The sequence below is a fragment of the Bradyrhizobium sp. genome, from assembly GCF_016219575.1.
GTDB lineage: Bacteria > Pseudomonadota > Alphaproteobacteria > Rhizobiales > Xanthobacteraceae > Bradyrhizobium.
Genome location: NZ_JACRMG010000041.1, coordinates 1 through 55,229 on the forward strand (window position 1 = coordinate 1; position 55,229 = coordinate 55,229).

Consider the following 55,229-nt stretch of genomic DNA (forward strand, 5'->3'; position numbering starts at 1 on the left):
CGATCTTGCAACCCTCCCAACAGCACGGTTCCGCAAGCTCGTCGCCGCCTACAACAACACCCCGCGCAAGTGCCTTGACTTCAGGACCCCAGCCGAGTCCTTTGCCCAAGTGTTGCACTTCGAGTGTGAATCCACCTCCCGACTTTCGTCGGGACGACAGCGGTGTGTGCCGCGAATTCCGGATAGCACCCCCGCGGCAATTTGAGCCGCGAGGTCGCGCGAAATCCGTTATACTCCTCACATAACAACAAGCCTCAGGGGAGGACGCGCATGCAGTTCAGGGTTTCGCCGAAATCGCTTCGCGACGATGTTTCCGAAGAGCAATGGCAGGCGCGGGTCGATCTCGCGGCGGCGCACCGGCTGGCCTACATGCACGGCTTTTCGGAAGGAATCTTCAATCACCTGACGCTGGTGGTGCCCGGTCAAAGCGACCGCTACTACCAGATTCCCTTCGGTACCCACTGGTCTGAAGTTACGGCCTCGACCTTCATGGAAGTCGGCATCGACGACAGCGAGGTGAAGAGCGGCGAGGGCGACGTCGAGCGTTCCTGCTATTGCATCCACGCGCCGATCCACAAGGCGCTGCCGCAGGCCAAGGCCGTGTTCCATACCCACATGCCCTACGCCAGCGCGCTGACCCGGCTCGAGGACCCCCGCATCAAGGAGATCGGCCAGACCGAGGTCGGGCTGTCAGAGGCCATCGCCTATGACGACGAATATGCCGGGCCGGCGATGGATCCGGCGGAAGGCGCACGGCTCGCCCGCGTCATCGGCAACAAGAGCGTGCTGTTCATGGCCAATCACGGCATCACCACGACCGGTACGACCGTCGCCGATGCCTACGACAAGCTCTATTACATCGAGCGCGCCGCGCAGGTGCAGATCTACGCCATGTGGACCGGACAACGGCTGAAGCAGCTGCCGACGCCGGTCGTCGAGAAGACCAAGCGCGATTACAGGGACGACCATCTCTACAAGGGGCCGACCCCGTCGCAACGGCACTTCGCTGCGCTCAAGCGCATCCTCGACCGCAAGGAGCCAGACTACGCGACGTAGGCCGGCGTCCTGCTGCGATCTGCTATTTCTTCGTGCCGGAAGATTGGGTCGGCTGCCATCCCGCGCCCTTTTGGCTCGGCGCGGCAGCGATGACCTTTATCTTCTCTTTCTTCGGCTTCTTGGCTTCCCGATTGCTTCTCTGCTGACCTTTGGCCATTTCGGCCTCCCTTGGGTTGACGACGCGTATAAACGGGACCTGGCCGCTACGAAGCGGTGATGGGTTTCGCGGAGCTTATCATTGAACGCGTATTCGCGCGACCCGTTGGCCTAACCTGTCCCGCGGCTCACTGGCGGCGCTCGCGCGGGATGAACCGTCCCGTTCCCGGCGCGGATAGCGTCTTGCCGTCGTTCCATATCAATTGCCCGCGCAGCAAGGTCGAGGCAACCCGGCCCCGCATCCGGCGGCCGTGATAGGGCGACCAGCGCAACTCCTCCCGGTCGACGATGGCGGCCTGGTCGAAGACGAAATCGCCGGGCTCGATCACCATCAGGTCGGCGTCATAGCCCTCGGCGATCCGTCCCTTGCCGGCAAGGCCATGATGCCGGGCCGGACGATCCGCGCAATATTTCGCCATCAGGGTCGGCGAAAGGCCGCGCTCGACCAGCAGCGAGTACATCAGCGGCCCGAAACTCTGCAGGCCGACCAGACCGGCTGAGCAGGCGAAGATATCCGCCTTCGTCTTCCGCTCGATCGGCCACGGCGCATGATCGGTCGAGACATAGGTGACCAGACCGTCCTGCAACGACGCCCACATCCGCTCCACCTCGGCGGCGGTCCTGAAAGGCGGATTGCACTTGCCGAGCCCCCCGAGGCGCACCAGATCGTCCTCCGTCATGCAGAGATACTGGATGCAGGCCTCGCCGCTCGCCCTGGCGCCGTACGAGCGGAACGTCTCCGCAATCGTGAAGCCGCGCGCGACGGAGGAGTGCGCGATATGCACGTGTGCGCCGGTGTACAATCCGATCTCGAAGATTTCGTTGTCGGCAAGGGTCTCGGCAAGCGCCGGCCGCGTGCGGGAGTGCATCAGGGCATGCGTTTGCCCCGCGGCACGCGCGTCCGCGCTCAGGCTTTCGACCAGCTCCTGATCCTCATTGTGGATCGAGACCGGAACGCCGGTGCGGGCGATTTCCTCGAACGCGGCAATCATCGTCGGGTGGTCGATGCGGGGAAAGCGAACCGCGTCATATTCGTAGGTAGAAAGCTTGAACGAGCAGACGCCGCCCTCGGCGAGATCGGATATCGCGGCAACGCCATCGTGCTTGCGGATGGTACCGTAGAGCGCGACGTCCACATGGGCAGTCTCGTTCACGACCGCGATCTTGCGCTTGAGGATGGAGACGTCCGTTGTGGCTTCGGGAACGTCATAGGGCATGTCGACACAGGTCGTGACGCCGCCTGCCGCGGCGGTCATCGTCGTTCCCTCGATCCCCTTCCAGCCCAGCGCCGAGCCGGTATGGACGTGTCCGTCAACGAGCCCGGGAAAGATCAGGCAGCCCGAACGGTCGAAAACGCTGCGCGCCGGAGGCGGGGTGCCGGTGCCGATCTCGGCGATCTTCTCTCCGGTGATTGCCACATAGCCATCCGGTGTGACGGCCTCGTCAGTGACGACGGTTCCCAGGACAACAGCATCGAACATCCGAGCCTCGCGAGTTGCTGAAGTTGATTTCGATCGCAGAACGCCGGCGCGGTCATTCGATCACGCGGTCGGCGCGCGCGAGCAGCGCAGGCGGGAACTGGATTCCGAGCGTGCCGGCGGCTTTGAGGTTGAGCACCAGCTCGAATGCGGTCGGCCGCTCGATCGGCAACTCGGCGGGATTGTCGCCCTTCAGGACCCGATCGGCATAGTAGGCCAGCCGTCGATAGGATTCGACGAGCCTGGGACCGTAAGTGCAGAGCGCGCCGCTGTCTGCAAAGTCCGCCCAACCTGAAATCACGGGGACGCGAAGGCCGTTCGCGAAATCGACGATCGGCCTGCGGTTGGTAAAGGTGATCGGGTCGGGAAATACCACCAGCGCCTGCGGCGGGTCGAGCGTCATCCTTATAAAGGCCGCGCGCAGCGCTTCCGTGGTCGGCGTCGGGTAGTATTGGATCGCGATGCCGAGCTTTTCGGCCATCTCGATGGAATTCTTGCGCTCGAGCTCTTCGCCGGCGTGCGTGGGACTGGCCACGATCGCGACGCGGCCGATCTGCGGCAGGATCTCGCGCAGCAGCTCGAGCCGCTTGCCGTTCATTTCGGCCGACAGAAGCGTGATGCCCGTCATCCTGCGGCCGGGCCGGGCGAGGCTTTCGGCGAGGCCGGCCAGCACCGGATCGGCGCTGAACACATAGACCACCGGAACGGCGGCGCTGGTGCTGATGAGCTGGCGCGTGGCCGTGCCTTGCGTCACGATGAGATCGACCGGCAGCTTCGCCAGTTCTTCGGCCAGCCCAGGGACGCGGCTGATATCGCCGTCGGCGTAACGAGCCGTGATCGTGAGATTGCGGCCCTCGACATGGCCCTGAGCGGCAAGTCCGGCGCGCAGTGCGTCGAGGAAAGGACTTACGTCGCCGGCCGGTGCCGTCGTCAGCCAGCCGAGATGCCGCTTCCTGGGTTGCTGCGCGAATGCCGCAACCGGCCACAGCGCCGCGGCGCTTCCAAGCATCGTGATGAACTCACGTCGCTTCATTGCATCACCTCACCGGCGCGGCCCCGCAAGGGCTCAGCCCGACTGTAGCACGTAGCGCCGGTTGTCCCGCTGCACCGGCCGCGCATTCAGCGGATAGAGCCTTGCGAACGCCGCCACATCCGTCTCGGCCACCGTGATCGGGTTGGTCAGCACCAGCCACTCGACCGTCTCCGCGCAGGGCGGCGTCGTCAGCGAGCCCGGATAGCGGTAATAACCCAGCTTCTTCGGCAGCATGTCGTTCGGGTTGAAGCCGGGATCGGCCTTCACCGGCGGGCCCTCCCTGGCCGGCATGGTGGCTACGACTCTGGCGAACGCCGCATTCGGCTTGCCGGTCGACATCAGCACGCCGACGACCGCAAGCGCGCCGGAATCGGCGCGATGCACGAAATGCGCCTCCATCGGATAGCTCCGGCCGGCGACCATGTGCTCGCTCGGCCGGTGGAAATGCAGTTGCAGCAATTTGTACTTCCGCTCGCCGACGGTCAGTGTGCTGCCTTCGGCAAAGTTGAGCTGGATGGTGTGGCCGTTGTTGACGATGGTGTCGGCCGTTTTGGCCCAGTTGAGCTTCAGCGGCGGCAGTTGCGACTTGATGGGCGCAACGATGTCGATCGGCGACTGCTGCAGGCCGATCGTGCAGACCTTGCTCGCTGCATCGAGATCGCCCCATTTGGCGGGGCCGCTGGCGCCTTCATAGCTCCAATGCGCGCCCTCGGCGGCGGAGGCAGGCCGGCACAGCGGGCAAAGGGCGAGGCCGGCAAACGCCTTCAGCGCATCACGACGGTTCATGCTACCCCCGGAATATCGCGTAGGATGGGTTGAGCGCAGCGAAACCCATCATCTCAGGTGGGGTCGATGGGTTTCGCTGCGCTCTACCCATCCTACGATTCTGCGACGGTTGTGCAAACGGCGGCTATTGCCGCGTCCACACGATCCGCGCGATCCATTCCACTTCATCGCTCGCCAGCGCGCGGTCCGGGCTGGCGCCATCCAGCGGCGCCAGCTCCAGCGCCCTGGCGGTGCGCCGCCTCAATTCCCGGATCAGCACTTCGCCGGCCATCGTCTTCGCCACCACGCGGTCGCCGCGGCGGATCGGCGTGCGAGGGGCCACGACAATGACGTCGCCGTCGCGATAGGCAGGCCTCAGCGAGTTGCCGGAAATCTCCAGTGCGAAAATGTGATCCTCGCCCGCCACGGGCAGCGCGATCTCGTTCCAGCCGCGCCCCGCCGGATGGCCATGCGCGTCGAAATGGCCGGGGTGCGCTGCCTGCGCAAAGGCGAGCAGCGGCACCGACTGCCCGTTGCGCCCGTGATCGGCGATCAGCTGCACAAAACGATCGATGGAGCTTCCGGTCGCACTCAGCGCCTTTGCCAGCGACTCGGTCGAGGGCCAGCGCTCGCGCCCATCTGCCGTGACGCGCTTGGACTTGTTGAAGGTGGTGGGATCGAGCCCCGCGCGCCGCGCCAGCCCGGAAGGCGACAGTCCCGCACGCTCGGCCAGCCGGTCGAGTGCGTCCCACACCTGGCCGTGGGTCAGCATCATCCGCGGTCTTGGCTGCTTGGCCATGGCAAAGCCCCGGCAACTGACGAGGGAATTATTGGCGCAATCGGCGGCTTCCGGCAATTCCGCACGGCAAGGACGCCCTGGCGCTTGAAGTCGCCGCGCGCCACCGATACGGTCGGCACGACTTCCGGGACCCCGGGAAAAACCCAAGAGACTCAAGGACAAGCAGGAATCGCGGGCTTGCGCATGATCTACAAAATCTGCCCGGCCTCGGCCTGGCGCGAGGCGGAGCGTCAGGGCGTCTATCGCGGCAGCGCGGATGATGCCAGGGACGGCTTCATCCATTTCTCCACCGCCGCCCAGGTCGGCGAAACCGCGCGAAAACATTTCTCCGGGCAAACCGGGTTGTTCCTGGTTGCGGTCGATGCCGATGCGCTCGGCGAGACGCTGCGTTGGGAGCCCTCGCGCAACAACGAGCTGTTTCCGCATCTCTATGGCGAGCTCGATCTTGCCGCGGTGACCGCGATCCTCGACTTGCGCCTGCGCGCGGACGGCTCTCACGATGTGCCGGAGCTCGCCTCGTGATCCGCGCCTTCGATGCCTTCTCGCTGCCGCTGCTGCGCTGGCTCGACCCGGAGGACGCGCATCGTCTTGCCATCCAGGGCCTGAAGCTGCTGCCGCCGATCCGTCCGAAGCCGGAGGACCACAAGCTCGCGGTTCGCGCCTTCGGGCTGAACTTCCCGAATCCCGTCGGCATGGCCGCGGGCTTCGACAAGAACGCGGAAGTGCCGGATGCGTTGCTGCGGCTCGGCTTCGGCTTTGTCGAGATCGGCTCGGTGACGCCGCGCCCGCAAGCCGGCAATCCGCGCCCGCGGCTGTTCCGCCTCGAGCGGGATGAAGGCGTCATCAACCGCATGGGTTTCAACAACGACGGCGCCGAAATCGTCCTGAAGCGGCTGGCGGCGCGTGCGCAACAGGGCGGCATCGTCGGCGTCAATGTCGGCGCCAACAAGGATTCCGAGGACCGCACCGCCGATTACGTCAGGCTGATCGAGACCTTTGCGCCGGTGGCGAGCTATTTCACCGTCAACGTCTCCTCACCGAACACGCCCGGCCTGCGCAACCTGCAGCAATCGGCCGCGCTCGACGATCTCCTGGCCCGGGTGATCGATGCCCGGGAACGGGTGCGCAAGAACGCCGGCGACTCGCCCGTGCTGCTCAAGATCGCGCCGGACTTGAGTCTAAACGAACTCGACGATGTCGTGCATATCGCCCGCTCTCGACGCGTCGACGGCATGATCGTCGCCAACACCACGCTGGCGCGGCCGGCTACCCTGCGCGAGAGCAATCGTGCGAAGGAACAGGGCGGCCTCTCCGGCCGGCCGCTGTTCCGTCTCTCCACCCGCATGGTGGCGGAGACCTATGTGCGCGTCGAAGGCGCTTTCCCGCTGGTCGGCGTCGGTGGCATCGACTCCGGCGGCGCCGCGCTGACCAAGATCCGCGCCGGCGCCACTTTGATCCAGCTCTATTCCTCGCTGGTCTACAAGGGCATCGGCCTGGTCGACGACATCAAGCGCGATTTGGCCTCGACATTGTTGCGCACGGGGCGCGACTCGCTGTTGGAGATCGTCGGCGCCGATGCCGCGACGCTGACGGCCGAAGAGTGGCCGGTGCAGTGATGCGCTTTCTTCCTTCTCCCCTTGTGGGAGAAGGTGGCGCGCATGCAATGCGCGCCGGATGAGGGGTTCTATCCCCAGACGAACAATTGATGGATATTAGTCTGCGGAGCCATACCCCTCACCCCGCTTCGCTTTGCGAAGCGACCCTCTCCCACAAGGGGAGAGGGTGAGCTACGCTCCGAACGACCGTCTCAGCAGCCCCGGATAGGCCAGCGCCTGCAGGCCGCCGCGCGCGGCGTAGTGCACCAGCAATGCGGCCCAAAGCCCGGCATTGCCATATCCGCGCAGCGCGAACCAGGCTGCGAGGAAGATCGCAAGCGAGGCCAGCATCAGGTTGCGCATGTCGCGCGCCCAGGTCGCGCCGATATAGACGCCGTCGAAGGCAAAGGCGAACACCGCAAGCGCGGGCGAGGCGATCACGAACACGAGGTATTCGCGCGCGACGCGGCGCACGTCCGCACTCGCGGTCATGATGTCGATCAGCGCGGGGCCGCACAGCGCGAAGGTCGCCATGACCGCGATGGCAAAGGCAAAGCCCCAGGACACGACCAGTCGCACCGCGCCGGAAAAATGCTCGCGTGAGCGCGCGCCATAGGCGCGGCCGCAGAGCTGCTCGGCGGCGTTCGCGAGCCCGTCGAGAAAGAAGGCGCTGACCAGCAGGAAATTGTTGAGCACGGCATTGGCCGCCAGGATCACGTCGCCGGAGCGCGCGCCCTGTGCGGTGAAGAACAGGAACGCGGCGATCAGCGAGGCGGTGCGGATCATGATGTCGCGGTTGACCGCGAGCATCCGCATCAGCGTTTCACGCTCGAACAGATGGGCGCGGGAGAGCGGCGGATGGCCCGAGGTCAGCCGCTGCGCGATTGCCCCGCCGATGGCAAGGCCTGCGGCTTCCGCGATGACGGCCGCGATCGCGGCGCCCGCGATGCCGAGATCGGCGACCAGCACCAGCAGTATCGTTGCGACCATGTTGATGACGTTGATCGCGATCTGCACCGAGAGCGCGAGGGTGGCGCGGGCCTGTCCGATCAGCCAGCCCAGCACGACGTAATTGGCGAGCGCCAGCGGCGCCGACCAGATGCGGATGATGAAATAGGTCTTGGCGGCGCGCGTCACGCCCTCGCTGCCGCCCATCGCGCCCAGCAGGATCGCGGCAAGCGGCGCTTGCAACGCGATCAGCGCGAGGCCGACGATGGCGGCAACGATCAGCCCGCGTACCAGGATCGCATGCAGCTCCCGGGTCTCGCCGGCGCCGAGCGATTGCGCGGTGAAGGCGACCGTGCTCATGCGCAGGAAGGCGAACAGCCAGAACAGGCAGTCGAAGATCACCGAGGCCATGGCGACGCCGCCGAGCAGCGTGGCGTCGCCGAGCCGTCCGATGGCGGTGGTCGAGACGATGCCGATCAGCGGCGTCGTCAGGTTCGCTATCATCGCAGGACCGGCGATGGCGAAGACCTGCGCGGTAGTGACTTTCGGGGAGGAATTCACGGGCTGCTACAATTCGACGATCATGCCGTCCATTGCAGCAGAGTAGGGCAGCTTGTCCAGCCTGCCCAGCATGTCGTCGCTCATATGGGTGAGGACGAGCTTTCTCGCATTGATCTCGCCAAGATGCGCTTCTAGCGTCTTCAGGCTGAGATGATTTTTCACGATCCTGTCGTAATAATAGGCTTCCGCGACGAAGAGGTCCGCGTTGCGCGCCGCCGGGACCAGCGTCCCGGTCCATTCGGTGTCGGCGCTGTAGCAGATCGTGCGGCCTTCGGCCTCGATGCGATAGGCAAGGAACGGCCCACCGGATTCGCCATGCACGACCGGGTAGGGCGTCACCGCCACGCCGCCGAAGGTTCTGGTTTCCTCCGACTTGAGTTCGATGACGGAGAGGTCGAAGCGTTGCTGTGTTCTGGAGGAGTGCTCGAACATCACTTCCATCGCGGCCTTCAGCTTCGCCTCGATGCCTTCCGGCCCCGCGATCACCAGCGGTCGCGCGCGGCGGGTGAATTGCGCATCGAGCAGCAGGAACGGCAGCCCGGCGAAATGATCGCCGTGGAAATGCGTAATCAGGATCAGGTCGATCGGCTCGCGCGCGATGCCGAGCCGCTTCAACGCCGGCAGCGAGGAGGCGCCGCAATCGATCAGGAAATTGACCGCGGCGCCCGTGACATGGAAGCAGGTATTGTACCGGCCGCCGGAGCCGAAGGCGTCGCCGCAGCCGACGAATTGCAGTTGCATCGGCTGCGTCGCCTCCGTGCCTTTACAGGATCACCGCCCGCGCGGCGTGCCGAAGATCCGCGTCAGCAGCCAGACCGGGATCACGATCACGGCGCCGAGCAGGAAATAGCGCCACAGCCAGTTGATGGCGTCGAAGCCGAGATCCCACAGCCGCTGGAACAGCATGCGGATGGAATGCAGGATGTTCCAGGGATCGAATCCGATCGCAGCAAGCACGACGCCGACCAGGATCGACAGCAGGATCAGCCGAAATGCCACCGCCAGCGGCGTGCCGCCGAGAAAGCGGTACAGGCCGTCATTGCTGGCCGGCAAATCCCTGACGTCGTTCGGCATCGAAATCTCCATCGCGTTGGCACCCATTATAGGCACGGCGGGGCAAATGGGGAACCCGCACCGGTGCGTCAATGGCAGCGGGCGGCCTGCGGAACCTTAATTTCCTGTCACGGTCTTTAACATCCGTTCAAGCGTCTCCAGCCGGTCGGCCTCGCGCGGCGGCTTGTCCCAGCGCAGGCGGCTGATGCGGGGAAAGCGCATGGCGACCCCCGATTTGTGCCGCGGCGAGCGTTGCAGCCCCTCGAAAGCGACCTCCAGCACCAGGCCCTGGTCCGGCTCGTGCACGACATGGCGGACGGGGCCGAATTTTTCCGTGGTGTTGCGGCGGACGAAGCGGTCGATCTGCAGCAGCTCCTCGTCGGTGAAGCCGAAATAAGCCTTTCCGACCGGCACCAGCTGCTCCCCGTCCTCGCCGTCGGTCCACACCCCGAAGGTGTAGTCGGAATAATAGGACGAGCGCTTGCCGTGGCCGCGCTGGGCATACATCAGCACTGCGTCGATCAGATGCGGGTCGCGTTTCCATTTCCACCATTGGCCCTTGGGGCGACCCGGCAGATAGGGCGCTTCGCGCCGCTTCAGCATCACGCCTTCGACAGCATCGGCATCCTCGCCTGCGCCGGCGCCGGCGGGATTGGCGCGCGCGGCAACCAGCGCGTCCCAGCTGTCGAAGGCAATAGTGGGCGACAGATCGATGCGGGGATCATCCAGCTTCTTCACGAAGGCCTGCAGCCGCTTGCGCCGCTCCGCGAAGGGCAACTCGCGCAGATCGTTCTCGTCGTCGCCGAGCAGGTCGTAGGCGCGCAGGTGAATCGGGAATTCCCTGGTCAGCTTCGGCGAAACGACTTTGCGGTTCAGCCGCTGCTGCAGCACATTGAAGCTCTGCACCCGGCCGTCGCGCAGCACCAGCAATTCGCCGTCGATCGCGCCGGGAAGCCGCAGCGAGGGCAGCAAGTCCGGAAAACTCCCGGTGATATCCTCGCCCGTGCGCGAATAGAGCCGCGCCTGCATGTGGCCATTGGCGTCGCGGCCGCTCACCGCCTGCACGCGGATGCCGTCCCATTTCCATTCCGCGATGAAATCGGCGGGGTCGAGGTTCCTGAAGTCCTCGTCCTCGATCGCATGCGCCAGCATCACCGGGCGAAACGGCGCTGGATCGCGGTTGACCGGCTTGTCGCCGCGGCCTTCGAGCCAGGCGAAGAGATCGAGATAGGGCGGTGAAAGCCCCGGCCATATCAGCTCGATCTCGTGCGGGTCGTTGCCGCCGAGCGCGGCGGCCGCGGTCTTGGCCAGCCGCGCCGAAATGCCGATCCGCATCGCGCCGGTGACGAGCTTCAACAGCGCCCAGCGCCCGGTCTCGTCGAGTTCGTCCAGCCAGCGCGACAACTGCCTCGGGAGCTCGGTCTTGCCGCGCGTCCGCAGCGTGGTGACGACTTCGGTGAGCGTCGGAGGAGGGGGATTGTTGTGGCCGGCCGGCAGCGCCGCCTTTGGCCACATCAGCGCCACCGTCTCCGAGAGGTCGCCGACATAATCGTAGGACAGCCGGAACAGCTCCGGATCGGCGCGCTCCGAAATCAGGTCGCGGATCAATCCCGCCTTGGCGTGCTTGAACGACAGTGCGCCGGTCAGCGCCGCCAATGCATAGCCGCGGTCGGGGTCAGGCACCTCGCGAAAATACGCCGTGATCAGCCGCAGCTTGTTGTTGCGGCCGGGCTCGTAGGCGAGGCGGTCGAGAAGTTCGGCGAAGCGGTTCATGCTTCTGCCTCGTTGGTCGCAGCCGCCTCGTCCTCCTCGCCATAGCCGACCAGATCGAGCGGCCGCGCGGCGAGGCCCTGGCTCCTGCACCAATGCACCAGCGCGTCTTCCTGGCCGTGGGTGACCCACACTTCGCCGGCGCCGGTGGCGGCAATCGTCGCCGTCAGGCCGTCCCAGTCGGCGTGATCCGAGATCACCAGCGGCAGCTCGATGCCGCGCTGGCGCGCACGGGCACGCACCCGCATCCACCCCGACGCAAACGCGGTCACCGGATCGGGGAATCGCCGTGTCCACAGATCCGATGTCGCCGAGGGCGGCGCCAGCGTGATGGTGCCGGCGAGATCGGCCTTCTTCGTTCCTTGCACCGGCCGCAACTCGCCGAGATCGATGCCGCGGCTCTGGTAGTACTGCGTGATCTCTTCCATCGCGCCATGCAGGTAGACCGGCGCGTCATAGCCGGCCTCGCGCAGCAGCGCGATCACGCGCTGTGCCTTGCCGAGCGAATAGGCGCCGACCAGATGCGCGCGCTCGGGGAACAGCTTCACGGACGCCAGCAGCTTCTTCACTTCTTCCGACGCATCGCCATGGCGGAACACCGGCAGGCCGAACGTTGCCTCCGTGATGAAGACGTCGCAGGGCACGATCTCCAACGGCGTACAGGTGGGATCGCGGGCGTCCTTGTAATCGCCTGAGGCGACGATGCGCGTGCCGCCGCAGGTCACCCCGATCTGGGCCGAGCCCAGCACATGGCCGGCAGGATGGAATCTGACGCCGACGCCGCCGAGCCTGATCTCCTCGCCATAGGTGACCGCCTGCGTGCTGCGGGCGAAATTCTCGCCGTAGCGCAGCCGCATCATGTCCAGCGTCTCCTGCGTTGCCAGCACCGCGCCATGGCCGGGCCGGGCGTGGTCGGAGTGGCCATGGGTGATCACGGCCCGCTCCACCGGCCGTACCGGGTCGATATGGAAGCCGCCTGCCTTGCAGCAGAGGCCGGCGGCGGCAGGCATCAGGATGTCTTGCGGGCGCATCTCGTCTATATAGGGCGTCGGAAGCCGATTTTTCACCTGTCACCAAACCCCATGCCCGCCCGCCTGTTCCTGTCCTCCGGCGATCTCATCGCCGACCGCCGTTATGATTTTGCGCGCGATCTGCAGCTGCGCGGCGATCTGCCGGCGGCGGCCGACCTCCTGCAGCAGGCAATCGAGCTGGCGCCGGATTTTGCCTCGGCCTGGTTCACCCTCGGCGAAATCCGCCGGGAGCTCGGCGAACGCGACGCTGCCGTCGAAGCCTTCCGTGAAGCGCGGCGGGCCGATCCTGGGGATCGCCACGGCGCCTCCGTGCGCCTGATGCAGCTCGGCGCCGAACCGCTCTCGGCGATGCCGGCCGGCTATGTGCAATCGCTGTTCGACCAATACGCGCCGCGCTTCGACAACGCGCTGCTCAACGATTTGCGCTATCGCGGTCCTTCGCTGCTGTTCAAGGCGGTGCTCGCGGCGCGCAATGCCGCAAGGAAGCCGGCCTTCTTCAAGCGCGGCATCGATCTCGGTTGCGGCACGGGTCTTGGCGCGGCGGCTTTCGCCGGGAATGTCGACAGCTTCATCGGTATCGACCTCTCTCCCGGCATGATCGAGAAGGCGCGGGCATCCAATCTCTATGCCGGCCTCGAAGTGGCCGACATGGTGGTTGGGCTTGCGAGCAAGCCGGACGCCAGCGCGGATTTCGTGCTCGCGGCCGATGCCATGGTCTATGTCGACGATCTCGCGCCGGTACTATGCGAAGCCCATCGTGTGCTCTCGCCCGGCGGATTGATCGCCTTCACCACCGAAACCCATCCGGGAGAAGGCGTCATCCTGGGCGCCGGCCTGCGTTATGCCCACGCGCAATCATATGTGCGCACGTCGGTTGCAGCCGCAAGGCTGAGGCTCGTTCATTTCGAAGAAGCCTCGCCGCGCGACGAGAGCAACGTTCCGGTTCCCGGCCTTGTCGTCGTTGCCGGCAAATCATGAAAACTTGAGTCTAGACGCTACGCGCATCGCGAATGGCGGCATTGCTGCGGCCAATCGGCTATTGCCGCAGTTGATTATTTGTTCGATCAAGTCTCCCATCAGGGAGAAACAACAATGAAGAACAAGCAGACCCGGCGCCAATTCGGCGCTACCGCGCTTTCCGCCATCGCCGCCTCCGTCCTGCCTGCGCCCTATGTGTGGGCCGCCGAAAAGAAATACGATCCCGGCGCCAGTGACACCGAGATCAAGCTCGGCCAGACCGTGCCGCATTCCGGCCCCGGCTCGCTCTATGGCGTGCTCGGTCGCGTCGGCGAGGCCTATTTCCAGATGCTGAACGAGAAGGGCGGCATCAACGGGCGCAAGGTGAAGTTCCTCACCCTGGACGATTCCTACAGCGCGCCGAAATGCGTGGAGGCGACGCGGCGCCTGGTGGAGCAGGAAGAGGTGCTGGCGCTGTTCGGCTCGCTCGGCACAGCGCCGCAGACCGCCGTGCACAAATACCTGAACTCCAAGGGCGTGCCGCAGCTGCTGCTGAACACCGGCGCTTCCAAGTGGAACGACCCGAAGAACTTCAAATGGACCATGGCGGGCCTGCCGCTCTATCCGACCGAAGCGCGCATCCTTGCCAAGCACGTCGTCGCGGTGAAGCCGAACGCCAAGATCGGCATTCTCTACCAGAACGACGATTTCGGCCGCGACTTTCTCGGTCCGTTCAAGAAGGTGCTGGAGCAGGCCGGCGGCACCGCCAAGGTGATCATGGAGCAGACCTACGATCTCACCGAGCCGACGATCGACTCCCAGATCATCAACCTTTCCAAATCGGGCGCTGACGTCTTCTACAACATCTCGACGGGCAAGGCCTCGTCGCAGTCGATCCGCAGGGTGGCCGAGCTCGGCTGGAAACCGCTGCAGCTGTTGTCGGCGGGCTCCACCGGCCGCTCGATCCTGAGCGCTGCGGGTCTGGAGAACGCCAAGGACATCGTCGCCATCCGCTATGCCAAGGAAGTCGGCGTGCCCCGCTGGGAGAAGGATCCCGACGTGGTGGCGTTCGAGGAGCTGCGCAAGAAGTACCTGCCGACGGTCGATCCCGACAACACCATCGCCTTTGCCGGCTACGGCCAGGTCGCCAGCATGGCGGAAATCCTGCGCCGCTGCGGCGACGACCTCACCCGCGCCAACGTGCTGAAGCAGGCCACCACGCTCGCCGGCTTTCACTCGCCCTACTTCCTCGACGGCGTCAATTTCAGCTATACGCCGGAAGACTACACGCCGATGAAGACGCTGTTCATCTCGATCTTCAACGGCAAGGACTGGGACATCTCCGACAAGCCGGTGACGGAGTAGCAATCTCGCTCTCCCTCCCTCGCCCCGCTCTTCGCGGGGAGAGGGTAGGGTGAGGGGCGGTGCGTCAAAGGCAGTAGCAGAGATTCGCGGAAGCCCCCCTCACCCGGATCGCATTGTCATGCGATCCGGCCTCTCCCCGCGGGCGGGGAGAGGCGATGGGACCCTCGACGAACCCGGCCGGACGGCTTACCTCTTGGCGCGTGCCGTCGCCCGATCTCTTCTCTTACACGCCCCCAGCGCCTCCCGTGACGGCTGCGCTGTTGCCGGACCGTTTCTGGAAATGGTTCGCCGCGCGCGGCTGGTCGCCGCGCGAGCATCAGCTCGCGCTGCTTGGCAAGGCCCGCGACAACCGCTCGGCGCTGCTGATCGCCCCCACCGGCGCCGGCAAGACGCTCGCCGGATTTCTGCCGACGCTGGTCGAGCTCTCCGAAAACCTCCCCCTGAAAGGGGGAGGTCGGCGCGCGCCGCGCGACGGGTGGGGGTCTGCTGCGGGCACGGAGCAAGCGGCTGACCCCCACCCCAACCCTCCCCCTTTCAGGGGGAGGGAGCCCGACCAGCGTGCTTCCTTCATCTCCACCGGCCGCGGCGTGAAGCGCACGGGAGGCCTGCACACGCTCTATATCTCGCCGCTGAAGGCGCTCGCGGTCGATATCGCGCGCAACCTGGAAACGCCGATCGCCGAGATGGACCTGCCCATCAAGGTCGAGACACGCACCGGCGACACGCCGGTGTCGCGGCGCCAGCGCCAGCGGCGCTATCCGCCGGATATCCTGCTGACCACGCCCGAGCAACTCGCGCTGCTGCTTGCGTCCGACGATGCGCCCTATCTGTTCTCCTCGCTCAGGCGGATCGTGCTCGACGAGCTGCATGCGCTGGTCACCTCCAAGCGCGGCGATCTGCTCTCGCTTGGGCTGGCGCGCCTCTGGCGCATTGCGCCGGAACTGCGCGCCATCGGTCTGTCCGCCACGGTCGCCGAGCCCGAACAGCTCGCGCGCTTCCTGATGCCGCAGCATGAGGGCAAGCCAACATCCGCCGACATCGTCGTTGCCGGCGGCGCTGCGGCGCCGATCGTGGAGATGCTGGATACCAAGGAGCGGCTGCCCTGGGCGGGCCACACCGCGCGCCATGCGCTTGGCGAAATGTACGAGCTGATCAAGCGCAACAAGACCACGCTGGTCTTCGTCAACACCCGCAGCCAGGCCGAAATGCTGTTCCAGGACTTCTGGCGCATGAACGACGATGGCCTTGCCATCGCCCTGCATCACGGTTCGCTCGACGTCGCCCAGCGCCGCAAGGTCGAGGACGCCATGGCCGCAGGCAAGCTGCGCGGCGTGGTCTGCACCTCCTCGCTCGACCTCGGCATCGACTGGGGCGACATCGATCTCGTCATCAATGTCGGCGCACCCAAGGGCGCCTCGCGGCTGATGCAGCGGATCGGCCGCGCCAATCACCGCCTTGATGAGCCATCGCGCGCCGTGCTGATCCCGGCCAACCGGTTCGAGGTGCTGGAATGCGCGGTCGCCATCGATGCCATCGCCGAGAATGCGCAGGACACGCCGCCGCTTCGCACCGGCGGGCTCGACGTGCTGGCGCAGCACGTGCTGGGCTGCGCCTGCGGCGAGCCGTTCCTGGCCGACGAGCTCTATGCCGAAATCGTCACCTCGGCGATGTATGCGGGTCTTGCGCGCGCCGATTTCGACGACGTCGTCGATTTCGTCGCCACCGGCGGCTATGCGCTGAAGACCTATGAGCGTTTTGCCCGCATCAAGCAGGACAAGCAGGGCAGATGGCGCGTCGCCAACCCGCGCGTGCGCCAGAGCTATCGCCTCAATGTCGGTACCATTGTCGAGGAGGCGATGCTGAAGGTGAAGCTGGTGCGCTCGCGCGGCGCTGGCACCGGCTCCACCGGCGCGCTGTTGCGCGGCGGCCGCATCCTCGGCGAGATCGAGGAATATTTCATCGAGGGCCTCGTTCCCGGCGACACATTCGTGTTCGGCGGCGAGATCGTGCGCTACGAGGCGCTGGTCGAGGACCAGGTCTATGTCTCCCGTTCCAACGACCGGGATGCCAAGGTGCCGTCCTATATGGGCGGCAAGTTTCCGCTCTCGACCTATCTCGCCGAGCGCGTACGCAAGCTGCTGGACGATCGCCGCCAGTGGAACGCGCTGCCGGAACAGGTGCGCGACTGGCTGTCGCTGCAGAAGAGCTTTTCCCGCGTGCCGGCCGTGCGCGAACTCCTGATCGAGACGTTTCCGCGCGGCGGCAAGCACTACATGGTCTGCTATCCCTTCGAGGGTCGGCTCGCCCACCAGACCCTAGGCATGCTGCTGACGCGCCGGCTGGAGCGCGCCCGCGCCCGGCCGCTCGGTTTCGTCGCCAACGAATATGCGCTCGCCATCTGGGGCCTCGGCGACATCTCGCACCTGGTGCGCCACGGCGGGATCGATTTCGCAAGCCTCTTTGCGCCCGACATGCTCGGCGACGATCTCGAGGCGTGGCTCGCCGAGTCCGCGCTGATGAAGCGCACCTTCCGCAACTGTGCGCTGATCTCCGGTCTGATCCCGCGCCGCTTCACCGGCGAGGAGAAGAGCCGCCGCCAGGTGCTGTTCTCGACCGACCTCGTCTATGACGTGCTGCGCAAGCACCAGGCCGACCATTTGCTGCTGCGTGCCGCCCGCGCCGACGCCGCCACCGGCCTGCTCGACCTCAAGCGATTGGGTGATATGCTCGCGCGAATCCAGGGACGAATCACCCACCGGGAACTCGATCACGTCTCGCCGCTGGCGGTGCCCGTGATGCTGGAAATCGGCCGCGAATCCGTCTACGGCGAAGCGGCCGACGAGCTCCTGGCGGAAGCCGCCGATGAGCTGGTGCGGGAAGCGATGACCTAGAATGCAAGTGTTGTGCGCGACTGTCCCCACACCGTCATGCCCGGGCCTGACCCGGGCATCCACGCCTTTCCTGCCGCGACAAGAACGTGGATGGCCGGGCATAGGCGAGCGGAAGCGACGCCGTCCTTCAGACGGCTATGCCCGGCCATGACGAAGAATGTTGCACTTTCTGTTCCGGTCGCGAGTGACATTGACGTCGCCGGCGTCTCGCTCATCGCCGATCTCTCCGGCGCGCTCTATTGGGAAGCGCAACGCCTGCTCGTCGTCTCCGACCTGCACCTGGAAAAGGGCTCGAGCTTCGCCGCCCGCGGCGTGCTGCTGCCGCCCTACGACACCGCCGCCACGCTGTCGCGCCTGGCTGCCGTCATCTCCCGCCACGATCCTCGCATCGTGGTCGCGCTCGGCGACAGCTTTCATGACCGCGACGCCCATGAGCGTCTGTCGTCACCCGACCGCGACGCCATCGCGGCGATGCAGTCCGACCGCGACTGGATCTGGATATCAGGCAATCACGATCCGGCGCTGCCCTCCGACCTCGGCGGCGCGATCGCCAGCGAGGTCTGCATCGGACCGATCGCCTTCCGCCACGAGCCGACAGGCTCGTTCGGCGAGATCGCCGGCCACCTGCATCCCAAGGCCCGCGTCGCCACCCGCGCCCGCGTCACCGAGCGCCGCTGTTTTGCTTCGGACGGCGCGCGCGCCGTGATGCCGGCCTTCGGCGCCTATGCCGGCGGCCTCAGCATCCGCGACCAGGCCTTCACGAAAATCTTCGGCGCGCCGGATTTCACGGCGCATGTGCTCGGCGACAACAGGCTGCACGCCATCGTCGCGTCGCGCTGCTACTGAATAACCCTCGCCGGGAACTGGCTTCGTCGCAACTCGTTATCGAGGCGGCTGGATCAGAGGCATGGCACACCATCCGAAACCCGAGCACATCGCGCACAAGCAGCACGGCGGGGAAGAGCCGGCCCAGAAGCCGCGCGAGCCTCGCAGCTTTCGCGCCACTTTCAAATCGCTAGGACCGGGCCTGATTACCGGCGCCTCCGATGACGACCCCTCCGGCATCGGCACCTACAGCCAGGCCGGCGCGCAGCTCGGCTACGGCATCGGCTGGACCATGCTGCTGACCTTTCCGTTGATGGCGGCGATCCAGGAGATTTCCGCGCGCGTCGGCCGCGTCACCGGCCACGGCATCTCGGGTAATGTCAGCCGGCATTACCCGGCATGGCTGCTCAACTTCGTGGTGACGCTGCTGTTCGTCGCCAACACCATCAACATCGGCGCCGATCTTGGCGCAATGGCGGATGCGACGAAGCTGCTCGTCGGCGGGCACGCCATTGTCTATGTCGTGCTCTACGGCGTCGTCTCGGTCGCGGCGCAGATATTTCTCGACTACAAGCGCTATGTCGCGGTGCTGAAATGGCTGACGCTGTCGCTGTTCGCCTATGTCGCCGCGCTCGCCTTTGCGCATGTGTCATGGAAGGAGGCGCTCAGCGGCGCCCTTCTTCCGCAGATCGGCTGGAATGCGAACTACTTCACGACCATCGTCGCCATCCTCGGTACCACCATCTCGCCCTACCTGTTCTTCTGGCAGGCCTCGCAGGAAGCCGAGGACCAGCGCGTCGACGCGACCAAGCGTCCGTTGATCGAGAAGCATTACGGCGCGCGGCAGGAATTTTCCCGCATTCGCGCCGATACCGTCGTCGGCATGGCGTTCTCCAACCTGATTGCGCTGTCGATCATCGTCACCGCCGCCGCCACGCTGCACGCGTCGGGCAGGACCGACATCGAGAGCTCGGCACAGGCCGCCGAGGCGCTGCGCCCGATCGCCGGCTCGCTCGCCGAATGGATTTTTGCGCTCGGCATCGTCGGCACCGGCCTGCTCGCAATTCCCGTGCTGGCGGGAGCGACGGCCTATGCCGTCGGTGAAGGCCGGCGCTGGCCGGTAGGGCTGGCGCGCAAGCCGAAGGAGGCGGCTGCCTTCTATGCCGTGTTGGCATTGTCCGGCGGAGTCGGGATCGCGCTCAACTTCACGCCGATCAATCCGATCTCGGCGTTGTACTGGAGCGCTGTCATCAATGGCGTGCTCGCCGTGCCCGTGATGGTGCTGCTGATGCTGATGGCCCGCCACAGGAACGTGATGGGCCATTTCGCGATCGGCGGGCCGCTTCTGTGGCTCGGCTGGCTCTCGACGGCCGCGATGACCGCGAGCGTCGCGGCGATGGCGGTGGGGTGGTTTGGCTAATCCTTCCGGAACACGATCGACGCCATCCAGCCGGTCATAAGCGCCATCATCACGGTGGCGAGGCCGTAGGCAAAGCCGTTCTGCCGCGAGGAGGTGGCGACGAACTGCTCGAAGCCGACCTTGACGATCTCGAACGCGGTCTCGGTGCGCGTCACCAATTGCCCATCGGCAAACAGCTTGATGTCGACGTTGTAGGTGCCGATCGGCACCTCGGCCGGCAGTGGAATGCCGTTGCGGAACAGTGTCGGCGTCAGGAACGTCACCGCCGAGCTCGACTCGCGATAGAGCCCGTGCTGCGAGCGCAGCCGCACGAAGGCGGAACGGAACGGATCGTTCGGCACGACGTCGGCATAATCGGTGCCGACGCGCTGGGTCAGCACGACATTGTTCATGCCGAGCTGCTGCCGCCGCTGCACTTCCGGGGAGGCGATGGCGTCGATCGGACGGTTGGAGAAGATCGCCAGATACGACGGCACCTGCAGGAACTGGCGGGAGTCGGTGTTGATCCAGATGCCGAACTTGCGCTCCTTGCGCCTCGTCACCATGTCGGCGCGCGGTCCGGCGATGGTGACGACGAGATCGTAAGTCCGGTTCGGCGGCGTGGTCGCGTCCTTTTCCACCGAGCCGAACAGCACCAGTTCCTCGCCGGAATAGTTCGGCGTCACGGTGACGCGGTGGTTGGAAACCGAAACGATCAGCTTCTCGGCGTGCGCCGGCGCCGCGGCCATGGTGGCCGCCACCAGCGCCAGGCCCGGTATCACGAGCGCGCGTGCCTTCATGTGGCGCCTCCGGTTTCCCGGACGGTGAACAGCTCGGCCGGCTTGATGCCGAGCTCGAAGGCGAAGCGGACGCCGACCGCAAGCACGAGCAGGCCAAGCAGCAGGCGCAGATGTTCGCCGCGGATCTTCTGCCCCGCGCGGGCGCCGAACTGCGCGCCGGTGACGCCGCCCACCATCAGGATCAGCGCCAGCACGGCGTCGACGAGGTGATTGGTCACCGCATGCAGCATGGTGGCAAACAGCATGGTGACGAGGGTGAGCACCATCGAGGTGCCGATCACGGTCGAGGTCGGCACGCGCAGCAGATAGATCATCAGCGGCACCAGGATGAAGCCGCCGCCGATGCCCATGATGGCGCCGAGGAAGCCGATCAGGAGCCCGATCGCGACCACCGGAATGACCGACAGATAGATCTTGGAGCGCTTGAAGCGCATCTTCAGCGGCAGGCCGTGCACCCAGCTATGGCTGCCCGAGCGGCGCATCGGCACCGGGTTGCCCCGGCTGGCGCGCAGCATCGCGCGCAGGCCCTCCCAGAACATCAGCCCGCCGACGCTCGTCAGCAGGATGACGTAGGAGAGCGCGATCAGGAGATCGAGCTGGCCGAGCGAACGCAGCCAGGTGAAGGTCCACACCCCCATGGCCGTGCCGATACTGCCGCCGGTCAAGAGTACCGCGGCGAGCGCCGGGTCGATGGAGCGCCGCCGCCAGTAGGAGATCGCGCCCGACATCGAGGACGCCGCGATGTGGCTCGATACCGAGGCGACCGCGACCGCCGGCGAAATGCCGACGAAGATCAGCAGCGGCGTCATCAGGAAGCCGCCGCCGATGCCGAACATGCCGGACACGAATCCGACCGCCGCGCCCATCGCCAGGATCAGGAAGACATTGACCGGAATGTCGGCGATGGGGAGGAAAAGCTGCACGCGCGGTCGCTTCTTATTGGGGCCGCGGGGGCGGCCGGAGCCCCCCGCGACGAGGTTGTCGGTCGGGCATCTGCCGGCAGGAGAATCCTAAGAATACGCGCGCGGGGAGCGCGCACGGACCATTGCCGTGCCCCTGCATAACCGAATTTGGTGGCGGGCGGGACTAGAGAATCCGTGGATTGGCAATAATTTGCCTCGGACCGGCCGTGGGTGCCGGGATTGTGAAATTGCCGCGGGGCGAAATGGGTAAGCTAGCCGCGCGGTCCGCGGCTCTGCGCGGTGACAAGGTTCATCGCGGCCGCCTCCCGCGAGTCCAGCCAGCGGATATCCGATGTCGCCGACATCGCCTCCACCAGCGAGGCCGACACCCCCATCCGTTTCAAATAGCTCAGCACAAGCCCGGTCACCCGCTGGGTGTCGGCGACGGGATCGCCGCTGCCGCCACCGCGCGTCGTGAAGCGGTGGACCCCGAGCCGCGAGCCGCCGATGTCGAAGCGCTCGGTGCCGCCGGCATAGACGAAGACGCAGGCGCTGGCGCAGGAGCCGGGCCGGACCTGTCCTGCCCCATCGATGGTCCCGACGGCGGTGACGAGCCCGCGGGCACGGATGATTTCGCCCATGATCACGGACTGGCTGAGGTCGCCGCCGGGCGAAGAGAGCAGCACGAGATCGCCGGGCTTGAGCCTGGCCTCGTCGAGCCGCTCGCGGAACCAGCTGGCGGCGGCCGGGCCGATCTTGCCGCGCAGCACCAGCGCAGCGCGGCGCCGGCCGTCGAGCTCGACATTGTCTGCCAGCGACGAGGTCATGCTCGGCGTGGAGTAGAGGTCCTTCCAGTAATCCCAGGCATCCGGCCGCGACAGGTCACGCCAGGCCTGGATGAGGACGCCGGAAGTGAGCAGCAGGAAGATGACGACGGACATCAGGTGACGGCGCAGGAAGCCGAGCGCACCCGCGCCATGCGAAGAGTCTTCCTGCTCGAATTCGCGGGGCGGAGCAGGCGCGGGCTTGTCCCAGGGCCCCCGCGCCGGCGGCACTGGCAAGCCACTGTTTCGCTGCTTGCGGTCGTCCACGAATACCTCTCGGCGGTTGCGGCCGGCGAGAGCCGGCCCCGCTCTATGTAGGGAGTATTGTCGGGAAGGTTCACCCCTGCGGCACCGTCGGCATCGCAGTGTGACGTTAATTTAATGCGAGGCGGCGACCGGCGCGGCGCGGCGGGCGGGCTTTGCCGCCGGCTTGGCGGCGCTGGCCTGGGTCGCGGCGTGATCCCAGCCGCCGGCCGGTGCCGCCACGTTGATTGCATCGTCGGGCTGCGGTTCGGCGGTGAAGGTCTGGATCGCGAGTTTTGCCGCGGCCAGCGACTGCGGGTCGAGGCGCTTGGCGATGTCGTCGCGCTTGCGGCCGGAGTCGGCGTCGCCCTGCGCGGCCGCCAGGCTGAACCACTTGAAGGATTCGGCGAGGTTCTGGTCGACGCCGATGCCGCGGGCATAGAGGATGCCGAGATTGTACTGGCTGTCGGCGACGCCGCGATCGGCCGCCTTGCGGAACCACAGCGCCGCGCCCTTGTAGTTGGCGCCCTTGCCGCCGCCGTCGGCGTCGAGCACGGCGAGATTATGCATCGCCTTGGCATTGCCGCGCTCGGCGGCCTGCATGTAGTAGCGCCTGGCGATGTCGACGTCCTTCTTCACCGCCATGCCCTTCTCGTAGAAGGTGCCGAGCCGGAAGATCGCCGGCACCACGCCGGCATTGGCCGCGCGATCGTACCATTTCGCGGCCTCGTCGAGGTTGACCGGCACGCCTTTGCCTTCTGCGAAGCGCACGCCGATCTCATATGCCGCAGACGCATCGCCCCTCAGCGCAGCGTTACGCAGCACGGGTCCACCAACTGCTTCCGGCAACTGCTCGGTCGGCGGCACCTGCACCAGGCCGGGGCGGCCGCCCTTCGGCGCAGCAGCCGGCGGGATCGAGCCGGTGATCTCGTTGGCGCCGATCGGCGCGGCGACCGGCGCAGATGCGCCCTGGGTGATGGTGATCTGCGAGCCGTCGAGCATGTTCGGCGCGGAGGAATTGTTCGACTGCCGGCCGAGCGGCATCGGCGAGGTGATCGAGGGCGCGGCGGGGACGGGCGCTGCGGCCGGGGCCGCACTCTTGTCGGCTGGCGAGAGCGAGCTTGCCGGCTCTTCCAATGCCGGCATCGGCGGCGCCGAACTGGTATCGAGCAGGTTCATCGCCATCTTGAAGGTGCCGAGCACGATCACCACCACGCTCGCGCCGACCAGCAGCGAACGGATCTTCGCGGTGATGCTCGAGCCTTCGGTGCCGGCAGCCGGCTTTTCCTTGTCCTTCGGCTTGTCCTTGGCTTTCGCGGCAAGAGCCGGCTTGGCGGCGGCCTTCGCCGTGCGCTTGTCGGTCGGCGCGTTGGCGGCGGCAGCCTGGGCGGCGCGGCGGGCGGCGGCGATGAAGCTCGACGTGCTCACCGGCTCCTTGGGGACGGCAGCCGCCGGGATTTCGCTCAGCGCGCTTTCGGACGCGGCAATGCGCTCCGACGGCGTCGAGCGCGGCGCCGGACGGGTGCCGGGCTCCAGCGGATGATCCGGCGGCAGGTCGGGCTCGATCGCCGGGCGCGACGCGGTGTGCGGCACGAGGATTTCGCTGATCGCGCGCGGCGTCGCCGGCATTGCGGGCGGCATTGGCGCCGCGGGCTCGGCGGCGCCGAATTCGCGCGGCGCGGCGACGAATTGTTCCTGCGGGGCGGGCGCGGCGAACGGCGCCTGGATCGCGGCCGGGTTGGGCAATTCCGGCCTTGGCATCGGCGGCAGGGTCAACCGCGGCGCCTCGGGCTCCGGCGCAACGAAGGCGGGCGCAGGCGGAGCCGGCGGGGGCGGAGCCGGTTCGGGCGTCGGCGCGACGGGCGCAGCGCGCACATTGCGCAGGTCGCCTTCGATCATCGAGAGGCGATCGACGACATGGCCGAGCGTGGAGTGCACCGCCTCCAGCGTATCCTGGGTGCGGCGGTCGGTCTCCGACTGGCTGAAGCGGATGTCGGACAGTTCGCGCTTCACCGCATCGAAGATGCCCGGATCCATCTGCGGCTGCGGCGGCGCGAAAGACTGCCGGCTGTTGTCGGCAATCGCCGCGAGATTGCTGTGCTGGGTTTCGAGATGGCGCAGGATGTCCTGCAGCGCGTCCTCGACGCGGCTCAGATTGTTGCTTGCGCCGCGCTGCTCGGTTGCGGCCTCGACGCGCTCCAGCAGATACGACACGCGTTGCTCGAGATGCGCGAACGCCGAGGCATTGTCATTGCCGACCGGCATGCGGTCGATGCGCTCGGACAGCGAACGGATCGCACTTTCGAGATATTCGTTGCTGTTGCTCTCGACCGGGCGCTGCTGCTCGCGACTCTCGATGGTCGAAGTCAGCGCGGCAATGCGCTGATCGAGCAGGGCGAGTGCATCGCTGTGGCCGGCGGAGTGGGCGAGCTGGTCGACCTTGGCCGACAGCGTGTGCACGTCGTCGGACAGCCGGGCCAGCGCGTCGTTGGAGGCGACGTTGGAGACGATCGAGCGCAAGGCGGCGATCGCGCCTTCGAGCTGATGCACCGTCGACGGATCGTCGTTGGTGCGCAGGATCAGGTCGAGCTTGGCGTGCAGGTTGCGGATCGCCTCGTCGTAGCCCGCGAGCTGCTCGGCGGGTTTCAGTGAGAACAGCACCTCGCGGATTTCGGCGAGTGCGTGTTCGATGCCGGCCAGCGCCTGGCTGTCGATGCCGCTGCTGCGGGTGTCGTCGATGCGGCGGGTCAGCGAGCGGATTTCGTTCTCGATCGACTCGATCGCGCGCCGCGGCATCGCCTCGGTGATGGCGTGACGGATTTCGGCCAGCTCGTTGCGGAAGGCGGCGATCGACTGCTCGATATGATCCGGCCGCTGCAGCGCCTCGATCTGGCTGGTGATCTTGAACAGGTGCCGTTCCAGCGACGAGAAATCCGGGCCCGGCGGCGGGGGAACCGGCTGCGGGGCTGGGGCCATCGGCGGCGCAAAGGATTGTTGCGGCGGATAGGACGGCGGGGCGAACGGCTGCTGCGGGGCGAATTGAGGCTGCGGCGCATAATGTGCCTGCGGCGCCATCGGCGGCGCATGGCGCGGCGACATCTGGCGCGGGGACGGCGGCTCGTCGAGCTCGTTCTGGCGGGCGGCGATTTCCGCAATCGCGGAGTCGAACGACGACGGGCTCAGCGGCGGCGAGTTGCGATAGACCTCCTTGGCGGCGCGCTCGACCATCTCGCTCTGGCGCTGTCGGTCCTGCATTTGCGCCTGGCGGGCAGGTTGCGGATTGGAAATCTGCGACAGCCGGGCGTCGAGGCGGGAGATCGCGTCGTTCAGTTGCCGTGCCACCGCGGGCTCGCCGCGTGGGGCGCTGTCACTGGCGCGGGGCGCCTCGCTGCGGGGTTTTGAAATCTGTTCGATCTGGCGGGTGATCGAGTCGAGCCGCTGATGGATGTCGTCGACGGCGCGGTGCTGCTGGCTGTAAGCCGCCTGCGGCGGTTCTTGGCTGTTGCGGAAATCCGGGGGAGCGCCGCCGAGATTGGCATTGAGCCAGTCGTTGAGCGACATGCCGGCGCGGCGCGCGGCCGCCTCGGCCCTCTCGCGCACGGATGGATCGATGCCGTCGACACTCCACGATACGCGCGAATTCATGATCTCGTCCGGTTCCGACTCCGGCGCCACACTTGCGCCACAGCCGCCCCGCGCGTCCCAATCGGAAGACAATCGAATTCGGCGCGGGCCGTCTGCCTCAGAACCTGACTTTTTCCCGGTAGGGTAAATATCGGGTTAAGGAATGCGGCGCCGCGGCCGTAAAGTTACGCTGGGTGGCTGCCCCGCCTTCGAAACGCGATTCCCGCGCCGCCTCAGCCCTTGCCCTCCAGGGGGACCTCGCCGACCGGCGTGACGTTGGGGGCGGCGGCTCCGCTCGACAGCGCTTCGAGGGCTTCCTCGCACCATTCCACCACCGCCCGTTCATGGCGCACGCCGAGGCGGAGATTGAGCAGCTTGCCGAGATCGGCGTGAGCGGCGGTGCCGTCGGGAAAGCGCTTGGCCAGGATCCGCTCGTAGCGGGCCTGCCGGTCGCGATGGTGTTCCAGCCGGGCCATGATGTCGGCGCGCAGGGCATCGAGGTCGACCGCTTCGAGTGCAAACATCCGCACCAGCAGGTCGTCCTTGATCGAGGCCGGCCGGCTCGGCCGCGACGCCCATTGCTTCAGCGCCGAGCGGCCCTCGGGTGTCAGGGTATAGACCAGCTTGTTGGGTTTGCCGGTCTGCACCACCTCGCGCGCCTGGACATGGCCGCGGTCGCGCAGTTTGGAGAGCTCGCGATAGATTTGCTGGTGGTCGGCCTTCCAGAAGAAGCCGATCGAGGTGTCGAAGGTCTTGGCGAGCTCGTAGCCCGTCATCGGCCGTTCGGTCAGGCACGCAAGGATCGCGTCACCCAGCGCCACGCGCGGACCCTCCATTTTCGGGCAAGCCATTTTGGAGCAAGGCTGCATCTGTTCCTTGACACCTTATGCACAAAGGTGCATATGCGTCAATGTGCATAAGGGGCGGCGCGGAATTGAACCGCCGATCGGCCCGATGCTCGATATGGCGCGGCTGGAAGCCGGCGCCAGTGCAAATCGCGGCTTCATGCGAGAGGAGACGTCCGATGAGCTTGCCCGGCCTCGAGCGATGGTACCGTTTCATCAAGTCGCATGACCGGGCGGAACTGAAGGACATGCTCCACCCCGACGTGGTGTTCGAAAGCCCCGTGGTCCACACCCCGCAGCGCGGCGCCGACATCACCTTCAAATACCTGTCGAGCGCCATCAAGGTGCTGAACGGCGACAGCTTCAGATATCTAGGCGAATGGCGCGGCGATAATAGCTGTGTGCTGGAATTCGCCACCGAGATCGACGGCATCACCATCAACGGCGTCGACATCATCAAATTCTCAGACGACGGCCGCATCGTTCACTTCAAGGTGATGGTGCGTCCGCTGAAGGCCATGAATCTGCTGCACCGGCTGATGGGTGAACAATTGGCGATGCAGTGAGGCGATTAGTCCCGCAAATCGATGCGGCGCGGCTGTCTCGGATGTCAGGAACAAGATAAGGTCGGTGCCTGGACCGCGATTTGTTGGGCCGCAAAAGTTTCCCCCACATAACCCGCCACTAGCGGAGAGGACGCGATGCCAATCTACAAAGCCCCTGTGGAAGATGTGAGCTTCCTGCTCAACGACGTGTTCCAGATCGACCGTTACGACAATCTGCCGGGCTTCACCGACGCCTCCGCCGACGTGCGCGAGGCGATCCTCGGCGAAGCGGCGAAGCTCAGCGAGGAAGTGCTGCAGCCGCTCAATCGCGTCGGCGATCTCCAGGGCTGCAAGCGCAATGACGACGGCAGCGTCACCACCCCGAAGGGATTCAAGGAAGCCTTCAAGCAGGTCGCCGAAGGCGGCTGGCTCGGCCTTTCCGCGCCCGCTGAATATGGCGGGCAGGGGCTTCCGGTTACGCTGAGCCAGGTGGTCACCGAATTCCAGAGCGCAGCCAACATGGCGTTTTCGATGTATGGCGGCCTGACCATGGGCGCGACCGCCGCGCTGCTGGTGCATGGCAAGCCCGAACAGAAGAAGATGTTCGTGCCGAAGATGGTGGCGGGCGAGTGGACCGGCACCATGAATCTCACCGAGCCACAATGCGGCACGGATCTCGGCCTGTTGCGCACAAAGGCGGTCAAGCAGGCCGACGGCAGCTACAAGATCACCGGCACCAAGATCTTCATCTCGGCCGGCGAACACGACATGACCGAGAACATCATCCACCTCGTGCTCGCCCGCATCGAAGGCGCGCCCGCCGGCATCAAGGGCGTGTCGCTGTTCGTGGTGCCGAAGGTACTGGTCAATGCCGATGGTTCGCTCGGCGCACGCAACGGCGTGTCCTGCGGCTCGATCGAGCACAAGATGGGCATCCACGGCAATTCCACCTGCGTGATGAACTACGACAACGCCACCGGCTGGCTGATCGGCGAAGAGAACAAGGGCATGCAGGGCATGTTCGTGATGATGAACGAGGCTCGCCTCGGCGTCGCCGTGCAAGGCCTCGCGCAGTCCGAAGTCGCCTATCAGAACGCGGTCAATTATGCGCGCGAACGCCTGCAGGGTCGCTCGATCTCCGGCACCAAGGCGCCGGACAAGCCGGCCGATCCCATCATCGTGCATCCCGACGTGCGCCGCACGCTACTCACCATCCGCGCCTTCAACGAGGCGGCGCGCGCCATGGTGGTGTGGACGGCGCTGAAGAGCGACGTCGCGCATCGCTCTAGCGATCCCAAGGATCGCCAGGAGGCCGACGATCACATGGGCTTGATGACGCCCGTGATGAAGGGCGTGATGACCGGATCCGGGTTTGCCAACACCGTGCAGGCGCAGCAGATGTATGGCGGCCATGGCTACATCGCCGAACAGGGCATGGAGCAGTTCGTGCGCGATGCGCGCATTGCCATGATCTATGAAGGCGCCAACGGCATCCAGGCGCTCGACCTCGTCGGCCGCAAGCTGCCGCGGGACGGCGGCCGCGCTATCATGGCGTTCTTCGCCGAAGTTACCGCGTTCGCGAAGGAGAATGGCGGCAACGAGGCGATGAAGCCCTATGTCGCGCCGCTCTCCAATGCGCTCGGCCATCTGCAGCAGGCCACCGGTTGGCTGATGCAGAATGCGCTGGCCAAGCCCGACAATGCGGGCGCTGCGGCGACCGACTACATGGAATTGTTCGGCCTCGTCGTGTTCGGCTACATGTGGGCGCGGATGGCCAAGGTGGCGAGCGACAAGATCGCCGCTTCCGGCGCTACGCCCTACCTCAACACCAAGCTCGTTACCGGCAAGTTCTTCATGGAACGGATGCTGCCGGAAACCTCCGTACACCTCGCGCGCATCCAGACCGGCTGCGCCACCACGATGGAACTGGCGGCGGAAGCGTTCTGAAACCCTTCGCTTCCCGGCCAAAAACCGCTATAGATTACGATCATCATATAAGGAGGGCGCCATGCCTGAGGCATACATCTACGATCACGTCCGCACGCCGCGCGGCCGCGGCAAGGCCGACGGCTCGCTGCACGAGGTCACCGCGCTGGCGCTCGCCACCGTGCCGCTGCAGGCGCTGAAGGAGCGCAACAATCTGAAGGAAGACGTCGTCGACGACGTCATCCTCGGCGTGGTCGATCCTGTCGGCGAGGCCGGAAGCGACATCGCGCGCTTTGCCGCGTTGAAGTCCGGCCTCGGCGAAGCCGTGCCCGGCGTGCAGATCAGCCGCTTCTGCGCCTCCGGCCTCGATGCCGTGAATTTCGCGGCCGCCCAGATCATGAGCGGCCAGCATGAACTCGTGATCGGCGGCGGCGCGGAGTCGATGAGCCGCGTCGGCATCGGCGCCTCCGGCGGCGCCTGGCCGATGGACCCCTCGATGGCGGTGCCGGCCTATTTCATGCCGCAGGGCATTTCGGCCGACCTGATCGCCACCAAATACGGCTTCTCGCGCGACGACGTCGACGCCTACGCCGTGCAGAGCCAGCAGCGGGCTGCGAAAGCCTGGGACGAAGGCCGCTTCAACAAATCCGTGGTGCCGGTGAAGGATTTCAACGGACTCACCATCCTCGCCAAGGATGAGCACATGCGCCCGACCACGACCATGCAGTCGCTGGCGCAGTTGCAGCCGTCCTTTGCGGCGATGGCCGCGATGGCCGGCTTCGACTCCGTAGCAACGCAGTCGCATCCCGAGATCGAGAAGGTCAATTACGTGCATCACGCCGGCAATTCGTCGGGCATCGTCGACGGCGCGGGAGCTGTGCTGCTCGGCAGCAAGGAAGCAGGCAGCAAGCACGGCCTCAAGGCCCGTGCGAAAATCCGCGCCTTCGCCAATATCGGCTCGGAGCCCGCCATGATGCTGACCGGTCCGGTCGACGTCACCGAAAAGCTGTTCGAGCGCTCGGGCATGAAGAAGTCGGACATCGACCTGTTCGAGCTGAACGAGGCGTTTGCATCGGTGGTGCTGCGCTACATCCAGGCCTTCGACATCGACAACGCCAAGATCAACGTCAATGGCGGCGCCATCGCGCTCGGCCATCCGCTCGGCGCCACCGGCGCAATGATCCTGGGTACCGTGCTCGACGAGCTCGAGCGCACCAACAAGTCGACGGCGCTGGTGACGCTGTGCATCGGCGGCGGCATGGGCACCGCCACCATCATCGAGCGCGTGTAGGGGCCGTAGGGTGGGTTAGCCGAAGGCGTAACCCACCATGATACGGCGAACAAGGCGGTGGGTTACGCTTCGCTAACCCACCCTACGAGATCACAGGATCACCGCCGCGCCGCTTGGCAGCCGGCATCGAGGGAGCACCACATGGCTTACAAGAATTTCAAGTTCGAGACTGACGCCGACGGCATCGCGCTCGTCACCTGGGACATTCCCGGCCGTTCCATGAACGTGCTGGACGAGACCTCGATCAACGAGATCGAGGCGATCGTCAAGCAGACAACGGAAGACGCGGCCATCAAGGGCGTCGTCATCACTTCCAGCAAGGAAGCGTTCTGCGCCGGCGCTGACCTCACCATGCTGGAGGGCATGAGCCGCACCTATACGCAGCTCCTGAAGGAGAAGGGCGAGGTCGCCGCCAACCAGGTGCTGTTCGAGCAGAGCCGCCGCTTCTCGCAGGTGTTCCGCTCCATCGAGACTTCCGGCAAGCCGTGGGCCGCCGCGATCAATGGCCTCGCGCTCGGCGGCGGTTTCGAGATCACGCTGTCCTGCCACTACCGCGTCGCCGCGGAAAATCCCAAGACGCGGCTGGGGCTGCCCGAGATCAAGGTCGGCCTGTTCCCCGGCGCCGGCGGCACCCAGCGCGTGCCGCGCATCGTGCCGCCGCAGGATGCGATGCAGCTGCTGTTGAAGGGCGAGGCGGTCAATCTCGCCAGGGCCAAGGCGCTCAATCTCATTCACGCCATCGTGCCGGCCGCCGACATGATCAAGGCCGCCAAGGACTGGATCAAGGGCGGCGGCAAGGCTGTCGCGCCCTGGGACGAGAAGGGCTTCAAGCTTCCCGGCGGCCCCGTGTTCTCCAAGGCCGGCATGCAGATGTTCCCGGCGGGCAACGCGATCTACCGCCGCGAGACCTACGACAATTATCCGGCCGCGCGCGCCATCATGAGCTGCGTCTATGAGGGCCTGCAGTTGCCGATCGACGCAGCACTGCGCGTTGAGTCGCGCTACTTCACGGAAGTGCTGCGTTCCAAGGAAGCGGCGGCGATGATCCGCTCCCTGTTCCTGTCGATGCAGGAGCTGAACAAGGGCGCGCGCCGTCCGGCCAATGTGCCGCCGACGAAGATCAAGAAGCTCGCCGTGATCGGCGCCGGCTTCATGGGCGCCGGCGTCGGCTACGTCTCGGCCCGCGCCGGCCTCGACGTGGTGCTGATCGACCGCGACCAGGAGAGCGCCGACAAGGGCAAGGCCCACGCCAAGAGCGTGATCGACGGCCTGATCGCCAAGGGCCGCGCCAAGCCGGAAGAAGGCGACAAGATCATGTCGCGGATCACGGCGACCGCCGATTATGCCGCGTTGAAAGACTGCGACCTCGTCATCGAGGCCGTGTTCGAGGACCGCAAGGTCAAGGCGGACACCTTTGCCAAGGCGCAACAATACCTGAAGCCCGACGTGATCTTCGCCTCCAACACCTCGACCCTGCCGATCACCTCGCTCGCCGAAACTTTCAAGGACCAGGGCCGCTTCATCGGCATCCACTTCTTCTCGCCGGTCGACAAGATGATGCTGGTCGAGATCATCCTCGGCAAGAACACCGCCGACCCGGCGCTCGCCGCCGCGCTCGACTATGTCCGCGTCATCGGCAAGACGCCGATCGTGGTCAACGACTCCCGCGGTTTCTACGCCAACCGCTGCGTCGGCCGCTACATCGCCGAAGGCAACGAGATGTTCCTCGAAGGTGTGCCGCCGGCGATGATCGAGAACTGCGCCAAGATGGCCGGCATGCCGGTCGGCCCGCTCTCGCTGTCGGATGAAGTCGCCCTCGACCTCGGGCTCAAGGTGATCAAGGCGACCGAAGCGGACCTCGGCCCCAACGCCGTCAACCCCGATCAGAAGAAGCTGATGATTGAGCTGGTGGAGAAGCAGAACCGTCTCGGCCGCAAGAACGGCAAGGGATTCTACGACTATCCCGAGAAGGGCAAGGGCCAGAAGAGCCTGTGGCCGGGTCTCGCCGGCCTGCAGCCGAAGAAGCTCGACCCCGATACGCTCAGTGTCGAAGAGCTGAAGCAGCGCTTCCTGGTGGTGCAGGCGGTGGAAGCCGCCCGCACCGTCGAGGACAACGTCATCACCGACATGCGCGAGGCGGATGTCGGCTCGATCCTCGGCTTCGGCTTCGCGCCGTTCACCGGCGGCACGCTGTCCTATATCGACTTCATGGGCACCAAGAAGTTCGTCGAGCTCTGCCACAAGTTCGAAGCCAAATACGGCTCGCGCTTCACCCCGCCGAAACTGCTGGTGGAGATGGCCGCCAAGGGCGAGACCTTCTACGGCCGCTTCCCGCCGAAGAAGCAGCCCACCGCGCAGGCGGCGGAGTAGGTACCGCTGTCATTCCGGGATGGTGCGTTAGCACCAGACCACAGATGCGCAATTGCGCATCGGGGAATCTCGAGCTTCCGGGTTCGGCTCTGCGAGCCGCCCCGGAATGACGGAAAAAAGGGGCCGGATCATCGATCCGGCCCCTTTGCTTTTGTGAGTGCCGCGTCTCACGCCGCCTTCGTCAGCCCTTCCCTGGTCAGCGCTTCCTGCACCTTCGGGCGCGCGGCAACGCGGGCCTTGTAGGCGAGGAGGTGCGGCATGGCCGAGAGGTCGAACTTCATCCGCTCGGCCCAGCTCAGCATGGTGAAGAGATAGCCGTCGGCGACGGTGAACTGCTTGCCCATCAGGAAGTCGCGCCCGGCAAGCTGGCTGTCGAGATACTTGAACTTGCCCATCACGCGGTCCTTGAAGAAGGCTTTCGCGTCGTCGGCCAGCACCGGCGAGAACATCGGGCCGAAATTCTTGTGCAGCTCGGCGGTGATGAAATTCAGCCATTCGAGCAGCTTGTAGCGCTCGGCGCTGTCGCGAGCGGGCGCCAGGTCCTTGCCGGCCTTGTCGGCGATCATCTGCACGATGACCGGCCCCTCGGTGACGAGCTCGCCGCTGTCGAGCTGCAGCGCCGGCACCTGGCCCTTCGGGTTGACCTTCAGATAGTCGTCGCCGTTTTCCAGCTTCTTGGCGCGCAGGTCGACCTTGACCAGCTCATGGGGAAGGCCTGCCTCCAGCAGCGCGATATGGGGCGACAGCGAGCAGGCGCCGGGCGAATAATAAAGTTTCATCGGGTTTTCCTTCCCTTGGCTTATTGGTAATGGGCGGCGGGAGTGACTAAATGCATGTGCATGGAATAGTCAAGATTGATGCAGCTGCATTTAGTAGGCTACACTTCCTTGTGATACGGATGGGTCAGTCATGAAACGCAAGCCATCGACCGAGGCGACCGCCGCCTGGATCCGCCTGATGCGGGTGCAGAGCCGGGTGCTGGACGCCGTCGAGCAGGATCTGAAGAAGGGCGGCTTCCCGCCGCTCGCCTGGTATGACGCGCTGCTGGAATTGTCGCGCGCGCCAACCGGCGAGATGCGCCCGGTGGAACTCGAGAAGCAGATGCTGATCCCGCAATACTCCACCTCGCGCCTGATCGACCGGCTGGTCGACGAGGGGCTTGCCGTGCGCCGCGAATGCAAGATGGACAAGCGCGGCCAGTTCGTCGAGATCACCGAGACCGGGCGCGATCTGCAGAAGAAGATGTGGGGCGCCTATTCCGCCGCGATCGAGAAACATGTCGGCTCGAAACTGAGCGATGCCGATGCGCTGAAGCTTTGCGGCCTGCTCGACCGGCTGGGCTGTTCCTGCGGCGAAGTGAAGGCGGCTTCCGCCGCCAAAGAGGGCGCACCCGCCCGATGACATCGCCTTGTCCCGTTACCTCCGCTGCCCCCGGGGTCAGCGGATGCCCTGCCACCCGCGCGCGTTCGATCGCAGCGCCCTTGATCCGGAATTTCCATGGCGCGTGACCAGATCGATATGACGCCGCTGACGTCGCGCGACGAACTCGTCGCGTGGCTCTCCGCCGGCGTGAAGCCGAAATCGGAATTCCGCCTCGGCACCGAGCACGAGAAGACGCCGTTCACGCTCGAAGGCCACCGCCCCGTGCCGTATGAAGGCTCAAAAGGCATCGGCGCGCTGCTCGAGGGCATGAAGCTCCTGCTCGGCTGGGAGCCGATCATGGAGCGCGGCAACATCATCGGCCTCTATGACGTCACCGGCGGCGGTGCCATTTCGCTGGAGCCCGGCGGCCAGTTCGAATTGTCTGGCGCCCCCGTCGAGACCGTGCACCAGACGCAGGCCGAATTGATGGCGCATCTGGCCCAGGTCCGCGAGGTCGCTGCACCCCTGGGCATCGGTTTCCTCGGGCTCGGCATGACGCCGTCCTGGTCGCGGGCGCAGATCCCGGTGATGCCCAAGGGCCGCTACAACATAATGACCAGCTACATGCCGAAGGTCGGCCAATACGGCATCGACATGATGTACCGGACCTGCACGGTGCAGACCAATCTCGACTTCTCTTCCGAAGCCGACATGGTCAAGAAGCTCAGGGTTTCGGTCGCGCTGCAGCCGGTGGCGACCGCCTTGTTCGCCAATTCGCCCTTCACCGAGGGCAGGCCGAACGGCTTCCTCTCCTTCCGCTCGGAAATCTGGCGCGACACCGACAACGCACGCGCCGGCATGATTCCCTGGGCGTTCGAGGACGGCATGGGGTTCGAGCGCTGGGTCGACTATGCGCTGGACGTGCCCATGTATTTCGTCAAGCGCGGCGACGACTATATCGACGTCTCCGGCTCCTCGTTCCGCGATTTCTTCGCAGGGAAAAATCCCAAGCTGCCCGGCGAGCGGCCGACGCTGTCGGACTGGGCCAACCACCTCTCGACGATATTCCCGGAGGTGCGGCTGAAGCGCTATCTCGAGATGCGCGGCGCCGACGGCGTGCCGTGGGAGCGGCTGCCGGCGCTGCCGGCGTTCTGGGTCGGCCTGCTCTATGACGAGGTCAGCCTCGATGCGGCCTGGGACCTCGCCAAGCACTGGAGCGCGCATGAGCGGCAGGCGCTGCGCGATGACGTGCCGCGCTTCGGCTTCAAGGCGCGGATCAGGGACCGCTATCTGTTCGAGATCGCCAGGGAATGCGTCAAGCTCGCGCATGAGGGCCTGCGCCGGCGCGGCCATATCGACCATCTCGGGCGCGACGAGAGCCGTCATCTGGAACCGCTGGATCGCACCATCGATTGCGGCCGCACGCCGGCCGAGGAGATGCTGGAGAAATTCAACGGCTCCTGGAAGGGATCGGTGGAACCCGCCTACCGGGAATATGCTTTCTAGATCAGGAGTTTGAACCGCGTTCATCGGCCGTACAGGTTGCGCGCGTTCAAATGAGGCATCCCGCAATGCGTGCTTGCGGGCCGATGAGAATTCGAAAGCAGTGACGTGATGCGGATGGGCCGCCTGTTCGGGGCGTGGTTGGTTGCGCTCGCCCTTTGGGCGGCCGTCCTTCCGGCGCGGCCTGCGCTGGCCCAGGCCAATTTCGACCGGCCCGGCGGCGACTATACGAGCGTGCCGGTCATGTCGGGCGATCCTGCCGATTGCGCGCTGGTCTGCGAGCGCGACCGCCGCTGTCGCGCCTGGACCTTCGCCTATCCGACCGACACCGCCAGCGGCGCGGTGTGCTGGCTGAAGAGCAGCGTGCCGCCGCGCCAGCAGGACAATTGCTGCGTCTCCGGCGTGCGCGGCGCCGGCGTGGTCGAACCTCGTAACGATGCGGTCGAGACCTCGATCGACCGCTTTGGCGGCGACTACAGGAATTTCCAGCTCAACGCCGCCGATGGCGATGACGCCTGCAAGGCCGCCTGCACCGCCGACAACAAGTGCCGCGCCTGGACCTACGCGCGCCCCGGCTATGCCGGCAAGGACGCGCAGTGCTTCCTGAAGAAGGACATCAAGCCGCCGCGGAGGAAGGCGGGGTTCACGTCGGGCGTGGTGAGGTAGCGTCGCGGGGTGAGATTGCAGTCATTGCGAGGAGCGAAGCGACGAAGCAATCCATGGTACGGCAAGCGGGAAGCTGGATTGCTTCGCTTCGCTCGCAATGACGGTGTGGCGCGATCATGCGTCCGCCGCTAATACCGTCACCTCCGGCCACAGCGCCTTCCAGCGCGCCGCTTTCACCGCATAGTTATCCGCCGAAAAATTCGGTCCCGGATTCGGCCGCACGATGAGGTTGGCGGCATCGTCGAATCCGTCGGGCGCATACACGTCGTAGCCCTCGCGCGTCCGCCGCAGCCCGATCCGCGTATTCCTGGTCAGGAACCGGTCGATGCCGCCGGTCGAGCAGGTCAGCGGCGGGTAGGGCAGGCCATGCTTGTCCGGATACCAGAGGTGCACGCGCGCCTGGTTGCGCGCCTCGATTTTCACGCGGAGCTTTCGGAACGCCGCGTTCAATCGGCGGATCACGTCGTCCTCGGCCTCCCACGACGTGTCGCGGTCGAAATAGAACACGTCGTAATCGGCGATCCCGTAATCGACTGCACGACCGGTCTCAACGTTCCACACCGTCTGCACGAGGCAACCGGACACCAGCCACGCATCCGGCAATGCGAGGTGAAACAGCTCGTCGACAATGATCTTGTTGGCGGGGTTGCGCAGCGCGGCGGCGATGAATTCGTCGGAGGTCATGAAATATCCGTCGAAGAAACTGTAGGGTGGGCAGAGGCGCTCTTGCGCCGTGCCCACCTTCGCAAGCGTGCTCTCGGCGGTGGGCACGCTTCGCTTTGCCCACCCAACCTACGCCTTCACCTTGAGGAACTATCAGCGCACGGACGTAAAGAACCGGTCGACGCGAAAACCGGCGAGCCAGGTCCACACCGGCTGGCTGCGCATGCCCATGTCCCAGGAGCCGACCACGGCGTCCGCACGGCCGATCAGATTGTCGATCGGCAACAGCCCGACGCCGCCGTCGCGCACCGCAACGCGGCTGTCGGCGGAATTGTCCCGGTTGTCGCCGAGCACGAACAGCATGCCCGGCGGCACCGTCACCTCGGGCGTGTTGTCGAGCCGGCCGTTGTCGCGAATCTTGTAGATCCCGTGTTCGACGCCGTTCGGCAGCGTCTCGATATAGCGGCTGGCTTTCTCGGTGAAACCGCGGTCGTCCTCGGCCTCGCCGGTACCGTCGGGCTTGAGCGTGGCGGCATGGTTGTTGATGAAGAGCTGGCCTGCCCGCATCTGCACGCGGTCGCCGGGCAGCCCCACGACACGCTTGACCCAGGCCTGCGAGCGGTCGCCCGGCCAGCGGAATACGACGACGTCGCCGCGCTTGGGCGTGTCGCCGAACAGCCGGCCCGTCTCCGGCAGCGTGATCTGGATCGGCAGCGAGGCCGCGCCATAGCCGTAGGGGAATTTCGAGGCGACCAGCGCGTCGCCGATCAGGAGCGTCGGCTCCATCGAGCCCGACGGCACGTAGAAAGGCTCGGCAATCGCGCCCTTGGCGAGGAACACGCAGGCCACGATCGCCGCGACCTGCGCGACCTGCCCGCGCCAGGTTGAGGCCTTGCCGCTGGATGCTTCGCCGTCGCTCACGAGCCGGTACCTCCCACGGTGATGCGCTCCATGCGTAGCGTCGGCTGGCCGACGCCGACCGGTACGCCCTGGCCGTTCTTGCCGCAGGTGCCAATGCCGGTGTCGAGCGCGAGATCGTTGCCGATCATGGTGATGCGATTCAAATCCGTCGGGCCGTTGCCGATCAGCATCGCGCCCTTCAGCGGCGCACCCAGCTTGCCGTTCTCGATGCGATAGGCCTCGGTGCACTGGAACACGTATTTGCCCGAGGTGATGTCGACCTGGCCGCCGCCGAAATTGGCGGCGAACACGCCGTGCTTCACCGAGGCGAGAATTTCGGCGGGATCGCGGTCGCCGGCCAGCATGTAGGTGTTGGTCATGCGCGGCATCGGCACATGGGCATAGCCCTGGCGGCGGCCGTTGCCGGTCGGCTTCATGTTCATCAGCCGCGCGTTCTGGCGGTCCTGCATGTAGCCGACGAGGCGGCCGTCCTCGATCAGCACGGTGCGGCTGGTCGGCGTGCCCTCGTCGTCGATGGAAAGCGAACCGCGCCGCGAGGACATCGTGCCGTCATCGACCACGGTAACGCCTTTTGCGGCGACCTGCTGGCCCATCAGGCCGGCAAAAGCGGAAGTCTTCTTGCGGTTGAAATCGCCCTCGAGCCCGTGGCCGACGGCTTCATGCAGCATCACGCCGGGCCAGCCGGCGCCGAGCACCACGTCCATCTCGCCGGCGGGCGCAGGAACGGATTCCAGATTCACCAGGGCCTCGCGTAGCGCGCCGTCGGCGGCCTCACGCCAGTTCCTGCTCTCGATGAAGCGCGCATAGCCCTCGCGCCCGCCATAACCCTTCGAGCCGCTCTCCTGCCGGTCGCCTTGTCCCGCGACAACGGAAATATTGACGCGCACCAGCGGGCGGATGTCGCGATAGGCCTCGCCGTCGGGCCGCAGGATTTCGACGACCTGCCAGGTCGCGCCGAGACTGACGGTCACCTGCCGCACCCGCGGGTCTTTATCGCGCACATAGGCGTCAATCTCGGCCAGCAGCTTTACCTTGGCCTCGAACCCCGGCGCATCCAGTGGATTGTCGTCGCTGTAAAGCTTGACGTTGGTGTGCGCCGGAGCGGCGGCAAACGTACCCGTGTAGCCGCCGCGCACGGCAGCCACCGCATCCGCCGCGCGGATCAGCGCCGGCAGCGACACGTCGGAGGAATGCGCATAGCCGACTGCATCGTCCTTCACCGCGCGCAGGCCAAATCCCTGCGAGGTGTCATAGGTCGCCTGCTTCAGCCGCCCATTGTCGAACATCAGCGCTTCGGTCTGCCCATATTCCAGGAACAGTTCGCCATCGTCGGCCCCGGCCAGCCGCCGCGCCACCTCGCGGCGGACGGCATCGCGATCGAGATTGGCGCGGTCGAGCAGGGAGGTTGTGGGGTTCATCAGTCAGGGTCCGTTGTGGGGGGCTTGAGACGCAAGATAGTTGCTTCCTGGCAGTTCCGCGAGGGGCGGAATCCGGCTGCTCGCGCAAGAATGATGACTTTGCCGCAGATTGTTGTTCCGATTGGGACAGCCATCGAAGGCTCGCACAGCCGCCTCTTGGCAGCTTGCCCCCGCATCGTTCCGCGAAACCTTGCTGCACTGAGCCCTGAATGATGGTAGATTCTTGCCATGGACTACCAGCACATCATTTCCATCGAGCCGGGCAAGCGCGGCGGACGTCCGTGTGTCCGGCACCTGCGTATTGCGGTTGCGGACGTGCTGGGTTGGCTCGCCGCGGGCCAAACGCATGAGCAAATCCTCGCCGACTTTCCCGAATTGACCGATGACGACATTCGAGCGTGCCTGGCATTTGCCGCCGACCGTGAAAGGCGACTGATCACTGCCTCGACATGAAGCTGTTGTTCGACGAAAATCTCAGCTTCAAGCTGTGCGAGTCCATCGCGGACCTTTTTCCAGGATCGAACCACGTCAGGCTGTTGGGCTTGTCTGAAGCCGCCGACCGCGCCGTATGGAATTATGCCAAGGCCAACGGGTTCACGATCGTTTCTCAGGATGCCGATTTCGCTGAAATGGCCGCATTGCTGGGCTCGCCGCCGAAGGTGATCTGGTTGCGCGCCGGAAACCAATCGAAAACCGTGATTTCGACATTGCTTCGGCGCCATGCCGATCTGATCAACGAGTTCGGAAATGACGACAATGCAGCCTGCCTTGAAGTGTATTAGGCGGCTCCCTACGGCAACTTGTCATACCCGTCCGACAGTCCGTTCAGGCTGAGCGGAAAGCCGATACCCTCTTCGGGGGTCTCGAAGATGATGAAGGTCGCGGTTTTCGCGCCCTTGAGCTGGCCGAGCAGCTTGTCGTCCATCATGACTTCGGCGACGCAGCCATTGGGCAGGCAGCGGACGAAGCCGGCGCGACCCACGTCCTGGTTATCCAGTTTGAGGCCGAGGCCCGAGGGCAGCAGCACGCCGAGCGGCGCGACCACGCGCATCAGCTTGCTCTTCTGGTCGGCGGTCTTGAGCACGATCACGGTCAGGCCCGCATTGGAGCGGTCCTCGGCCACCACGCTCTGGATCAGGGCGCATTGTTCGCCCTGTGCGCCCGGCGGAGTGTCGCAGCGGATCTGCCAGTCGCCATGCACCGAGCGCACCGCGCCTTGGGCATGGGCGGCTCTGGTCAGGGCGATTTGGGCGAGGGCGAACAGCAGGGCTGCCGCGAGCAGGGCGCCCGCCAGACGGAAAAATATTTCCGCATGCGCCGGGCCGCGGGATATCGCTTGGGATGTCGCTTGCCGCTTCAAGAGCCGCATCCGGGTCGATCCTTCGATAAAGGCCGGGTTGGCCTGCGGTATTTTCGCCCCCAACCCGACAGCAACACTGCACTGATACTGAAATCTCGGCGCCTTGAAGGCGTCCTTGTCGCCGTCCCCCGCCCGAAAGCATGGCTATATCGGCCGAATCAGCTTGCCGCGGGGAGCGCCTTCTGTGCGTACATCGGGCATTCCGGCTGTCAAGCGCTGCCCGTGCCGGAAAAAACGCCTTTTGCCTGATTTCTCGGAAAAAATCGGCATCCACCGGAGAGGTGGCTGCATCGGACCTTGTCCCCCACTACTGCATTGCGAGCGCCCTAGAATTATGGTTTGAGAGGCTGGATTTGGACGCGTTCTAGCGATCTGGCCCCGGTTGTTCCAAGGTAATCCCAAGGTACTTCCCAAAAGGCCGTTTGTCGGGGGGCGGATCGCCGCATAGGACGCCGTCCGGCGCCATGCTTTTGGGGAACTTCTTTAGGGAGCGCAGGCGACATGAACCTGTCGAGGATTGGCCATCGGTTGCTGGGTTTGGCGGTGGCGGGCGCAGCACTTGCGGGCGGCGGAGCGGCCTTTGCCGAGCTGGGACAGCCGAAGCCGTGGGAAATGACGCTGCAGGAATCGGCCTCGCCGGTGATGGACAACATCATCTGGTTCCACAATTTCCTGCTCGTGCTGATCACCGTGATCACGCTGTTCGTGCTGGCGCTCTTGATCATCGCGATCGTCAAGTTCAACGCCAAGAGCAACCCGGTCCCGTCCAGGACCACCCACAACACGCTGATCGAGGTGGCCTGGACGCTGATCCCGGTACTGATTCTCGTCGGCATCGCGGTGCCGTCGTTTCGGCTGCTGTTCCTGCAGCTCGACCTGCCGAAGGCCGACCTCACCGTGAAGGCGACCGGCAAGCAGTGGTACTGGAGCTACTCCTATCCCGACCACGGCAAGTTCGAATTTGATTCGCTGATGGCGCAGGACAAGAAGCCGCGCCTGCTCGCGGTCGACAACGAAATGGTCGTTCCCGTGAACAAGGTGGTCCGTATCCAGACCACCGGTGCCGACGTGATTCACGCCTTCGCGGTGCCGGCCTTCGGCATCAAGATCGACTCGATCCCGGGCCGCCTCAACGAGACCTGGTTCAAGGCCACCAAGACCGGCATGTTCTACGGCCAGTGCTCGGAGCTGTGCGGCAAGGATCACGCCTTCATGCCGATCGCGGTGCGCGTGGTGAGCGACCAGGAATTCGCAGCCTGGATCGAGACCGCAAAGAAGAAGTATGCGACCAACCCGGGCAACACGTTTGCCTCGGCGGGCGCGGCTGCGCATTAAGCGAAACGCTTCGCGACGCGGCTTTTAGGACAAGGGCGACGGGACCGGCAGGGTCCCACAGGGGACTGCAAGGCAGGATTTAAGAAGATGGCAACTTCCGCAGCGACACACCACGATCACGCCCAGGGACACGGACATGACGATCACGCGCATGCGCACCCGACAGGGTGGCGGCGCTGGCTGTATTCGACCAACCACAAGGACATCGGCACGATGTACCTGGTGTTTGCGATCGTCGCCGGGTTCATCGGCGGGTTCATGTCCATCATGATGCGCATCGAGTTGATGTTCCCGGGCGTGCAGATCTTCCACGAAACGCACATCTTCAACGTCTTCGTCACGGCTCACGGTCTGATCATGGTGTTCTTCATGATCATGCCGGCCTTCATCGGCGGTTTCGGCAACTGGATGGTGCCGTTGATGATCGGCGCGCCCGACATGGCGTTTCCGCGCATGAACAACATCTCGTTCTGGCTGCTGCCGGCCTCCTTCTCGCTGCTGCTGATCTCGGCCTTCGTCGAGGGCGAGCCGGGCTCGCCGGGCGTCGGTGCCGGCTGGACGGTCTATGCGCCGCTGTCGACCTCGGGCCATCCGGGGCCGGCGGTCGATTTCGCGATCCTGTCGCTGCATCTGGCCGGTGCGTCGTCGATCCTCGGCGCCATCAACTTCATCACCACCATCTTCAACATGCGCGCGCCGGGCATGACCCTGCACAAGATGCCGCTGTTCGTGTGGTCGATCCTGGTGACGGTGTTCCTGCTGCTGCTGTCGCTGCCGGTGCTCGCCGGTGCGATCACCATGCTGCTCACCGACCGTAATTTCGGCACCACCTTCTTCTCCGCCGACGGCGGCGGCGACCCGGTGCTGTTCCAGCATCTGTTCTGGTTCTTCGGTCACCCCGAAGTGTACATCCTGATTCTGCCGGGCTTCGGCGTTGTCAGCCAGATTGTCTCGACCTTCTCGCGCAAGCCCGTATTCGGCTATCTCGGCATGGCCTACGCCATGGTCGCGATCGGCGCCATCGGCTTCGTGGTGTGGGCGCACCACATGTACACCGTCGGCATGAACTCGGCGACGCAGGCCTATTTCCTGGCCGCCACCATGGTGATCGCGGTTCCGACCGGCGTGAAGATCTTCTCCTGGATCGCGACGATGTGGGGTGGCTCGATCGAGTTCAGGACGCCGATGGTCTGGGCGATCGGCTTCATTTTCCTGTTCACGGTCGGTGGCGTCACGGGCGTCGTGCTCTCCAATGCCGGCGTCGACCGCGCACTGCATGAGACCTACTACGTGGTGGCGCATTTCCACTACACGATGTCGCTGGGTGCCACCTTCGGCATCTTCGCGGCCTGGTACTACTGGTTCCCGAAGATGTCCGGGTACATGTACAACGAGACGCTCGGCAAGGCGCATTTCTGGTTCACCTTCATCGGCGTGAACCTGGTGTTCTTCCCGCAGCATTTCCTCGGCCTCTCCGGCATGCCGCGCCGTTATGTCGACTATCCCGACGCGTTCGCCGGCTGGAACTACGTGTCATCGGTCGGCTCCTACATTTCCGGCTTCGGTCTCCTGATCTTCCTGTATTGCGTGATCGAGGCGTTCATGAAGAAGCGGGTGGCCGGCGACAATCCGTGGGGCGCCAGCGCCACCACCCTGGAGTGGACGCTTTCCTCTCCGCCGCCCTTCCACCAGTTCGAAGTGCTGCCGAAGGTGCAGTAAGCCAGTTGCGCGCGCGCCGGCCTGCCCGGCGCGCCGCCTGTTTCGAGATAGCGAGAGCAGACTTGTCGGTCGTCGATCACAACGCCATCGAACTCGGCCCGCGGATTTCCGAGGCCGGGGTCGGCGATTATCTCGCGCTGCTGAAGCCGCGCGTGATGTCGCTGGTGGTGTTCACCGCACTGGTCGGCCTGATGATTGCGCCGGTGCACGTGCACCCGGTGCTGGCGATCACCGCGCTGCTCTGCATCGCGGTCGGTGCCGGGGCTTCCGGTGCGCTCAACATGGCCTATGAGGGCGACATTGATGCGCTGATGACGCGCACCCTCAACCGGCCGATTCCGCGCGGGCGCGTCACGCGCGCCGAGGCTACGACCTTCGGCATGACGCTCGCGTTCTTCTCGGTGCTGACGCTCGGCATCCTCGTCAACTGGCTGGCCGGCGCGCTGCTTGCGTTCACGATCTTCTTCTATGTCGTGGTCTACACCATGGGCCTCAAGCGCTGGACCGCGCAGAACATCGTCATCGGCGGCGCCGCCGGCGCGCTGCCGCCGGTCGTGGCGTGGGCGGCGGCGACCGGCTCGCTCTCGGTCGAGCCGTGGCTCCTGTTCTCGATCATCTTCTTCTGGACGCCGCCGCATTTCTGGGCGCTGGCGCTGTTCCGCAGCGACGACTATGCCCGCGCGGGCGTGCCGATGCTTCCCGTCGTGGCCGGCCCCGATGCGACGCGGCTGCAGATCTTGCTCTACACCGTCGTGCTGGTGGCGGTGGCGCTCGCGCCCTGGCCGCTCGGCTATTTCGACGCGGTCTACGGCGTCACCTCGCTGGTAGCCGGCGCCGGCATGCTGTGGCTTGCCGTCGACGTCTATCGCCTGCGCGAGGGCACGGCCGCCGCGCGCGCCTCGCGAAGACTGTTTGCCTTCTCGATCCTTTATCTGTTCGCGCTGTTTGCGGTCCTCCTCGCCGGGGTCGTGTTCCGCGCCATTGCACCTTTGCTCTGGTAGGGGGCGCATGGAGCGGCAATGGACGAGCAACGGAACAAGGAAGGTATCGTCCTCACTGAGGCGCAAATCCGCAGCCGCCGGCAGCGTTCGATCGGCATTGCGCTGGCGCTCGGCGTTCTCGTCGTGCTGTTTTTCGCGGTCACCATGGTCAAGGGGCCGGTCGTTCTCGTCCGGCCGGTGTGAGTGACATGGAACGCGAAGCCAGCCAGTACCGGACCCGCAAGCCACGCCTCGGCCGCGATGCGCTGGTCGCGTCGATCTGCGGCTTCGTGGTGGTGCTGATGGTCGGCGCCTCCTACGCCGCCGTGCCCTTCTACAACTGGTTCTGCCGCGTCACCGGCTTCAACGGTACCACGCAGGTGGCGACCTCGGCGCCGGCTTCCGCGCCCTTGGCGCGCAGGATCGCGGTGCGTTTCGACGCCAATGTCGGCCCCGGCCTGCCCTGGAAGTTCGAGCCGGAGCAGACCGAGATCGAGATCCCGATCGGCCAGGTCGTCACCGTCTTCTACACCGTCACCAACCAGGCGGCGCGCACCACCGCGGGGCAGGCGGCCTACAACGTCACGCCGCTGACGGCCGGGGCCTACTTCCAGAAGATCAACTGCTTCTGCTTCACCGAACAGACCATGGCGCCGGGCGAGAAGCGCGAGATGCCGGTCGTGTTCTATGTCGATCCGCAGCTTGCGGCCGACGCCGAGAACGACGGACTGAACACCATCACGCTGTCCTACACCTTCTATCCCGTGCGCGATCCCGCTGCCCGGCCGCTTGCGGCAGGCGAGGGCGACAGGCGCAAGGGCAACCTTTGACGTTCTGAATTGATACCGTGCTTGATACGTGTCCTTGGGGCACGGCACTAATGGGGAGACTGCAATGGCCGCACAAGCCAAGCATCACGACTACCACCTCGTCGATCCGAGCCCGTGGCCGGTCGTAGGCTCGATCTCGGCCTTCATCATGGCCATCGGCGCCATCGGCTGGATGCACCACATGTTCAAGGCCGCGCCGATCGTGTTCGGCATCGGCACCGTGGGCGTGCTCTACACCATGGCGAGCTGGTGGGCCGACGTCATCAGGGAGGCCCAGCACAAGGGCGACCACACCCGCGTGGTGCAGATCAGCCATCGCTACGGCATGATCCTGTTCATCGCCTCCGAGGTGATGTTCTTCGTCGCCTGGTTCTGGGCCTTCTTCAATTCAGCCCTGTTCCCGGCCGACGCCATCCAGGCGACCCGCGATGCGATCTTCGGCTGCGGCCCCGGCACCGCCATGGGTGCCTGCGCCGTGCCCGGCACCTGGCCGCCGAAGGGCATCGAGACCTTCGACCCCTGGCACCTGCCGCTGCTCAACACGCTCTTGCTGCTGACCTCCGGCACCACGGTGACCTGGGCGCACCATGCGCTGCTGGAGAACGACCGCCAAGGCCTGAAATACGGCCTGATCCTCACCGTCATCCTCGGCGCCGCCTTCACCTGCGTGCAGGCCTATGAATACGCGCACGCCTCGTTCCACTACTCCGGCAACATCTACGGCGCGACCTTCTTCATGGCGACCGGCTTCCACGGCTTCCATGTGCTGGTCGGCACCGTGTTCCTGCTGGTCTGCCTGTTCCGCGCCTATGCCGGCCACTTCACGCCGAAGCAGCACCTCGGCTTCGAGTTCGCCGCCTGGTACTGGCACTTCGTCGACGTGGTCTGGCTGTTCCTGTTCATCTGTATCTATATCTGGGGTCGCGGCGCCGAGATCGCCGGCCACGCCGCGCACTAGGAGCGGAGATCGTGTTAGGAAGGGGCGGCCTCCGGGCCGCCCTTTTTTCTTACCCTCGCCCCCTGTGGGAGAGGGTCGCTTCGCGCATTGAAGCAGGGTGAGGGGTCTGTCTCCGCGGATAGAGACCCCTCATCTGTCGCGCTTCGCGCGCCACCTTCTCCCACAAGGGGAGAAGGAAGGGGGATACATGAACGAAACGCCACCCACCCTCACCGAAAGCGCGCTGCGCGGCATCGCCTGCAAATGCCCGCGCTGCGGCAAGGGCAAGATCTATTCGGGCTTCCTGACCCTGCGGCCCGCTTGCGAGGCCTGCGGGCTCGACTTCGCCTTCATGGATTCCGGCGACGGGCCGGCGATCTTCATGATCATGATCGCGGGCGCCATCGTGGTCGGCGCCGCGCTGATCGTCGAGATCAAGTATCAGCCGCCGTTCTGGCTGCATGCCGCGCTGTGGCTGCCGCTAATCCTGGCGACCACGCTGTTGCCGCTGCGCGCGATGAAGTCGCTCCTGATCGCGCTGCAGTACCACCACAAGGCCGCGCCTGGCCGGCTGATCGACCGCGCGCCGAAATGAACGCGCGGCGCCTCGGTTTCAGCCTGTTTACGCTTGCGATGGTCGCCGTGCTGATCGGCCTCGGCTGCTGGCAATTGCAGCGCCGCGCGGAGAAGCTGGCGCTGATCGCAGCGCTCGACGAACGGCTTGCGCTGGCTCCGGTGCCGTTGCCGCTGCCGGGCGAATGGAGCGCGCTGTCGCCGCCGAAAGACGAGTTCCGCCGCGTCGTCTTCACGGCGATCTACCCGCGATTGCCGGACGCGATGGTCTACGGCGCCGGCTCCGCCCTGCGCGACGACGTCGCCGGTCCCGGCGCATGGGCGTTCCTTCCGGCGCGGCTGGTCTCCGGCGAGATCGTCGCGGTCAATGCCGGATTCGTGCAGAACACAATGCAGGATCGCGCCCAGCAGGACCGCGCGGCAGGCCGGCTGGTCACCGGCCAGCCCGTCACGCTGACCGGCTACCTCCGCTTTCCCGAGAGCGCGGGTTCGCTGACCCCGTCGGAGAATACCGGCAAGCGGCTCTGGTTCGCGCGCGACGTTCCGGCGATGGCGCGCGCGCTCGACTGGGGATCCATCGCACCGTTCTATGTCGATCTGGAAACGCCGGTGCCCGACAGCGGCACGCCAAAGCCGGGTCCGCTCCGCGTCCGCCTGAAGAACGACCATCTGCAATACGCCATTACCTGGTTCGGTCTGGCGGCCGTCATGACGATCGCCTTCGGCTTCTGGCTGCGCGCGCAGCGGCGCGGGTAAGGCCTATCCCGCGCAGCTAATCCGCGAGCCCGAGCACGAATGCCAGGGCGGCATTGAGCCGGGTCATGTCCTGGCTGCCGAGACGGCCGATCCTGCGTCCGATCCGTTCGCGCCTGACGGTAACCGGTTTATCGGCCATCACCTGTGATACGAACCGCAATCCATTTTCGGGTCCGGGATCGATGGTGACACGAAAATCCGGAGCATCTGCCAGCTCGGAAGTCAGCTGGCAGACCACCACCGAGGCATGGCTTTCCGGAAAGGCGTCGGTCTGCACGATGACGGCCGGACGCGGCTTGCCGTAGTCGCCTGCCGCGGCGACGGCAACCAGATCACCGCGCCGCATCGGCGTCGAACTCGGAAACCGCCTCGATCCATTTCAAGGCGTCGTGCTCGCGATCGGGGTTCAGGCCGGCGACCTGCTTGGCCACCCGGCGCCGGACGGCGCGTGCGCGAGGATCGGCAACGACGATGCGCAACTCGCGCAGGCCCCTCGCGCGCCGGCGCTGCCGCATCGCCTTCATCCGTTCCGCCGGTGCCGTCACGGGCCTCTCTCCAACTGTAACGCGTTACACAATCGTAACGCGTTACAGTGCTGACGGCAAGCCATCGCCCGTTCAGGCGCTGCTTGCCGCCGATGCCGTCCGCGACCAGTACAGCGCCAGCGGGCCGAGCAGGATGCCGAAGGCCAGCACCGCAAATGCCGCCGTCCAGGCGGAGGCGCTGGCCGGTCCACCCGCGGCATCGAGCGCGACGCCGACCGCCCAGGCCCCCAGCGCCGACAGACTGAAGCCGACGGTCGAATGCATCGCCATGGTCGCGCCGCGATTGGCCGGATCGGCCGCTATGGTCATGCCCGAGGTCAGCGCGCCGGAATCGGCGGGCACCGTCAGCGCGTAGACCAGCAGGAGCGGGATCAGCACCCAAGGCGACTGGTCGGACAACAGCCCGATCGACAGCGCCACAGCGCCCGAGGTGAACATCACCGCGGATATGGCGCGATGCCGCCCGAGCTTCAGCGCCAGCTCGTTGCCGAGGATGCTCGCGGGCATCGCCAGGATGGAGAACACGAAGCTGACGATCAGCGGCGTCAGCGAGGAGGGGTGCCGTGCGATCACGAAGCTCCAGAACGCGACGATCCAGGTCCGAATACCGTAGAGCTCGAAGCAGTGCGCGCCGTAACCCAGCACGAATCCCATCGCGCTGGTATTGCGTACGACCGGCGCGAAGCTCAGCAGGCGGCCGGCTGCGGGTTTCGGCTCGACCGGTTGCAGCAGCGCGCTTGCCGTGAGCATCACCAGCGGACCGGTCGCGGTGACGAGGAACGCGGCGCGCCAGCCGAAATTCTCCGCCACGAGCTGGGCCACCAGGAACGAAAGTCCGACGCCCAGCGAAAAGCTCGACGTGTAGAGCGTCACCGCGCGCGAGGAATCGCCGGGTGCCAGGCGGTCGGTCAGCGCCTTCAGCCCCGGCATGTAGGCGCCGGCAAAGCCGATGCCGGCAATCGCGTTGCACAGCGCGCCGGACCACAGCCCGGTCGCGAACAGGCCGAACAGCACCGTGCCGAACGCGCTCAGCGCCGAGCCTGCAATCAATATTTTTCGCGCGTCGATGCGGTCGGTGAGCGTTGCCAGCACCGGGACCGCCAGCATGTAGCCGGCGGCACCCGAGCCCGACAGCAGCCCGGCCTGCGCGCCCGACAAATGCCATTCCGGGATCAGGAAGCCGGCGAGGATCGCGGGCACGACGACGTGCGGCAGCAGGCTTCCCAGCTGGCCCAGGCACATCGCGACGATGACGGATTTTCCCTGCAGCCTGATGGTCTCACCCGATCCGGTCGGGAAATGCTAGCCGCACCCGCAACCGGCCTTTCCCTGCTGCTTTGCTTTTGCATCGTCGGCGCAACAGCCGTCAACATCCGACGGCGCCGGTCCGCCGCAGCACTGGCTTGCGCCGGGCGCAGCCGCGCGGGTGCAGACGCCGGTTTCCGGTAGCACCAGTTCGACGCGTTCGGCGGCCTCGCGGTCGCCCGCCAGGTCGGCTGCGATCGAGCGCACCTGCTCGTATCCGGTGAGCATCAGGAAGGTCGGCGCGCGGCCGTAGGATTTCATGCCCGCGAAGTAAAATCCTGGCTCCGGCTGCGCCAGCTCGCGCGCGCCATGCGGACGCACGGTGCCGCAGCTGTGCAGGTTGGGGTCGATCAGCGGCGCCAGCGGCACCGGGCTTTCCACCACGGGATCGAGCTCGATGCGCAACTCGCGCAGGAAGTCGAAGTCGGGCCGGAAACCGGTGGCGACGATCAACTCGTCGACCATGACCTGGCGGGCGCCCGAGTCGGCGCCGACGATGAGGCCGGATCCGTCGAGCGCGATATGGGAGACGCGAAACTCCCGTTCCAGCCGGATCCTGCCGTCGGCGACGAGACGCGCGAACGCGCTGCCGAGTTCGCCGCGCGCGGCGAGCTTGTCATTGGCGCCGCCGCCGAATGCCTTGGCCGGATCGTTGCCGCGCAACAGCCACACCGGCGTTGTCGCCCCTTCCTGTTCGGCGAGCCGTGCCAGGTCGATCAGCGTGCCCACGGCCGAGTGGCCGGCGCCGAGCACGGCAACCGTCTTGCCGGCATAGCGCGCGCGCTCCCGTCCCAGCACGTCGGGCATGCCGTAGGCGATGCGGCTCCTCGCCGGTCTTTCTCCGATGGCCGGAAGCCCGTTGGCCCCGGCGGGATTCGGCGAATGCCAGGTTCCGGAGACGTCGATCACGGCATCGGCGCGCACGACCTCCGGGCCCTTGCCATTCTGATACCTGATCTCGAACGGCGCGCTCTCGCGTCCCCCGCTCTTCAACTTGTCGAAGCCGGCGCGGCTGATATCGGTGACGCGGCTCGACGTCCGGATATGTCCGGCAAGCGCCGTCCGCGTGGCCAGCGGTTCGAGATAGCGCTCCACCAGCTCGCTGCCGGTCGGATAGTGCTGCGGGTCCGGCGAATTCCATCCCGTGGCCTCAAGCAGCCGCTCGGCCGCGCGATCGATATTGTATGCCCAGGACGAGAACAGCTGCACATGGCCCCATTGCCGGACCGCGGTCGCGACGCTGTCGCCGGCTTCCAGCACGATCGGCTTCATGCCGCGCTCGAGCACATGGGCCGCCGCGGCAAGCCCGACCGGGCCGGCTCCGATGATCGCGACGGTCTTCGGGTTACCCATCTCATTCTCCCATCATGCTGGAAATATCGAAGCTGGCGGCGCGGCTCCATCGCGCCGCGCGGGTTCATATCGCCGTCTCCGGCGCACTTGCCGCAGTGTTGCTGCGTGGGGCTGCCTAGCCGCAGCAGGCGACGGCGCCGCCGGACGCCTTCCCCGGCTTAGTGGCCCGGACGAAGGCGCTCATGAATTTGCCGTCGACATCCTGCGCGATCGCGTCGACGTCGATCCCCTTGCCGACGAGGAATTCGCGGGCGTCGTCGACCCGGTAGACGCGGGTCGGCTCGACGCCGATCTGCTCGAACCCCGCGGATTTGAGCTTTGCACCGTAATCGCCCTCGTCGAGCGCGCCTGCAATGCAGCCGACCCAGAGCAGAATGTCCCGCCGCAACTGTTCGGGAATTTGCCCGCGGGTGACGACGTCGGACACGGCGAAGCGGCCGCCGGGCTTGAGCACGCGGAACGCCTCGCGGATCACCTGGTCCTTGTCGGCGGAAAGGTTGATCACGCAGTTGGAGATGATCACGTCCACGGAATTGTCGGGCAGGGGGATGTGCTCGATCTCGCCCTTGAGGAACTCGACATTGTCGGCGCCGGCCTTCTTCTGGTTCTCGCGCGCCAGCGCCAGCATCTCGTCGGTCATGTCGAGGCCGTAGGCCTTGCCGGTTGGGCCGACCCGGCGTGCGGAGAGCAGAACGTCGATGCCGCCGCCCGATCCGAGATCGAGCACCGTTTCTCCCGGCTTCAGTTCCGCAAGCGCGGTCGGGTTGCCGCAGCCGAGCGAGGCCAGCACGGCTGCTTCCGGAAGGGCTCCGGTCTCCTGCACCGAATAAAGGTTCGACGTGATGGGGTCCGACGGCTTGGCGCCACAGCACGAACCCGCGCGCACCGCGGCCTGGCTGTATTTCTCGCGGACGGCTTCCTTGATGTCGGTCATGTCAGGTCTCCTGTCTTTCTTCGATGATACTGGAAATATCGAAATTCAAGTCACTGCGACAACGGCGCGGCAGATCACGCTGCGCTCCTGGCGCCGCCGCCTTCGGCAGCCTCGCAGCAGCACTCGGCCACGAGGAAATTCACCAGCTCGCGCATCACGTCGTAGTTGGCGTGACACACCAGCGTCGTCGCCTCGCGCACCTGCTCAACCAGGCCAACCATCACCAGCGCCTTGATGTGGTGGGAGAGGGTGGAGGGCGCGATCTTCAGCTTCTCCTGCAGGCGCCCGACCGGCATGCCGACCGCTCCCGCGCGGATCAGCGCGCGATAGATTTTGAGCCTGGTCGGATTGCCCAAGGCTTCGAGATGGGCGGCGGCGTCATCGAGCTTCATGAACGGCAATATGATCCGGGTCGGCCGCCTTGTCAACGGTATTTCTAGAATTATCGAAATACGGATTGCCGGGCATTGCCGGCAGGCAAGCCGAAACTTCTATGGCACCAGCGTCCGGTAGGCCTCGCGAGCCGCCTTGAAGCGCTCGAACGGAAACTTGATCGGCACGCCTTCCATGGCGGCTGCGAACATCTCCAGATGTGCGTCCCATCCGGCGCAGGTCCGGGCGATGTCTTCGCTGTCGGGGATTCCAAGCGTCAAGGACAGCCGTGTGCCGCCCGGCGTGGCAACGGCTTCCCATCGCAGCGGGCGGTCGGGCTCGCCCGGGCTGCTCCAGGAGTATTCGATCAGCCGAGGCGGATCCACTTCCGTGACGACGCTTTCGACATTGGTGCCGCTTTCGGGAAAATTCAGCCTTGCCGCGCCGCCCTTGCTCAACGCGAGATCGCCGGGCGCGAGCCATTGCGGCAGCAGGCTCGAATCCGTCAGCATCCGCCAGACGGCCTCCTGGTCGTGTTTGAGCGTGCGCTCGATCCTGGCCTCAAAACGATTTCCGACACGCGATATTCTGCCGAGTTCACTTGCTTCCATCGACCTTGTCCTTGGGGAAGATTTTTCAACCTACGCCGCCTCTACCGCTGGAAATTTGATCCGTCGCAATGTCGTCATCGACATGTCATGCACCCGGAAAAACCAGCGCTCAGCCATACCTTCACATTGACGCCGCACGATATATCCATATAGCTGGATATATGGAAACAGAATCCGCCATCCTTGCGCTGGCCGCGCTGGCGCAATCCACCAGGCTCGACGTCTTCCGGCTGCTCGTTCGAAACGAGCCCGGGGGGCTTGCGGCCGGGGAAATCGCCGGCAGCCTTGCCGTCCCGCAAAACACGATGTCGGCGCACCTCGCGGTGCTGTCGCGGGCCGGGCTCGTCACCGCGCGCCGCATCGGCCGTTCCATCGTCTATCGCGCCGATCTCGCCCGCTTTCAGGCCGTGATGTCGTTTCTCCTCAACGATTGCTGCGACGGCCGTCCGGAAATCTGCGCGCCGCTGATCGAGAGCATCGCGCCCTGTTGTCCGCCGAAGCAGAAGAGAAAAGGGAAAGCCCATGTCCGATCGCACGTTTAACGTCCTGTTCCTCTGCACCGGCAATACGGCGCGCTCGATCCTGGCGGAGTCGATCCTGCGCAAGGAAGGCCGCGGCCGCTTCCAATCGTTCTCCGCCGGCAGCCAGCCGAAGGGGACGGTGAATCCGTTCGCGATCAAGGTGCTCCGGGAGATGGACTATCCGGTCGACGATCTCCGTTCGAAAAGCTGGCAGGAATTCGCGCAGCCGGGCGCGCCCGCGATGGATTTCGTCTTCACCGTTTGCGACAACGCCGCCGGCGAGGCCTGTCCGGTCTGGCCCGGCCAGCCCATGACCGCGCATTGGGGGATCGAGGATCCCGCCGCGGTCGAGGGGACCGACCTCGAGAAGGAGGCGGCTTTCGTCGAAGCCCTGCGTTACCTGAAGAACCGGATCGCAATCTTCACCAGCCTGCCGTTCGCCAGCATCGACGCCATGTCGCTCGCCACGCGGCTGCGCGACATCGGCCGCATCGACGGCGCGACCGTCGGGCAGGGAAAGGCAAGCTGATGCCGGAGTTCGACCTGACGCGCCGGCTCGCTGCGGAAGCGCTGGGCACCGCCCTGCTGGTCGCAACCGTCGTCGGTTCCGGCATCATGGCGGAAACGCTGAGCAAGGATGTCGGCCTGCAACTGCTCGGCAACACGCTGCCGACCGGCGCCATGCTCGTCGTCCTCATCACCATCCTCGGGCCGGTCTCCGGCGCCCATTTCAATCCCGCGGTGTCGCTGGTGATGGCGCTGAAGGGCGAACTGCCGGGAAGCGAGGCGGCGCGCTACGTCGCCGTGCAGATCCTCGGCGGCATCGCCGGCACCGCGATCGCGCATGCCATGTTCGGCCTGCCGCTGTTCGATTTCTCCATGAAGGTGCGCACCGGCAGCGCGCAATGGCTGGCCGAGGCCGTCGCCGCCTTCGGGCTGGTCGCCACCATCCTGGCCGGCGTTCGTTTCAACCGCCCGGCCGTGCCCTGGCTGGTTGGTCTCTACATCACCGCGGCCTACTGGTTCACCGCCTCGACCTCGTTCGCCAATCCCGCCGTCGCCATTGCGCGCTCGCTCACCAACACGTTCTCCGGCATCCGTCCCGTCGATCTTCCCGGCTTCATTGCCAGCGAACTCGCCGGCGCCGTCATTGCATTGATGCTGATGAGCTGGCTGCTGCGCAGCGCGCTTCGTCCCAGCGAAAGCTCGTAGCTCGTAGCTCGTAGGATGGGTAGCGCGTAGGATGGGTAGAGCGAAGCGAAACCCATCATGCCTCCCGAACGAAGGTGATGGGTTTCGCTTCGCTCTACCCATCCTACAGCGGCCGCGCATGAGGCGCGCAGGGTTGCAAATCCGGCACGACGGGCAGATCGTTGTTCTGTTTTACGGAATCGTTGTCAAGTCCAGAAATGAAAAATATTCTGCTTTACGGAAACGGCAAATCAGGTGCATAACCCGCCCCAGCCCGCGCCACCATGAGGGGACGCTTCGCGGTCGTCACGAACGTTGGCGC

General features: G+C 65.6%; 55 protein-coding genes. 28 read left to right on the top strand and 27 right to left on the bottom strand.

From position 1 onward, the window contains the following. Positions 1-270: 270 nt before the first annotated feature. Positions 271-1,056, top strand: a complete 786-nt coding sequence (locus tag HZB49_RS29570) for a class II aldolase/adducin family protein (RefSeq protein WP_291617686.1) — start codon at positions 271-273, stop codon at positions 1,054-1,056. 22 nt (positions 1,057-1,078) lie between these two features. Here HZB49_RS29570 and HZB49_RS29575 read toward each other — a convergent pair whose 3' ends face one another. The 5 genes from HZB49_RS29575 to HZB49_RS29595 all read right to left on the bottom strand — a co-directional run bounded on the left by HZB49_RS29575 (position 1,079) and on the right by HZB49_RS29595 (position 5,260). Continuing rightward, positions 1,079-1,213 carry a hypothetical protein gene (locus tag HZB49_RS29575; protein WP_291617687.1) on the bottom strand — a complete coding sequence of 45 codons (135 nt, stop codon included), beginning with the start codon at positions 1,211-1,213 and terminating at the stop codon, positions 1,079-1,081. A 127-nt stretch (positions 1,214-1,340) separates the two neighbouring features. After that, entirely contained in the window at positions 1,341-2,693 is a 1,353-nt protein-coding gene (locus tag HZB49_RS29580) for an amidohydrolase family protein (protein ID WP_291617688.1), read from the bottom strand. 52 nt (positions 2,694-2,745) lie between these two features. Beyond that, on the bottom strand, positions 2,746-3,723 hold the full coding sequence (locus HZB49_RS29585) for an ABC transporter substrate-binding protein (RefSeq protein WP_291617689.1): 978 nt from the start codon (positions 3,721-3,723) through the stop codon (positions 2,746-2,748). Between the two features lie 33 nt (positions 3,724-3,756). Further along, positions 3,757-4,509, bottom strand: a complete 753-nt coding sequence (locus HZB49_RS29590) for a carbonic anhydrase family protein (protein WP_291617690.1) — start codon at positions 4,507-4,509, stop codon at positions 3,757-3,759. A 124-nt stretch (positions 4,510-4,633) separates the two neighbouring features. After that, positions 4,634-5,260: a helix-turn-helix transcriptional regulator gene (locus HZB49_RS29595; protein WP_291617736.1), complete on the bottom strand. Its 627-nt coding sequence runs from the start codon at positions 5,258-5,260 to the stop codon at positions 4,634-4,636. A 204-nt stretch (positions 5,261-5,464) separates the two neighbouring features. Between HZB49_RS29595 and HZB49_RS29600 the strand changes: the two genes are divergently transcribed. Together HZB49_RS29600 and HZB49_RS29605 are read left to right on the top strand one after the other, a co-directional pair. Continuing rightward, positions 5,465-5,809 (top strand): DUF952 domain-containing protein, encoded by a 345-nt coding sequence (locus HZB49_RS29600; protein WP_291617691.1) that lies wholly within the window; start codon positions 5,465-5,467, stop codon positions 5,807-5,809. After that, the gene (locus tag HZB49_RS29605) at positions 5,806-6,903 is read left to right on the top strand and encodes a quinone-dependent dihydroorotate dehydrogenase (RefSeq protein ID WP_291617692.1); all 1,098 of its coding nucleotides are present in this window, start codon (positions 5,806-5,808) and stop codon (positions 6,901-6,903) included. The genes HZB49_RS29600 and HZB49_RS29605 overlap by 4 nt, the downstream gene beginning before the upstream one ends. A 171-nt stretch (positions 6,904-7,074) precedes the next feature. On the opposite strand, the gene HZB49_RS29610 is transcribed toward HZB49_RS29605, so the two are convergent. The 5 genes from HZB49_RS29610 to HZB49_RS29630 form a co-directional block, all read right to left on the bottom strand. Then, on the bottom strand, positions 7,075-8,334 hold the full coding sequence (locus tag HZB49_RS29610; RefSeq protein WP_291617737.1) for an MATE family efflux transporter: 1,260 nt from the start codon (positions 8,332-8,334) through the stop codon (positions 7,075-7,077). Between the two features lie 63 nt (positions 8,335-8,397). Then, entirely contained in the window at positions 8,398-9,132 is a 735-nt protein-coding gene (locus HZB49_RS29615) for an MBL fold metallo-hydrolase (RefSeq protein ID WP_291617693.1), read from the bottom strand. 30 nt (positions 9,133-9,162) lie between these two features. Then, positions 9,163-9,465, bottom strand: coding sequence for a DUF6460 domain-containing protein (locus tag HZB49_RS29620; RefSeq protein WP_291617694.1), 303 nt, complete (start codon positions 9,463-9,465; stop codon positions 9,163-9,165). A gap of 96 nt (positions 9,466-9,561) precedes the next feature. After that, a complete protein-coding gene (locus HZB49_RS29625) occupies positions 9,562-11,217 on the bottom strand; it encodes a cisplatin damage response ATP-dependent DNA ligase (RefSeq protein ID WP_291617695.1) in 1,656 nt (551 codons plus the stop codon). Beyond that, positions 11,214-12,245, bottom strand: a complete 1,032-nt coding sequence (locus tag HZB49_RS29630; protein WP_291617738.1) for a ligase-associated DNA damage response exonuclease — start codon at positions 12,243-12,245, stop codon at positions 11,214-11,216. The genes HZB49_RS29625 and HZB49_RS29630 overlap by 4 nt, the downstream gene beginning before the upstream one ends. Before the next feature lie 51 nt (positions 12,246-12,296). On the opposite strand from HZB49_RS29630, the gene HZB49_RS29635 reads away from it, so the two are divergent. The 5 genes from HZB49_RS29635 to HZB49_RS29655 all read left to right on the top strand — a co-directional run bounded on the left by HZB49_RS29635 (position 12,297) and on the right by HZB49_RS29655 (position 19,703). Continuing rightward, positions 12,297-13,223, top strand: coding sequence for a methyltransferase domain-containing protein (locus tag HZB49_RS29635; RefSeq protein WP_291617696.1), 927 nt, complete (start codon positions 12,297-12,299; stop codon positions 13,221-13,223). A 114-nt stretch (positions 13,224-13,337) separates the two neighbouring features. After that, entirely contained in the window at positions 13,338-14,567 is a 1,230-nt protein-coding gene (locus tag HZB49_RS29640; protein WP_291617697.1) for an ABC transporter substrate-binding protein, read from the top strand. Between the two features lie 155 nt (positions 14,568-14,722). Further along, the gene (locus HZB49_RS29645) at positions 14,723-17,458 is read left to right on the top strand and encodes a ligase-associated DNA damage response DEXH box helicase (protein ID WP_291617698.1); all 2,736 of its coding nucleotides are present in this window, start codon (positions 14,723-14,725) and stop codon (positions 17,456-17,458) included. Positions 17,459-17,605: 147 nt separating this feature from the next. Beyond that, positions 17,606-18,304, top strand: coding sequence for a ligase-associated DNA damage response endonuclease PdeM (pdeM, locus tag HZB49_RS29650; protein ID WP_291617699.1), 699 nt, complete (start codon positions 17,606-17,608; stop codon positions 18,302-18,304). Positions 18,305-18,365: 61 nt separating this feature from the next. Further along, entirely contained in the window at positions 18,366-19,703 is a 1,338-nt protein-coding gene (locus HZB49_RS29655; protein ID WP_291617700.1) for a divalent metal cation transporter, read from the top strand. Here HZB49_RS29655 and HZB49_RS29660 read toward each other — a convergent pair. The 5 genes from HZB49_RS29660 to HZB49_RS29680 all read right to left on the bottom strand — a co-directional run bounded on the left by HZB49_RS29660 (position 19,700) and on the right by HZB49_RS29680 (position 26,896). Continuing rightward, entirely contained in the window at positions 19,700-20,482 is a 783-nt protein-coding gene (locus HZB49_RS29660) for a TIGR02186 family protein (RefSeq protein WP_291617701.1), read from the bottom strand. The two genes, HZB49_RS29655 and HZB49_RS29660, sit on opposite strands and share 4 nt — an antisense overlap. After that, the gene (locus HZB49_RS29665; protein ID WP_291617702.1) at positions 20,479-21,405 is read right to left on the bottom strand and encodes a sulfite exporter TauE/SafE family protein; all 927 of its coding nucleotides are present in this window, start codon (positions 21,403-21,405) and stop codon (positions 20,479-20,481) included. Before HZB49_RS29665 ends, HZB49_RS29660 begins: the two co-directional genes overlap by 4 nt. A 251-nt stretch (positions 21,406-21,656) precedes the next feature. After that, positions 21,657-22,325: a hypothetical protein gene (locus HZB49_RS29670; protein ID WP_291617739.1), complete on the bottom strand. Its 669-nt coding sequence runs from the start codon at positions 22,323-22,325 to the stop codon at positions 21,657-21,659. A 261-nt stretch (positions 22,326-22,586) separates the two neighbouring features. Beyond that, positions 22,587-26,096: a hypothetical protein gene (locus HZB49_RS29675; RefSeq protein ID WP_291617703.1), complete on the bottom strand. Its 3,510-nt coding sequence runs from the start codon at positions 26,094-26,096 to the stop codon at positions 22,587-22,589. Positions 26,097-26,308: 212 nt separating this feature from the next. Continuing rightward, complete coding sequence (locus HZB49_RS29680) at positions 26,309-26,896, bottom strand: PadR family transcriptional regulator (protein WP_291617704.1); 588 nt, start codon at positions 26,894-26,896, stop codon at positions 26,309-26,311. Between the two features lie 203 nt (positions 26,897-27,099). Here HZB49_RS29680 and HZB49_RS29685 point away from each other — a divergent pair, with 203 nt between their 5' ends. The 4 genes from HZB49_RS29685 to HZB49_RS29700 all read left to right on the top strand — a co-directional run bounded on the left by HZB49_RS29685 (position 27,100) and on the right by HZB49_RS29700 (position 33,052). Further along, a complete protein-coding gene (locus tag HZB49_RS29685) occupies positions 27,100-27,486 on the top strand; it encodes a nuclear transport factor 2 family protein (RefSeq protein ID WP_291617705.1) in 387 nt (128 codons plus the stop codon). Positions 27,487-27,621: 135 nt separating this feature from the next. Next, a complete protein-coding gene (locus HZB49_RS29690) occupies positions 27,622-29,412 on the top strand; it encodes an acyl-CoA dehydrogenase C-terminal domain-containing protein (RefSeq protein ID WP_291617706.1) in 1,791 nt (596 codons plus the stop codon). A 61-nt stretch (positions 29,413-29,473) separates the two neighbouring features. Beyond that, positions 29,474-30,682 (top strand): acetyl-CoA C-acetyltransferase, encoded by a 1,209-nt coding sequence (locus HZB49_RS29695; RefSeq protein ID WP_291617707.1) that lies wholly within the window; start codon positions 29,474-29,476, stop codon positions 30,680-30,682. A gap of 141 nt (positions 30,683-30,823) precedes the next feature. Beyond that, the gene (locus HZB49_RS29700) at positions 30,824-33,052 is read left to right on the top strand and encodes a 3-hydroxyacyl-CoA dehydrogenase NAD-binding domain-containing protein (protein ID WP_291617708.1); all 2,229 of its coding nucleotides are present in this window, start codon (positions 30,824-30,826) and stop codon (positions 33,050-33,052) included. A gap of 167 nt (positions 33,053-33,219) precedes the next feature. Here the strand turns inward: HZB49_RS29700 and gstA are convergent, their stop codons facing one another. Beyond that, positions 33,220-33,831 (bottom strand): glutathione transferase GstA, encoded by a 612-nt coding sequence (gene gstA / locus HZB49_RS29705; protein WP_291617709.1) that lies wholly within the window; start codon positions 33,829-33,831, stop codon positions 33,220-33,222. A 130-nt stretch (positions 33,832-33,961) separates the two neighbouring features. On the opposite strand from gstA, the gene HZB49_RS29710 reads away from it, so the two are divergent. From HZB49_RS29710 to HZB49_RS29720, 3 genes are all read left to right on the top strand, one after another. Continuing rightward, entirely contained in the window at positions 33,962-34,453 is a 492-nt protein-coding gene (locus HZB49_RS29710; RefSeq protein WP_291617710.1) for a helix-turn-helix domain-containing protein, read from the top strand. Positions 34,454-34,549: 96 nt separating this feature from the next. Beyond that, complete coding sequence (locus HZB49_RS29715; RefSeq protein ID WP_291617711.1) at positions 34,550-35,920, top strand: glutamate--cysteine ligase; 1,371 nt, start codon at positions 34,550-34,552, stop codon at positions 35,918-35,920. A gap of 108 nt (positions 35,921-36,028) precedes the next feature. Continuing rightward, positions 36,029-36,583 carry a PAN domain-containing protein gene (locus tag HZB49_RS29720; RefSeq protein WP_291617712.1) on the top strand — a complete coding sequence of 185 codons (555 nt, stop codon included), beginning with the start codon at positions 36,029-36,031 and terminating at the stop codon, positions 36,581-36,583. Between the two features lie 114 nt (positions 36,584-36,697). On the opposite strand, the gene HZB49_RS29725 is transcribed toward HZB49_RS29720, so the two are convergent. The 3 genes from HZB49_RS29725 to tldD all read right to left on the bottom strand — a co-directional run bounded on the left by HZB49_RS29725 (position 36,698) and on the right by tldD (position 39,588). Further along, positions 36,698-37,267 carry a nucleotidyltransferase family protein gene (locus tag HZB49_RS29725; RefSeq protein WP_291617713.1) on the bottom strand — a complete coding sequence of 190 codons (570 nt, stop codon included), beginning with the start codon at positions 37,265-37,267 and terminating at the stop codon, positions 36,698-36,700. 132 nt (positions 37,268-37,399) lie between these two features. Beyond that, positions 37,400-38,167: a signal peptidase I gene (gene lepB / locus HZB49_RS29730; RefSeq protein ID WP_291617714.1), complete on the bottom strand. Its 768-nt coding sequence runs from the start codon at positions 38,165-38,167 to the stop codon at positions 37,400-37,402. Continuing rightward, on the bottom strand, positions 38,164-39,588 hold the full coding sequence (gene tldD, locus HZB49_RS29735; protein ID WP_291617740.1) for a metalloprotease TldD: 1,425 nt from the start codon (positions 39,586-39,588) through the stop codon (positions 38,164-38,166). Before tldD ends, lepB begins: the two co-directional genes overlap by 4 nt. 225 nt (positions 39,589-39,813) lie before the next feature. Between tldD and HZB49_RS29740 the strand changes: the two genes are divergently transcribed. Then, the gene (locus HZB49_RS29740) at positions 39,814-40,038 is read left to right on the top strand and encodes a DUF433 domain-containing protein (protein ID WP_291617715.1); all 225 of its coding nucleotides are present in this window, start codon (positions 39,814-39,816) and stop codon (positions 40,036-40,038) included. After that, the gene (locus HZB49_RS29745) at positions 40,035-40,367 is read left to right on the top strand and encodes a DUF5615 family PIN-like protein (RefSeq protein WP_291617716.1); all 333 of its coding nucleotides are present in this window, start codon (positions 40,035-40,037) and stop codon (positions 40,365-40,367) included. The genes HZB49_RS29740 and HZB49_RS29745 overlap by 4 nt, the downstream gene beginning before the upstream one ends. Before the next feature lie 8 nt (positions 40,368-40,375). Here the strand turns inward: HZB49_RS29745 and HZB49_RS29750 are convergent, their stop codons facing one another. Beyond that, entirely contained in the window at positions 40,376-40,954 is a 579-nt protein-coding gene (locus HZB49_RS29750; protein WP_291617717.1) for an invasion associated locus B family protein, read from the bottom strand. 492 nt (positions 40,955-41,446) lie between these two features. Here HZB49_RS29750 and coxB point away from each other — a divergent pair, with 492 nt between their 5' ends. The 8 genes from coxB (at position 41,447) to HZB49_RS29790 (ending at position 48,075) form a co-directional block, all read left to right on the top strand. Then, complete coding sequence (gene coxB / locus HZB49_RS29755; RefSeq protein WP_291617718.1) at positions 41,447-42,280, top strand: cytochrome c oxidase subunit II; 834 nt, start codon at positions 41,447-41,449, stop codon at positions 42,278-42,280. A gap of 87 nt (positions 42,281-42,367) precedes the next feature. Beyond that, on the top strand, positions 42,368-43,999 hold the full coding sequence (gene ctaD / locus HZB49_RS29760) for a cytochrome c oxidase subunit I (RefSeq protein ID WP_291617719.1): 1,632 nt from the start codon (positions 42,368-42,370) through the stop codon (positions 43,997-43,999). 62 nt (positions 44,000-44,061) lie between these two features. Then, a complete protein-coding gene (locus HZB49_RS29765; RefSeq protein WP_291617720.1) occupies positions 44,062-45,000 on the top strand; it encodes a heme o synthase in 939 nt (312 codons plus the stop codon). An 18-nt stretch (positions 45,001-45,018) separates the two neighbouring features. Then, positions 45,019-45,183: a CoxF protein gene (locus HZB49_RS29770; RefSeq protein WP_291617721.1), complete on the top strand. Its 165-nt coding sequence runs from the start codon at positions 45,019-45,021 to the stop codon at positions 45,181-45,183. A 5-nt stretch (positions 45,184-45,188) separates the two neighbouring features. After that, on the top strand, positions 45,189-45,809 hold the full coding sequence (locus HZB49_RS29775) for a cytochrome c oxidase assembly protein (protein WP_291617722.1): 621 nt from the start codon (positions 45,189-45,191) through the stop codon (positions 45,807-45,809). 64 nt (positions 45,810-45,873) lie between these two features. Next, positions 45,874-46,767, top strand: a complete 894-nt coding sequence (locus HZB49_RS29780; protein ID WP_291617723.1) for a cytochrome c oxidase subunit 3 — start codon at positions 45,874-45,876, stop codon at positions 46,765-46,767. Positions 46,768-46,954: 187 nt separating this feature from the next. After that, a complete protein-coding gene (locus HZB49_RS29785) occupies positions 46,955-47,341 on the top strand; it encodes a DUF983 domain-containing protein (RefSeq protein WP_291617724.1) in 387 nt (128 codons plus the stop codon). Further along, positions 47,338-48,075, top strand: a complete 738-nt coding sequence (locus tag HZB49_RS29790) for an SURF1 family cytochrome oxidase biogenesis protein (RefSeq protein ID WP_291617725.1) — start codon at positions 47,338-47,340, stop codon at positions 48,073-48,075. The genes HZB49_RS29785 and HZB49_RS29790 overlap by 4 nt, the downstream gene beginning before the upstream one ends. A 16-nt stretch (positions 48,076-48,091) precedes the next feature. On the opposite strand, the gene HZB49_RS29795 is transcribed toward HZB49_RS29790, so the two are convergent. From HZB49_RS29795 to HZB49_RS29825, 7 genes are all read right to left on the bottom strand, one after another. Further along, positions 48,092-48,421, bottom strand: coding sequence for a type II toxin-antitoxin system PemK/MazF family toxin (locus HZB49_RS29795; RefSeq protein WP_291617726.1), 330 nt, complete (start codon positions 48,419-48,421; stop codon positions 48,092-48,094). Then, positions 48,408-48,620, bottom strand: a complete 213-nt coding sequence (locus tag HZB49_RS29800; RefSeq protein ID WP_291617727.1) for an antitoxin MazE-like protein — start codon at positions 48,618-48,620, stop codon at positions 48,408-48,410. The genes HZB49_RS29795 and HZB49_RS29800 overlap by 14 nt, the downstream gene beginning before the upstream one ends. 72 nt (positions 48,621-48,692) lie before the next feature. Beyond that, positions 48,693-49,862 carry an MFS transporter gene (locus HZB49_RS29805; RefSeq protein WP_291617728.1) on the bottom strand — a complete coding sequence of 390 codons (1,170 nt, stop codon included), beginning with the start codon at positions 49,860-49,862 and terminating at the stop codon, positions 48,693-48,695. A gap of 60 nt (positions 49,863-49,922) precedes the next feature. Continuing rightward, positions 49,923-51,278, bottom strand: a complete 1,356-nt coding sequence (locus HZB49_RS29810; RefSeq protein ID WP_291617729.1) for an NAD(P)-binding domain-containing protein — start codon at positions 51,276-51,278, stop codon at positions 49,923-49,925. 115 nt (positions 51,279-51,393) lie between these two features. Continuing rightward, entirely contained in the window at positions 51,394-52,212 is an 819-nt protein-coding gene (locus HZB49_RS29815) for an arsenite methyltransferase (RefSeq protein WP_291617730.1), read from the bottom strand. A 74-nt stretch (positions 52,213-52,286) separates the two neighbouring features. Beyond that, complete coding sequence (locus tag HZB49_RS29820; RefSeq protein ID WP_291617731.1) at positions 52,287-52,604, bottom strand: metalloregulator ArsR/SmtB family transcription factor; 318 nt, start codon at positions 52,602-52,604, stop codon at positions 52,287-52,289. 99 nt (positions 52,605-52,703) lie between these two features. After that, positions 52,704-53,195 carry an SRPBCC family protein gene (locus HZB49_RS29825; protein ID WP_291617732.1) on the bottom strand — a complete coding sequence of 164 codons (492 nt, stop codon included), beginning with the start codon at positions 53,193-53,195 and terminating at the stop codon, positions 52,704-52,706. Positions 53,196-53,356: 161 nt separating this feature from the next. Between HZB49_RS29825 and HZB49_RS29830 the strand changes: the two genes are divergently transcribed. The 3 genes from HZB49_RS29830 to HZB49_RS29840 are packed head-to-tail and all read left to right on the top strand — an operon-like array spanning position 53,357 to position 54,928. Continuing rightward, positions 53,357-53,737, top strand: coding sequence for a metalloregulator ArsR/SmtB family transcription factor (locus tag HZB49_RS29830; protein ID WP_291617733.1), 381 nt, complete (start codon positions 53,357-53,359; stop codon positions 53,735-53,737). Further along, positions 53,718-54,245: an arsenate reductase ArsC gene (locus HZB49_RS29835; RefSeq protein ID WP_291617734.1), complete on the top strand. Its 528-nt coding sequence runs from the start codon at positions 53,718-53,720 to the stop codon at positions 54,243-54,245. Before HZB49_RS29830 ends, HZB49_RS29835 begins: the two co-directional genes overlap by 20 nt. Then, positions 54,245-54,928 (top strand): MIP/aquaporin family protein, encoded by a 684-nt coding sequence (locus tag HZB49_RS29840; RefSeq protein WP_291617735.1) that lies wholly within the window; start codon positions 54,245-54,247, stop codon positions 54,926-54,928. The genes HZB49_RS29835 and HZB49_RS29840 overlap by 1 nt, the downstream gene beginning before the upstream one ends. The last annotated feature ends 301 nt before the right edge of the window (positions 54,929-55,229 follow it).

What these genes read in the sequence shown, in the direction of transcription:
- HZB49_RS29570 (WP_291617686.1), top strand. Translation starts at nt 271, where the DNA reads ATGCAGTTCAGGGTTTCGCCGAAATCGCTTCGCGACGATGTTTCCGAA.
- HZB49_RS29575 (WP_291617687.1), bottom strand. Translation starts at nt 1,213, where the DNA reads ATGGCCAAAGGTCAGCAGAGAAGCAATCGGGAAGCCAAGAAGCCGAAG.
- HZB49_RS29580 (WP_291617688.1), bottom strand. Translation starts at nt 2,693, where the DNA reads ATGTTCGATGCTGTTGTCCTGGGAACCGTCGTCACTGACGAGGCCGTC.
- HZB49_RS29585 (WP_291617689.1), bottom strand. Translation starts at nt 3,723, where the DNA reads ATGAAGCGACGTGAGTTCATCACGATGCTTGGAAGCGCCGCGGCGCTG.
- HZB49_RS29590 (WP_291617690.1), bottom strand. Translation starts at nt 4,509, where the DNA reads ATGAACCGTCGTGATGCGCTGAAGGCGTTTGCCGGCCTCGCCCTTTGC.
- HZB49_RS29595 (WP_291617736.1), bottom strand. Translation starts at nt 5,260, where the DNA reads ATGCTGACCCACGGCCAGGTGTGGGACGCACTCGACCGGCTGGCCGAG.
- HZB49_RS29610 (WP_291617737.1), bottom strand. Translation starts at nt 8,334, where the DNA reads ATGATAGCGAACCTGACGACGCCGCTGATCGGCATCGTCTCGACCACC.
- HZB49_RS29615 (WP_291617693.1), bottom strand. Translation starts at nt 9,132, where the DNA reads ATGCAACTGCAATTCGTCGGCTGCGGCGACGCCTTCGGCTCCGGCGGC.
- HZB49_RS29620 (WP_291617694.1), bottom strand. Translation starts at nt 9,465, where the DNA reads ATGCCGAACGACGTCAGGGATTTGCCGGCCAGCAATGACGGCCTGTAC.
- HZB49_RS29625 (WP_291617695.1), bottom strand. Translation starts at nt 11,217, where the DNA reads ATGAACCGCTTCGCCGAACTTCTCGACCGCCTCGCCTACGAGCCCGGC.
- HZB49_RS29630 (WP_291617738.1), bottom strand. Translation starts at nt 12,245, where the DNA reads ATGCGCCCGCAAGACATCCTGATGCCTGCCGCCGCCGGCCTCTGCTGC.
- HZB49_RS29635 (WP_291617696.1), top strand. Translation starts at nt 12,297, where the DNA reads ATGCCCGCCCGCCTGTTCCTGTCCTCCGGCGATCTCATCGCCGACCGC.
- HZB49_RS29640 (WP_291617697.1), top strand. Translation starts at nt 13,338, where the DNA reads ATGAAGAACAAGCAGACCCGGCGCCAATTCGGCGCTACCGCGCTTTCC.
- HZB49_RS29645 (WP_291617698.1), top strand. Translation starts at nt 14,723, where the DNA reads ATGGGACCCTCGACGAACCCGGCCGGACGGCTTACCTCTTGGCGCGTG.
- pdeM (WP_291617699.1), top strand. Translation starts at nt 17,606, where the DNA reads ATGACGAAGAATGTTGCACTTTCTGTTCCGGTCGCGAGTGACATTGAC.
- HZB49_RS29655 (WP_291617700.1), top strand. Translation starts at nt 18,366, where the DNA reads ATGGCACACCATCCGAAACCCGAGCACATCGCGCACAAGCAGCACGGC.
- HZB49_RS29660 (WP_291617701.1), bottom strand. Translation starts at nt 20,482, where the DNA reads ATGAAGGCACGCGCGCTCGTGATACCGGGCCTGGCGCTGGTGGCGGCC.
- HZB49_RS29670 (WP_291617739.1), bottom strand. Translation starts at nt 22,325, where the DNA reads ATGTCCGTCGTCATCTTCCTGCTGCTCACTTCCGGCGTCCTCATCCAG.
- HZB49_RS29675 (WP_291617703.1), bottom strand. Translation starts at nt 26,096, where the DNA reads ATGAATTCGCGCGTATCGTGGAGTGTCGACGGCATCGATCCATCCGTG.
- HZB49_RS29685 (WP_291617705.1), top strand. Translation starts at nt 27,100, where the DNA reads ATGAGCTTGCCCGGCCTCGAGCGATGGTACCGTTTCATCAAGTCGCAT.
- HZB49_RS29690 (WP_291617706.1), top strand. Translation starts at nt 27,622, where the DNA reads ATGCCAATCTACAAAGCCCCTGTGGAAGATGTGAGCTTCCTGCTCAAC.
- HZB49_RS29695 (WP_291617707.1), top strand. Translation starts at nt 29,474, where the DNA reads ATGCCTGAGGCATACATCTACGATCACGTCCGCACGCCGCGCGGCCGC.
- HZB49_RS29700 (WP_291617708.1), top strand. Translation starts at nt 30,824, where the DNA reads ATGGCTTACAAGAATTTCAAGTTCGAGACTGACGCCGACGGCATCGCG.
- gstA (WP_291617709.1), bottom strand. Translation starts at nt 33,831, where the DNA reads ATGAAACTTTATTATTCGCCCGGCGCCTGCTCGCTGTCGCCCCATATC.
- HZB49_RS29710 (WP_291617710.1), top strand. Translation starts at nt 33,962, where the DNA reads ATGAAACGCAAGCCATCGACCGAGGCGACCGCCGCCTGGATCCGCCTG.
- HZB49_RS29715 (WP_291617711.1), top strand. Translation starts at nt 34,550, where the DNA reads ATGGCGCGTGACCAGATCGATATGACGCCGCTGACGTCGCGCGACGAA.
- HZB49_RS29720 (WP_291617712.1), top strand. Translation starts at nt 36,029, where the DNA reads ATGCGGATGGGCCGCCTGTTCGGGGCGTGGTTGGTTGCGCTCGCCCTT.
- HZB49_RS29725 (WP_291617713.1), bottom strand. Translation starts at nt 37,267, where the DNA reads ATGACCTCCGACGAATTCATCGCCGCCGCGCTGCGCAACCCCGCCAAC.
- HZB49_RS29740 (WP_291617715.1), top strand. Translation starts at nt 39,814, where the DNA reads ATGGACTACCAGCACATCATTTCCATCGAGCCGGGCAAGCGCGGCGGA.
- HZB49_RS29745 (WP_291617716.1), top strand. Translation starts at nt 40,035, where the DNA reads ATGAAGCTGTTGTTCGACGAAAATCTCAGCTTCAAGCTGTGCGAGTCC.
- HZB49_RS29750 (WP_291617717.1), bottom strand. Translation starts at nt 40,954, where the DNA reads ATGCGGCTCTTGAAGCGGCAAGCGACATCCCAAGCGATATCCCGCGGC.
- coxB (WP_291617718.1), top strand. Translation starts at nt 41,447, where the DNA reads ATGAACCTGTCGAGGATTGGCCATCGGTTGCTGGGTTTGGCGGTGGCG.
- ctaD (WP_291617719.1), top strand. Translation starts at nt 42,368, where the DNA reads ATGGCAACTTCCGCAGCGACACACCACGATCACGCCCAGGGACACGGA.
- HZB49_RS29770 (WP_291617721.1), top strand. Translation starts at nt 45,019, where the DNA reads ATGGACGAGCAACGGAACAAGGAAGGTATCGTCCTCACTGAGGCGCAA.
- HZB49_RS29775 (WP_291617722.1), top strand. Translation starts at nt 45,189, where the DNA reads ATGGAACGCGAAGCCAGCCAGTACCGGACCCGCAAGCCACGCCTCGGC.
- HZB49_RS29780 (WP_291617723.1), top strand. Translation starts at nt 45,874, where the DNA reads ATGGCCGCACAAGCCAAGCATCACGACTACCACCTCGTCGATCCGAGC.
- HZB49_RS29785 (WP_291617724.1), top strand. Translation starts at nt 46,955, where the DNA reads ATGAACGAAACGCCACCCACCCTCACCGAAAGCGCGCTGCGCGGCATC.
- HZB49_RS29790 (WP_291617725.1), top strand. Translation starts at nt 47,338, where the DNA reads ATGAACGCGCGGCGCCTCGGTTTCAGCCTGTTTACGCTTGCGATGGTC.
- HZB49_RS29795 (WP_291617726.1), bottom strand. Translation starts at nt 48,421, where the DNA reads ATGCGGCGCGGTGATCTGGTTGCCGTCGCCGCGGCAGGCGACTACGGC.
- HZB49_RS29805 (WP_291617728.1), bottom strand. Translation starts at nt 49,862, where the DNA reads ATGTGCCTGGGCCAGCTGGGAAGCCTGCTGCCGCACGTCGTCGTGCCC.
- HZB49_RS29810 (WP_291617729.1), bottom strand. Translation starts at nt 51,278, where the DNA reads ATGGGTAACCCGAAGACCGTCGCGATCATCGGAGCCGGCCCGGTCGGG.
- HZB49_RS29815 (WP_291617730.1), bottom strand. Translation starts at nt 52,212, where the DNA reads ATGACCGACATCAAGGAAGCCGTCCGCGAGAAATACAGCCAGGCCGCG.
- HZB49_RS29820 (WP_291617731.1), bottom strand. Translation starts at nt 52,604, where the DNA reads ATGAAGCTCGATGACGCCGCCGCCCATCTCGAAGCCTTGGGCAATCCG.
- HZB49_RS29825 (WP_291617732.1), bottom strand. Translation starts at nt 53,195, where the DNA reads ATGGAAGCAAGTGAACTCGGCAGAATATCGCGTGTCGGAAATCGTTTT.
- HZB49_RS29830 (WP_291617733.1), top strand. Translation starts at nt 53,357, where the DNA reads ATGGAAACAGAATCCGCCATCCTTGCGCTGGCCGCGCTGGCGCAATCC.
- HZB49_RS29835 (WP_291617734.1), top strand. Translation starts at nt 53,718, where the DNA reads ATGTCCGATCGCACGTTTAACGTCCTGTTCCTCTGCACCGGCAATACG.
- HZB49_RS29840 (WP_291617735.1), top strand. Translation starts at nt 54,245, where the DNA reads ATGCCGGAGTTCGACCTGACGCGCCGGCTCGCTGCGGAAGCGCTGGGC.